Here is a 57671-nt window from a genome sequence, read left to right as displayed (position 1 = left end):
GCAGTTAATCAGTTGTCGAGTCGAAGAGAGTAGCTTACTCCAAAAATCTTGATGGTGACCACACACAACAATATCGATATTAAATTCTTTTATCGTATCACACAGCTCGTTACCCAAGTCACCACTACCTACTAGGGTATGTTTAATTGGGTAATTGGCATGCTCAGCAAACTTTTGCAGTTGTTGCTGAGAAGCTTCAATCGCCTGATGTTGGGTTTCTGCCAAGTTAATATCAATCAGCCCAGTATAGAGCTCTGCATAATTGACATCTATGTGGATAAAAGATACCTCGGCTCCTAATGGCTTGGCGAGGGAAACGGCTTTATCGACTAAAGTTTTGCTGTCTTCTGATAGGTCTACAGCAACTAATATATGCTGATAGCTCATGGTAGTATCTCCATTTAGGTATCTGTTGACAGGTTAGCATCATCACTTAAATATTTTTGTTGTTGTGATCTCAGATCCACATTCACCCTTCAAAGTGTTAAGGTGTGGTAGTGATAAGATTCATTGAAGTAAATCAAGTTAATTAGGAGTAAGAAATGCTTTCACAGGCAATGGTTGATCAATTGAATGAGCAAATTAATCTCGAATTTTTCTCATCCAATCTATACTTACAAATGAGTGCTTGGTGTGAAGATAAAGGTTTTGGAGGTGCCGCTGAGTTTCTTCGTGTACATGCAGTAGAAGAAATGGAGCATATGCAGCGACTTTTTACTTACGTAAGTGAAACGGGAGCCATGCCAATTTTGGGTGCTATCAGTGCTCCTAAGCATGAGTTTGCCAGTTTGGGTGACGTTTTTCGTGAGACTTATGAACACGAACAGATGATAACTCAAAACATCAATAAGCTTGCCCACGTTGCTTTTACTTCCCAAGACTACTCAACCTTCAACTTCTTGCAGTGGTATGTTGCAGAGCAACACGAAGAAGAGAAGTTGTTTAAAGGGATCATAGACAAGCTTGATCTTGTTGGTGAAGACGGCAAAGCCTTGTTCTTTATCGATAAAGATTTAGCGGCTTTGGCGAAAGAGGGTTCATCTTCTATCATGGCTGCCCCTGCTGAATAATTTTCAGCATTAAGACTTTCTGAGCAGATCGTCTTTTCTTTCCGGGCTTCAGGTGAAGATGTAGGGAGGAAAAGATGATCAATGCTGATACGATTCTGTTCACGCTAATGTTAATCACCTTGGTTAATATGGCCAGATATTTAACCGCTTTACGTTCTCTGATATACATTATGCGTGAAGCTCACCCCTTGCTCTATCAGCAAGTTGATGGTGGTGGCTTTTTCACTACCCATGGTAATGTCACCAAGCAGGTTCGGCTTTTTCATTATTTGAAAAGTAGGGAATTTCATCATCACCATGATGAGATTTTTACTGGCAAATGTGAAAGAGTAAGAGAGTTATTCATTTTGTCGAGTTCTTTATTTAGTGTGACACTTTTTGCGGCATTTATTTTATAAAGGGGTATTTGGCAAGATCCTCATTTAGGGTTAGAATGTCGCCGATTGGCTAAGGGTGTGCTATAAGCACATCCTTTTTTATTGGGTTTGAGTTGAGAAAGGTCATGACAGAGAAGTTTGATGTTGTCATTATCGGCGCGGGTGCGGCAGGTTTGATGTGTGCGGCAGAAGCAGGTAAACGCGGTCGCAAAGTGCTCGTGATTGATCATGCTAAAAAGCCAGGGAGAAAAATTCTCATTGCTGGTGGCGGCCGATGTAACTTCACTAACTATGACGTCTCAGCCAACCATTTTTTATGTCAAAACCCTCATTTCGTTAAATCTGCACTTTCTCAGTACACCAATTGGGATTTTATTGGCATGGTCAGTAAGCATGAGATTGAGTTTGAAGAGCGCGATCATGGTCAGCTGTTTTGCGTTGGTGATTACACCTCAAAAGATATCGTTAAAATGCTCTTGGCCGAGTGTGACTTACCCACTATTACTCAGCGCTACCAACAAGATGTCCATCATATTGAAAAGACCCAGTCTGGCTTTGTGCTTGATGCGAACACTCATACCATTGAGTGTAATTCTCTTGTCATTGCGACTGGTGGTCTGTCGATGCCCAAACTTGGCGCGACGCCATTTGGCTATAAAGTGGCTGAGCAGTTTGGCTTAACTATAGAATCAACCACTGCAGGCCTTGTGCCTTTTACTCTTCACAAAGAGGACAAAGAAGCGTTCGCTGAGTTGTCAGGTATTGCCGTTGATGCTGAGGTTACTGCCCAAGATGGCACAGTATTTAAAGAAGCTTTGCTGTTTACCCACAGAGGTTTATCCGGACCTTCTGTGCTGCAAATATCCTCTTACTGGAGGGCAGGACAAGCTGTTATGATTAATTTGGTGCCTGGTGTGGATGTCGATGCTTTGCTGGCGAGCAATCTTGAAAAACACCCCAACCAGAGCTTGAAAAATACCTTAGCTAAAGTGCTGCCTAAGCGTTTAATTGAGGTTTTGATTGAGCAAAAAATTCTCACTGATAAGCCACTTAAGCAGTTAACACTCAAGCAATTAACCGAAATCACTCAGCAGCTTGAGAATTGGCGTATAGTGCCCAATGGCACCGAAGGCTATCGCACCGCAGAAATTACCTTAGGCGGGGTGAGTACCGAACATATCTCATCCAAAACCATGCAGTGCAAAGACATAAAAGGCCTGTATTTTATTGGCGAAGTGGTGGATGTGACAGGCTGGCTTGGCGGTTATAACTTCCAGTGGTGTTGGAGCTCAGGCTTTGTCGCAGGGCAATGGGTGTAAGTTTGTGTAGGAACAATAAAGTTAGCCGCAAGTGCCAGCTTTACAGATGACCAATCTTTTTTTGTTTGGCTCCAAAGTTTCGCCAAACATGATAAAGTTGCAGTATTGAGATTGAGAGGTGACACATGAGTAATCTTAGCCCGACAGCGGCCAAAATTGCCGATATTGCGGAAAGCTATATTCAAAGCCGAGGCTTTAATGGTTTTAGTTTTCGCGACATACAAAATGAACTAGGCATTAAAACAGCCAGTATTCATTACCACTTCAAAACTAAGCAAGATTTAGCCAAGGTGGTGTTTGAGCGTTATCTTGAGCGTTACCGTACTCAGTTAAATATTATCAATCAACAACATAATGGTGCTGAAGATAAGCTGCGCGCTTTAGCCGCGGTGTTTGTCAATGTGCGAGACAGCAACAAATTGTGCTTATGTGGTATGTATGCCTCAGATATTTCATCTTTAGCTGAAGAAGTCACCCTACTGCTCAACCATTTTGTTGAGATGAATGAAACATGGATCACTCGCGTGGTAGAGCAAGGTGTTACAGACGGTGACTTTATAGATAGTCTTGATGCAAAAGCCTATGCACGGCTGTTTTTTACGTCCATGGAAGGAAGCATGCTTTTGTCTCAGTTTCAGACATCTGCCTATATCCAGAGTGTGGAGCAGGGTCTTTTGAATTTAATTCTAAAAACCGAAGAGTAAAAAGTTAGTTACCTTTTAGGGAGCTGGCCTCTAGTCATGTTGGCATGCTTTTAAACCGATAAACCACCCCTCTGAAAAATTTCATTGATTATCCCTATTGATTCTATTGTTGTTTCCCATTAAACAAATTTACTTATTGAAGATATAGTCTTTTTTGGGCAGAAAAGGGCTTTGAATATCTATTGACTACTCGATGAGTCAATGGGTTAGTATGCATTGGAGAGCAGCCATGCAGATGTCAAAAATATCTTCGTTTATTACAGTGGGCGTGTTTAGCGCATCGATACAAGCGCAAACTCTTACAAGAGATAATGGCGCACCGGTTGGCGACAACCAAAATTCCATCGTTGCTGGTGAAAATGGCAGCGTATTATTGCAAGACGTTCACCTTATCCAAAAATTGCAGCGCTTTGCGAGAGAGCGGATTCCAGAGCGAGTAGTACATGCGCGAGGTACAGGAGTTCATGGGGAGTTTGTTGCCTCTGGTGACTTTAGTGAACTTACAGCTTCCGCTCCTTTTGCTGATAGTGGCAAGGTTACACCAGTGTTTGTTCGCTTCTCGACAGTGGTCCACTCAAAAGGCTCCCCTGAAACACTTCGCGACCCACGAGGGTTTGCTACCAAATTTTATACTGAGCAGGGCAATTGGGACCTAGTGGGTAACAATCTGCCAGTATTTTTTATCCGTGATTCGATTAAATTTCCGGACATGGTGCACTCTCTAAAGCCATCGCCCGTGACCAATGTTCAAGATCCAAACCGATTTTTTGATTTCTTCAGTCATGAGCCAAGTTCAACCAATATGTTGACATGGGTGTATAGCAATCTAGGTACGCCAGCTAGTTATCGCACCATGAATGGCTTTGGTGTCCATGCTTACAAATGGATTAACACCCAAGGTGATGTTAACTACGTAAAATTTGAGTGGAAGAGCAAGCAAGGGGTTGAAAGCCTTCGCCCGAAAGAGGTTGCTAAAAAGCAAAGTCAGGATTTTAACCACCTAACTAATGACCTCTATACCGAGATTAGTCGTGGTAATTACCCTCAGTGGGACTTGTACGTCAAAATACTTTCGCCGCAAGAGCTTGGTAAGTTAGATTACAACGGCCTTGATGCGACTAAAGTGTGGCTCAATATTGCTGATAAAAAAATCGGCACTATGACGCTTAACAGAATACCCGAGAATTTCTTTTTAGAAACCGAGCAGTCAGCATTTGCACCATCAAATTTGATACATGGTATTGAACCATCTGAAGATCGCTTGCTGCAGGGGCGTTTGTTTGCCTACTCTGATACCCAGCTGTACCGCTTAGGCTCAAACCTTTTTCAATTGCCAGTGAACCGGCCGTTGGCACAGGTCAATAACCATAACCAAAACGGTGTCAGCAATAACGCTCTAAAGGCTAATGGCGATGTGAATTATGAGCCTAGCCGTCAGCTAGATTTGGCAGAGGACAAGCAATTTAAAGCAGTTGAAACCAAGCTAGCAGGCACTGTGATACAAAAAGCAATCAGTAACCCCCGTGATTTTTATCAAGCTGGCGTTTTGTATCGCAGCATGAGTTATCAAGATCAAAGTGACCTGATTGCAAACCTAGCGGGTGATTTAAATCAGGTTTTAGATAAGGAGACTAAGGAAACTATGGTCAGCTTCTTCTATCGCGCGGATAAAGACTACGGTACTCGCCTTGTAAAAGCGACTCACACCGATCTTGCGAGTGTAAAAAGTAAAGCCATGATGTAGCCAATAAATTTTGGCCTGCGGGAGATGTATCTGCTCTTTTCTGCCCGAAAACCAGGGTTCCCGTGGGCCACTTTTAACTAAGGTAAATAAATGAAAGCGTTAATATTACTTAGTTCAGTTGTTTTCTCGCTCAGCTTGTCGTTTAACTTGCTGGCAGCTAATGCCAATATCGAACAGGAATACCAATCTTTGGTTGGGCTATTTTTTGACGCGGCGAGGGTTGGCGACAATGAAGTACTTGAGACGTTTGTATCACAAGGCTTTCCAATCGATCAGCGCAATAATCAAAGTTACACCGCTTTGATGGTTGCGGCCTATCAAGGCAATAAAGACAGCGTTCGCCTATTGCTTGATTCAGGTGCAAATGCGTGTTTGCAAGATAAACGTGGTAACACTGCTCTAATGGGCGCACTGATCAAACGAGAAATAAGTATTGCCAGCGATCTCTATCAAGCTAAATGCTCGCCAGAGCTGCGCAATAAGGCAGGGCTAAATTTGCAAGAGTTTGCTCAAGTTTTTGGCCAATCTAAGGTACTACAATCTTTGCAACGCTAATTATCCATTGTTAAGTTGATATTAGATTAATCGTGAAACCAGCAGTTTCTGTGGACCGAGTTGATGCAGTTTTACCAACAAAGAAAGATGCTTAATATTAAACACGCCCTTATACTAAGGGCGTATTTTGTTGCTCTTTTACCCTCAGTGAGATTCCTAATATTATATCGCTCTACGATGTCTAATTTTGGCATAGGTCCGGTAGGATGTCTCAAACAGTCCAATTGCCCAACATATCGGACAACCACGCAGTAGGTATAAAGTTAATATACCTACGAATATCGATATTACAGGATGAGTAGATGATAATTTTATCGCAACCCATAACAGGCTAAGCCCTCCGCTTCCTCTGGCAATGTGTTCCAATAAAGAGCGGCTAGCAAACATAGTTTTTGGTTTCATACTTTTTTCTCAATTAAGCAAATACTCTCGTATCAACAATCTCGTACGATACAACTGACCTTTGATGCTCTCACGTGATCGCCCAAGCTGGTTAGCTATTTCCTCTATGCTCATCCCCTTCATATCTCGTAAAAGAACGACATGTCGGTAGTGCTCAGGGAGAGATTGAATTGCAGTAGTTAAGTCACAGCTAAGTTCAAATTGAGACTGGTGAGCCAGCTGCTCATCATTTTCCCAATCAGAGATGTCTTCTGCTTGGCGAATAAAAGACTCCGATTTAGTGCGCTGTGCAACTCGCGCGCATTCTCTTCTAACGATGGTAAACAACCAAGCGGGAAGCGAGGTCAGTACCTTGACTGCCCCAATTCGTCTAGATAGTATCCATAGCGTTTCTTGAACAGCATCGTCTATATCCGATGATGCGCAGCTTCGTTTGGCATATCGACGAATATCGGGCTGTGTTTTTGTCAGGAGCTCATTTAATGCGTTTGCATCACCCAATCGTGCGGATGCAAAAATTTCCGCATCATACTTTTCTGCTTGCATCATTTATTATTTACTCTTTCTGACCGCAAAAGAACACATTGGACAAAATCCAATAACGCCAGTCAAGGTAGTTACCACGCCGACTAGCGCGATAAAATAGCCTAAAGCTAGCCCAGATAATCCTATTAAGCCACATCCAATCATAGCTGTTCCTGCTATGCCACGAGTAGTTCGCTGCCAAAATGGTAGTTGCTTCCTATAAAACATATGTACTCCTAAATTGATGGTTTTGGGTGTATTACACACCTTCAACCTATAAGAGGCAGTTACATCCCAATTTGGGTCAAAAAAGATAAATTATTTATTTTCTCACCCTGTAAGTGTCTAAATTCGAACCTTTAATATGTTACATAACAACAATAATTTTTCTTGGCTAAGGAAGTCTATTTAGCATACATATTGATAGTAAATATCTAATAAAAATTAAATCATTATATTTAAATGCTATATCTAGTTTAGATAAAATACTTATGTAATTATATTGAATTAACTATCATTTTTTAAAAAATTAAATGTGATATAGTTTTAGAAAATAACTATGTATAAGTATAAATCACTCTGTAATTAAAATAAATATTAAATATTTTTACTTTCAATATATTTATTTTTTAATTTAAAATAAATAATTATGGCTAATTATTATTTACTCATCTTATTTACTTGATTAAGATTGTTCTTGGTTATTAAAACCAATCAACTAGTAAAAGGATTTATTATGTTTAAGAAGTTATTATTTCTTTCTTTTTTTGTCCCATGTTTAGCTTTTGCAAATGAAAGTGTTGTCAATCATTCGAATACAGATAATGTTGAAGCTTCAATGACTTCAATTCCTGGTGGCTGGACAGAGTACCGTACGACTTTTAGTAGAAACGAATATAATGCGTTTTATCAAGCATTAGATGGTTTGGTTGGTGTCTCCTATTCGCCTTTTGCGGTTGCATCTAGTGTAACGGCGGGAATGAGCTACAAATTTATTTGTAATGCACAGCCGACATACCCAGATGCGCCTAAGTATGCTGTAGTGGTTGAAGTTTATCAACCTATCAATGGTGTTCCAGAACTTGTCTCTATTAATGAAATTAATTGAAGTTAAATTTTTAAATACAACATATTAAGTGATTATTATGAATAAAATTATTATATCTTTACTTTCATCTCTATTATTAATTCCGGCTATAGCTATGGCTTCAAGTAGCACATTAGATAAAATATCTAAAAGTTCTGAAGTGAACAACTTAATGGGTAATAACTTTCTTATCCATGTGAAATATGTTAGCTCTGACTTTAGTAATGGTTACCATACTTACTATGAATTAAAGTATCAAGGTATGGACTCACCAAATTATTTTTGTGCAAATCTTAAAGTTGATGAAAGTACAAATGGTGGGATAGAAGTTGTTAATTATGTTGAGTGTGCACAATAGATTACCATCAGATTATTTTTTGCTACACATTTCACATGTTTAATTAAAGAAAGGAAGAGTTATTGCTCTTCCTTTTTAATCTAGCAGAATAATTATACCGCCTATTCTGCAGGGGTTATGGTTAGCTTAGCATTGGTAAAGCCGAGTAGCTCAAGTTCTTGTTGATCGAAATTACTGGAAACATCAAGCTGACCGGCTTTGTAATTTACTATTGATGTTGAATGTTTATTCCGATTGAGCGAGCTTTTATTTTCCACTGGTGTGGCTTGACCTATCTCTATGTTTCCTGCGAATTGAGATTCAGCGTAAAAGTCTCCAGATACATATGAGTGAAATGGTCGCAAGCTTGCTCCAGTAACATATTGCATGTTGCTAAGGCCGTGTTCATTGATTGCCCAGCTCCAGTCCCACCATTTTACTTCACCTGGAATGTAGCGATGATCCCATTGGTAGCGCAGATCAGCTGAGTTGTTACCGGTTCGGCCTATTGTAAAAGTATGGGCACGGGTAGGGCGGTTTTCCGGATGAGTAGACCAAGCGTTACCACTCCAGCGTAAAAATCCATTAAATTCTATGTCATAGCTGAGATTAGCGCCAAATCGATAGGGGTAAGAAATAGTTGAGCGATAAAGTTCAACTCTAATTGGGATTTCAGAATTTGCAGGTATGGTTGGTCTAGCTTGAAGCGTAACATGCTCACTACTTGAACCACCATTGGTACTGGAAAAGCTTTGGTTGGCCTCAAGACTAATAGTTAGTTTTGTATCACCAACTAAAGGCCATTTAAAGGTATTTTCCGTCGCAACCTTTTGGGCAAAACCGAAACTATTAGACTTTGACCAATTGGTGGATTCGTCAACTTTTAAATCTACAACAACTTGTTGAGGAACGTCAGTATAATTACGTGCAACAGCCGTGATTGTTTTTACTAATTCTTGCTCAGACTCTGTTACCAGACCATGCCAAAAATTATTGTTGTTAAGGGTATAGGCAAAATTCCCTATAGTGATTTTTGTTTTTTCATCACAGCGGTAACCATTACAAGTACCATCACTATTACCTTGAATCACCCAACTTTCACCTTTACGTCTTATATCCATATCTTCTCCGACATACTGGCTATGGTTACCCCCAACCCATGCATAACCTAAGTAATGAGCGAGGTAACTAAGTGGCCTTACAAAGTTTTCTTGATTGGTTACGAGTTGATGTTGGATATCAAGTTCATTGCCTTCACTGATAGACTTTGAAGCGTAGCGAGGTATTTCAGATATCGCTTGTTTGGGATAGCACCAAGTTTGATGGTTTGGTAGGTCTTGCTTAATTTGACCATAGTAATTAGCTCCCATAATGACCCAATTATCCTGTAAACCAGTGATTTGCCATTGACCCATTCGAGCAATCAGATAATCCTTTTGCTGCGCAGCTTCGAAGCGATCAATGGGACGATAACCTGAGCGGCAAGTGTCGTCACCAAGTGTATCGATAATAAGTTGGTCAGGATAGATTTTTGCTTGCACGCTTGTGGTTAACGCAGCAAGGATGATAGTAGCTAACACAGATATTTGCACGAAAGACATAGTTATTCCCCTTTATGTCTGGTGTTTATGAAGTTGTGCTTTATTGTTGAATTTTTGTTAATTCAACTTGGCTACCTTTCCACACTCATAAATAGTGAAGTATTGAAAAGAATTGAATTTTATTCCTGCTATGAATCAGCACCTTGTGTGGATTCTTTTATTGATATTGGGAAGCTGATGGAATATTTGCTCTAGCGATTGGCGAGTAGTTTGACTCTACCGTTATGCCTTTCACGGATGATTACGTAATCTTCTGCTGTGTAGAGGATATCTATATCGAGTGAATAGGGGTCATCATTGAGCAGTAGGTAGGGTGAAATTATTGCATCATCGATAATAGGTCTGAGGTTTTGTATTGAGAGTAAGTTAAGGCTACCTGAAAGGGAAAAACCGAATTGGTTGAACGACTTTGCTGTTCCGGCGAAACGAACCACAATAGGTTTTGTCATAGTGCTGTCTTGCAATGAAGCTAAGTGAACGACATTATTATTTTTAATGCGGGTTATACCGTCAGAGCGAAAGACACTGTGATCATCTTGGAGATAAATCTCAGTGTGTTGATAGTGATTACCTTCAACTGTGTTTGACCAAGGCAGAGCTAATACCAAAGCAAACACCACTATGGATAAGGCGGCTGTGAGATAAGGGACCATAGCTAATTTTCTTGCATGAAATCTGCGATGTATTCGGAAACGTAATTGAGCTGTCCTTTGGAATAGAAAATATTAATTGAGCGACTACTGTTTCTATCCATCCATGATAGCTCTGAGTATTGGTCGTTTTGTTCTAGATATACCACACAGTAGCATTGGTGTTGGGATAACAGCTGATGGATTGAGGGAGTTAGAGGCGTATTCTGAGCACTAATAACTTCAATCTTGCCGACCTTCTCTATTGTAAGTGAGTGCCTACTTTCTCCTTCCTCCCATTTCCAACCATACGACTTACTCAGCGATAATATAAAAGCAGCAAAAAGTAGGGTCAACGTGGTTAGATAACAGATAGCAGTCCTGTAGTGATAAAGAGTAACTATTGATTCATTTTCAGCTGTCGCTCTTAGTACGGGATTCGATAGGCTGCACACTATCTTCTTTTGATTTTGCGCTTGTTTGGACTCTGGCGTCTCATAGTCAATATAGTCAACGACAAGTCGATAACCCACTTTTGGCACTGTGACTATCGGTGACTCCTTCGTGCCGAGTTTTAATAGTGCATGTCGCAATGCGCTAATACTTTTAGCCAGAGAGGTTTCGCCAATATATTGATTTCCCCAAGCGTACTGAATTATGTCACTTTTTTTCACTACATTTGGAGAGTTCTGGATTAAGAGGTCAAGGACCTGTGCCTCTCGATAGCCAATTTTGGCTGTTAAATGGTCATTTGATAGTTTGTTGTTAACAGAATTAAATAAAATCATATCATCAGGTTTATGTGGTGAGCCAAACTTTCATTGAACATCACCAATGAAATGCTAACACAAGGTAAGTACATGAATGCATTTTGATCAATTGACGAATACTCGGCTTTGAATAGGTATGGCTCATTTGTGATATCCTTACCAATAATATGAACTAAGTTGCTTATTTTTTGCGATGTCATTTCAGCATGAGATGCCTGACTAATGGATCTCTCAAGTTATTTCTGTCCTATATTTAATGAGAAAGGTGTTGTTTACTGGGGAAATGTATGAGCTATAAAACGTTGATCTCAAGAATCAATGAATTGCCAAGGATCGAAAGTGTGCTTCAGGAACTTCTTGAGATGGTCAACAGTGATCAGATTGATTTTAGTGAGTTGGCAAAGAAAATGGCCATGGATCAAGTTTTGTTGGCTCGTGTATTGAGAATGGCTAACTCAGCTCAGTTCGGTGGTGTGAAGGGTGTATCTAATATTAATGATGCTATTGTCAGAATAGGTATTGGAGCAATTCGTAATCTTATTTCTTCTTCCATCCTTGCTTCTACCTTCCCCAAGCTAGAGACATTAAATATTAAAGACTATTGGGCAAGCACCTTTGAGGTGGCAACGATTGCTGGTGCAATAGCGAAAGAAGTTAAAGTTGATCCTAATGAAGCATTTATTGCTGGTATTTTACACAATATTGGTGAGCTTATGATTCATTCTCTTGAACCAGAAAAAGCTTTAGAGATCAATCAACTTGTTGAGAAAGGAGGTCATTCAGTTGAGGTGCAAAGAGAAGTTCTTGGTGCTGACTCCCAACAGCTTGGGGCGGCTCTAGCTGAAAGTTGGAAGTTTCCGGCAGAGTTGATTGATGCTATTGCTAATGTCAATCACCCTGGCAAAGCCGTTGAATCAAAAAGACTAGCTTGTTTGGTATTTCTGGCTCGGGATATTGATCTGCACTGGGATTCTATGTCAAGTGCTAAAGAAAAACAGAGCTATTTAAAAAAGCATAAAGCGGCTGTTGCTCTGAGTATAAAAACCAACCTTACTGAAAAACTTGATTTAGTTCGAGGCCAAGGAAGTGAAATGGCCTATCAACTATTTTAAATTTATTAGGGCGTGTTGACCTTTTGAGGATATTGTTCTTTTTTTCTAAATTTGATCTGCTGGGTTACAAGGCCAAAGACAATCAAGATAAGTCCTATTAATGTTGTCGGATGTATTTGCTCGCCGATGATATTGGCTAGCAATACCAAAGAAATGAATGGTGAAGCAAAGATAAGATTACTGATTCGAGCGGTATTTTGAGTGAGCTTTAATGCACTAAGCCACAGTACAAAAGTTATGCCCATTTCAAAAAAACCCACATAAGTAGCAGCAAGCCACCCTTGTGACGAAATACCGATCCAGCTATTTCCTTCAATCCAGCTTAAAATAATTGTACATGGAGTCGCTACAATAAAGCCGAGTAAAATACTAATGATGGGATCGGCTTTATTTTTAGTATTGAGGATCCAATAACCTGCCCACAATAAAGTCGATAGTAGTGCTAGACCAACACCTAATGGACTATCAAAGTTCATACTTAAAATATCACCTTTAGTTGCAATTACTATTACCCCGAAATAGCTTAAGCAGCATGTTATCCAATCTTGTTTACGTATTTTTTGTTTGAGGAATATAGCGGCCATCAAGGTTAATGTAATAGCCCAACTATAATTGATCGCTTGAGCTTGAGAAGCAGGAAGAAGCTCATAAGCCTTAAATAAAATGAGATAATAAGATAGCGGGTTGATAGCCCCGAGCAGTACATAGTAGAAAGGGTTAGCACAAAATACATTGCCGATAGATGACAGCTTTTTCTGATAGCTACATACAAGAGTTAATGCGAGTGTCGACACTATACTGGCTATAGTTAGCATTTGGATTGGAGATAGTTCGGCTAATGTTAACTTAAAAGCTGTGGCCACTGTAGACCATAGAAGTACAGCAGACAGGCCTAGACCAATAGCTCGACGTTCGTTCATGACATTTCCTTGTGTCAAAATATATAACTAGTCGCGTTAGTCTATCGGTTTGATATCTGACCGACAGACTGGACATTTATCCAGTAGTAAAATACCATTTAACTAATATCAAAAATATGAGTTAACTCCCTATTATGCAATGGATTCTAGATAACACTGCTTTTGTTATGGCCACATTAAGTTGTATGGCTTTGAGTGGTATCTTGGTTGGCTGGTGGGTTCGGCAACAGATGCACTTTGAACATAAACTCTTAAAACAACAACTGGAATCGAGTCAGCAACTTTTGAACGGCCAAATTAGTCAGTTGCAAAAAGAGCTGACTCAGGCGAATCAAGAGCTAGAGAATCTAGATAGTGAGCGTGATAAGGCGGCATATGAACTACAACAATCGCACGGTCAACTTATGACGGCACTTGAAAAACTACGCTATCTAGAAACAGTTAAGCAAGAACGCCAACATTATTCGACTCAGCTAGATCTTAGTCGAGAGCAAAAGGCTCAACTTGATGCTCAATTAAGAGAGCAAGATGCTCGACATAAAGAAGCAAATAAATCTAATCAGGAAAAGCTGCAAATACTTGAGCAGGCAGAATCTAGATTAAAACAACAATTTGAACATTTAGCGCATCAATTGTTTGATGATAAAACAGCAAAAGTTGATCAACAGAATCGACAAAGTTTGGAAGGGCTTTTGTCACCACTTAAAGAACAGTTGGAAAGCTTTAAAAAACAGGTTAATGACAGTTTTACCCTAGAAGCAAAAGAGCGTCATACTCTAGTTCATGAGCTAAAGGGTTTACAGAAACTAAATGAGCAAATGACCCAAGAAGCAGTTAACTTAACTCAAGCGCTCAAGGGGGATAATAAGCAGCAAGGAAATTGGGGCGAGGTCGTATTAGCGCGTGTATTGGCTGAATCTGGCTTACGGGAAGGGCATGAATACCAAACTCAGGTTAGTTTACAAGACGAAGCAGGTAAACGATTTCAACCGGATGTGATTGTCTATTTGCCGCAGAATAAGCAGGTTGTTGTGGATTCAAAAATGGCATTGGTAGCCTATGAGCGATATTTTAATGCACAATCAAATCAAGCAAGAGATAAAGCATTAAGTGAGCACCTGCTATCAATTAGAGCGCATATTAAAGGGCTATCACAAAAAGACTATCATAAGCTTAAAGGAATACAAAGTCTTGATTATGTGTTGATGTTTGTGCCTGTAGAACCTGCTTTTCAGCTTGCTATTCAAGCTGATCCAAGTTTGATTAAAGATGCGCTAGAACAAAATATCATTGTGGTTAGCCCGACAACTTTGTTGGTGGCGCTGCGTACAATAGATAATTTATGGCGTAATGAGCATCAAAACCAAAATGCTCAAGTTATCGCGGATAAGGCAAGCAAGTTGTACGATAAGTTGCGTTTGTTTGTCGATGATATGCAAAACCTAGGCGGTGCATTAGATAAAGCTAACCAAAGCTATCAAGGCGCAATGAATAAGCTTGTCAGTGGGCGAGGTAACCTTATTCGTCAAGCTGAAAGCTTTAAGCAACTTGGCGTTGAGGTGAAAAGACCAATATCTCAAAGTATTACTAGCTTGGCTCAATACGACAGTCCTGCGGAAAATAATCTCTTGAGTGAAAATGATTCTATCGCCCAAAGACAACAGGCAGAGGATAAAGTAAACTAATCTCTCGCAACGCTGAGCTCGTATTTATTCATAGCGTTGCTCGAAGAGGAATCAGCATGACGGATACAGGCGTGAAGTCGAACACAGCTTTAGAATCAAATGAAACGACCCACTTTGGTTTCACCACAGTAGCGAAAGAGGAAAAAGTCGCCAAGGTAGCACAAGTATTCCACTCTGTTGCTGCTAAATACGATATCATGAATGACTTGATGTCAGCGGGAGTTCATCGTCTTTGGAAGCGATTTACGATAGATTGCAGTGGTGTTCGACCAGGGCATCGTGTGCTTGATCTCGGTGGTGGTACCGGAGACCTAACGGCTAAGTTTTCACGTATTGTTGGCGAAAAAGGACATGTTATTTTAGCCGATATCAATAATTCAATGCTCAATGTCGGTCGTGATAAACTGCGTGATAGTGGTATTGTTGGTAATGTTCACTATGTTCAGGCCAATGCAGAAGAATTACCTTTCCCCGATAACTATTTTGATGCCATCACCATCGGTTTTTGTCTGCGTAATGTGACTGATAAAGACAAAGCTTTAGCGTCGATGTTTCGTGTATTGAAACCAGGTGGCAGACTATTGGTACTAGAGTTCTCTAAGCCAACATTTGAGCCATTGTCAAAGCTATACGATGCGTATTCTTTCCATTTATTACCTAAAATAGGAGAGTTGGTGGCTGATGATGCGGAGAGTTATCGCTATTTAGCTGAGTCTATTCGAATGCACCCTGATCAGGGTACATTGGAAGGTATGATGGCAGAGGCGGGTTTTGAAAATACCAGTTACCACAATTTAACAGGTGGTATTGTAGCCCTTCATCGTGGTTACAAGTTTTGAGGTAAAAAGACTGTTATGCTATTTGAACCACTTGTGACAGCATCAATAGAATCGACTCTTAACACTTTGATTAACGATGATCCTGAGCTTGTACGTCGTTTATCTAGACTGAAAGGTCAGGTAATCCAAGTTCATTTGAGAGAGCTCAACAAAATCATTACCTTTGTGTTTAGTCAGCAAATCGATGTGCTATCCGGCTACGAAGGTAAACCAGATTGTTACCTATCCCTTAACCTTGCTATCTTACCCGAGCTGCGTGAGCAATCGAATATTACTAAGTTGATTAAGCAAGATAAATTGACGCTGGAGGGAGATATTAAGTTAGCACAACAATTCTCCCAACTTATGATTGACTGTAAACCTGATATTGAAGAATGGTTATCAAGAATTACGGGTGATGTAGTAGCGCATAGCTTAGTTCAAAGCGCGTCTGACATAGGACGATTTATCAAGACGAAGGCAGAAAAACATCGTAATCACCTTGCTCAAGCTATGACTGAAGAGTGGAAGTTGGTCCCAGCACCTTTGGAGTTAGCGCATTTCTGTGATCAAGTAGATGATGTAGTCAGTTGGGCCGCTCGTATTGAAATGAAATTGAATAAACTGGCGGAACGCTTATGACTCCAGCTGAATTAAGACGTCTTTATCGAATTATCAAGGTTCAGCTTGAATATGGTTTAGATGAATTCCTCCCTGAGCATCAATTAACTAAAGCCCCACTGATTGCCAGAAAAGCTTTGTTCTGGATTAAAAATAAACATGTAGATAAAGAATTGGGAGAGAGGCTGCGTTTAGCTCTTCAAGAGTTAGGCCCGGTATGGATCAAGTTTGGTCAGATGATGTCAACACGACGCGATTTGTTCCCTGCCAATATTGCTGATCCCCTAGCGCTTCTTCAGGATCAGGTGTCACCTTTTGATGGTCAGTTCGCCAAAGAACAGATTGAACTGGCACTGGGTGGTCCGGTTGAAAACTGGTTTACAGAATTTGATATCGAGCCGCTTGCTTCTGCATCCATTGCTCAAGTACACACGGCAAGACTGAAGTCGACTAGCCAACAAGTCGTGTTAAAGGTCATTAGGCCAGATATTCGCCCAGTTATTGATGCTGATCTAAAACTCATGTATCGAATGGCACGTATAGTTGCAAAAGCTTTACCTGAAGCACGGCGTTTGAAGCCGGTAGAAGTTGTTCGGGAATATGAAAAAACCCTACTTGATGAATTGGATTTGCAGCGAGAAGCGGCGAATGCTATTCAGCTAAGAAGAAATTTCGAAGACAGCGAAGAATTGTATATTCCTGAAGTTTTTACGGACTTTAGTAATAAAAATGTCATGGTTTCTGAGCGAATATATGGCATCCAAGTGTCAGACATTGATGGATTAAAAGCGAATGGCACTGATATGAAGCTGTTAGCTGAGCGCGGTGTTAGTGTGTTTTTTACTCAAGTGTTCCGAGACAGCTTTTTTCACGCAGATATGCACCCAGGCAACGTATTTGTTAATCCAGAGCATCCGGAGAATCCACAATGGATTGGTTTGGATTGTGGCATAGTGGGTACATTAAACACAGAAGATAAGCGTTATTTAGCAGAGAACTTTTTAGCCTTTTTTAATCGCGATTATCGCCGAGTTGCTGAGCTACACGTAGAGTCGGGTTGGGTTCCACGACAGACGAACCTTGATGAATTTGAATGTGCCATCAGAGTGGTATGTGAGCCTATTTTTGCGAAGCCATTGTGTGAAATTTCTTTTGGCCATGTGTTACTGAATTTGTTCAATACTGCTCGTCGCTTCAATATGGAAGTTCAGCCGCAATTGGTCTTGTTACAGAAGACCTTATTGTATGTTGAAGGGCTAGGTCGTCAACTGTATCCCCGACTTGACTTGTGGCAAACCGCTAAGCCATTCCTTGAGGAGTGGATGATGAATCAGATTGGACCTAAAGCTCTATTGAATGCAGTGAGAGACCGAGCGCCATTTTGGGCTGAAAAATTGCCAGAGTTGCCTGAATTGTTGTATGACAGTTTGCGCCAAGGCAAAATGATAAATCAGCGTATGGATCAGCTGTATTATGGCTATCGTGCCAGTAAGCGTAACCAGATGACAGGAAAGTTTTTATTTGGGATTGGAGCGACATTAGTCGTATGCTCAGCCATATTGGTAACCAGCCCATATGAGCAGCTATCGTTGGTCACAACCATTGGTGGTGTATTATTTTGGTTGTTTAGTTGGAAAGCCTATCGTCAATAGACGATAGACTTTATTGGTTTGGATTAGTTTGAGGTATAGAAAATGGGTGGTATTAGTATTTGGCAACTTCTTATTATTGCCGTCATTGTGGTTCTTTTGTTCGGTACCAAGAAGCTACGGGGTATGGGTGGCGACTTAGGCGGCGCGGTGAAGGGGTTTAAGAAAGCTATGAGTGAGGATGAATCAGCGAAGAAAGATGCAGATTTTGAGCCTAAACATATCGATCAGCAGAAAGCGGATGCTACTGCCGAAAGTAAAAAAGATAAAGAGCAGGTATAACCAGTGTTTGATATCGGTTTTTGGGAGCTGGTATTAATCTCTGTCGTTGGACTAGTCGTTCTGGGACCTGAGCGCTTGCCCCATGCTATTCGTAGTGTATCTCGCTTTGTGGGCTCTGCGAAAAAAATGGCTAATAATGTTAAAGATGAAATATCTCATGAGCTAAAAGTACAAGAGCTACAAGAAAACTTGCGCAAAGCTGAAAAAATGGGGATGGAAGAGTTGTCTCCAGAACTTAAGTTATCTGTTGATGAGCTCAAGCAGGCAGCTCAAGATGTTCAGCATCCTTACTCCAAGGCAAAGGAAGTGATAACAGAAGCTGGAGATACGGAAGAAGTAGAGAAGACTCGAACTTCTGACGCTAAAGTCCCTCCAGACAATGAAGCTTTAAGTGGTGAATCGGTACCTTTAGCAGACAAAAAAGTTGAATAGTTTTACTTTGAGTAGGAGTGGTTGTAAGCGACTCCTGTGTATATTTTCCAGTAGGGGTTTTCATGCCATCTGTTGAGCAAACGCAGCCTTTGATTAGTCATCTTTTGGAACTGCGTAGCCGTTTGCTTCGTGCACTCATCGCTGTCTTAGTTGTATTTATTGGGTTGGTCTATTTTGCAAATAATATTTATGAGTTTGTCTCTGCGCCACTTATAGAGCGCCTGCCAGAGGGGGCGACTATGATAGCTACAGATGTCGCATCACCTTTTTTTACTCCACTTAAACTGACTCTAATTGCATCAGTTTTTGTTGCGGTGCCTTTTATCTTATACCAAGTGTGGGCTTTTGTTGCTCCGGGGCTATATAAACATGAGCGCCGCTTAATTATGCCACTTTTGTTTTCCAGTTCATTGTTGTTTTATTGTGGTGTCGCTTTTGCTTACTTTGTGGTTTTTCCCTTGGTGTTTGGTTTTTTTACTGCAATTTCATTGGGTGGGGTAGAGTTTGCAACCGATATCTCGAGCTACTTGGATTTTGTTTTGGCTCTTTTTCTTGCATTTGGAATTGCTTTTGAAGTGCCGGTAGCAATTATTTTATTGTGTTGGACAGGAGCAACTGATCCTAAAAGCTTAAGTGAAAAGAGGCCCTATATCATTGTGGGAGCCTTTGTGGTTGGTATGATGCTGACGCCACCTGATATTATTTCCCAGACATTACTAGCGATACCTATGTGCTTGTTGTTTGAAGTGGGGCTGTTTTTTGCACGGTTTTATATGGGTACCCAAGCAAAGAACTCTAAAAGTTGATTTTCTTACATAAAAGACAATTCCACGTCATATCAAAAATAAGTTATTTGCGTTTTTAGTGGTAGTGTTTATAACTTCTTCCAGAGTACTTTCTCGTAATTCAGCAATTCGCTTTGCAACTAATGAAATGTAAGCTGGCTCATTGCGCTTTCCTCTATGCGGAACCGGTGCCAAATAGGGGCAGTCAGTTTCAAGCAGGATGTAATTCATATCTAACGACGGGATGACTTTATCCATGCCGCCATTTTTGAATGTGCTTACCCCGCCAAGACCAAGATGAAACCCTAAGCCATTAATGGCTTTAGCTTGTTCTATATCACCACCAAAACAGTGAAATACACCAGAAAGTGAGCCATCTTGCTCCTGACTTAGCAAGTCTAGCGTTTCTTGTATGGAGTCCCGGGTGTGGATTACAACGGGCAGTTTCATCTCTTTGGCCCAGTTCAACTGAGTAGTAAAAGCTTTTTCTTGTTCAACTTTGTACGTCTTGTCCCAATAAAGGTCGATACCAATTTCGCCAACAGCAATAAAAGGATGCTTTTCAAACCAGTTATGAATTATTTGTAAAGTATGATCAATATTTGCATCAACATAACATGGATGAAGTCCCATCATAGAATGACATACATCAGGATAAGCAGCTTCGGTTTGCAGCATGGGTTGGATAGATTCAATATCTATGTTGGGCAGCAAGATTTTATCTATGCCTTGGGCGAGTGCTCTTGCTACAACCTGATCGCGGTCATTATCAAATTCGCTGGCATAAATGTGCGCGTGAGTATCGATCATTGTTTGTCTCTTTAAAGCTTGGTTGGCCAGAGTATACGGCAGTGTGAGCATTTGGTCATTTTTTGTATTTTTATCACTTGCTGCTAGCCTAAGGCCTCAGGAGTGATATTATGCAAATCAAGCACTTTCACCACATAAGGAGAATACAGTGTCCGTTTCCATTCAAGGCCAGTTTCCTGGTCGCCGTATGCGCCGTATACGCAAGCATGATTTTAGCCGCCGCCTTATGGCTGAGAGTCAAGTGACCGTCAGTGACTTGATTTATCCTATGTTCATTTTGATGGGTAAAGATCGTCGTGAGACAGTAGAGTCTATGCCTGGAGTTGAGCGCTTATCTATTGATCTGATGTTAGAAGAAGCGCAGTACCTTGCTAGATTAGGGGTACCTGCAATTGCTTTGTTCCCAGTGGTGAATCAAGATGCTAAAAGCTTGTGTGCTGCAGAGGCTTATAATTCTGAAGGTTTGGTGCAGAGGGCTGTACGCTCATTGAAAGAGCATGTGCCGGAAATTGGTGTTATTACTGATGTGGCTTTGGACCCTTTTACTACCCATGGACAAGATGGAATTATCGACGAAGAAGGCTATGTCCAGAATGATGAGACAACAGAAGTGTTGATAAAACAAGCCTTGTCCCATGCCGAAGCGGGCGCTGATGTGGTTGCTCCATCAGATATGATGGATGGGAGGATAGGAGCTATTCGTGAAGCACTAGAAGACGCTGGATATATTAATACTCAAATTATGGCTTATTCGGCCAAATATGCATCTCATTACTACGGACCATTTCGAGATGCAGTTGGCTCTGCGAATAACCTCAAGGGTGGTAACAAAAATAACTATCAGATGGACCCTGCTAATAGCGATGAGGCCGTTCATGAAGTTGCTATGGATATCAATGAAGGCGCGGATATGGTTATGGTTAAACCAGGTATGCCTTATCTTGATGTTGTACGTCGGGTTAAAGCCGAGCTGAAAGTACCGACTTTTGCGTATCAGGTGTCAGGTGAATATGCTATGCACAAAGCGGCTTTTCAAAATGGTTGGTTAAAAGAGCGTGAGACTGTGATGGAATCATTACTTTGTTTTAAGCGCGCAGGTGCTGATGGCATCCTAACTTATTTTGCGAAGGATGTGGCTGAATGGCTGGCACAAGACAATGCTGAGCCAGGCAAGTTTTTATAATCAGTACAATAATCTTATTTATTCTTACAAAGGCTGACAATTGTCGGCTCTTTTTTTTGGGGTGAAATGAGCATCGAATGTCGTATCGGCACGCTTGAGGAGTGTGTTGAGCTTGTACAACTTATTCATGAGTTTGAGCAAAAAGAGTCTGTCGAGAGCTTGACTAATCGCTTAATTGGTAAGCAGTGCCTGATTCAAATCGCTGAAGAGAGTGGGCAATTGCTAGGTTTTAAGATTGGTTATGAAATAGATAAATCCATCTTTTACAGCTGGTTTGGAGGGGTCTCTCCATTGGCTCGCAATAAGGGAGTCGCGCAAAGTCTGCTTGAATATCAAGAATTGTGGGCTAAACAGCATGGCTATTCACAATTGAAGGTAAAATCTCGCAATCAATTTCCAAGAATGATCAAGTTATTGATTAATAATGGCTATTTGATAGAAGGGTTTGAAAGAAAACCACTATTAACTGATTCTCGAATCCATTTTATTAAACAAATACAGCTATGAGATCAAAATAAATGAGACTTTTTCTCATTTAACACTTGACGATTTAAATGAGAATAATTATTATTTATCTTGTCTTAGGGAATAAGAGAAGTTTACCAAGATGTAGATTTGCTTTTTTCAAATGAATACGGCAAAGATACAAAATGCGCGAACTTTTACTGATTCAATTTGACACGACATTGCTCACATTGCTTCCAGTGTAATTTATAGCTTTATGTTAAAGCATATTGTTCAATATAGAATGCTTTAACAAATTTTTGCTAGGCGACATCAAATCGATGTCGCTTTTTTTATGCCTAACATTCCATATTTATCCTTCGGTTTAAAAAACAGCTAAATCAGAGAAATTCAACCAAGCCTTGAATAAAAGGACACCAATAGTCTTTTCCACAAGTAAGGATCTTTTGTTGATCTGGTTTTTATTTGGAGATCTTAAGTTTTTCTTATATAAAACATATAATTATATAGTTTAATGTCGTTTTTGTTACTGTGTTAAATTGATGAGCACAAATACTATAAACAGACTTATCCACAGAAGGGGGGGGAGATCGATCTAGCTTGTTAACAGATCTAGAGCAGATGTGATGAGTTAACATGGATCCCCTGATAGAGTCGTGGCATTCTAAGCAGATCTTTTTCCCTTGGATGCTTAAACTATGGCTCGTATTCCTGAAAATCCATTGATTTTAATTGATGGCTCTTCGTACCTTTATCGCGCATTTCACGCCTATCCTGGCACTATGACCAATGGTGATATACCAACAAATGCTGTGTATGGCGTAGTGAATATGCTGCGCAGTATGATGCGCCAATTTTCTTCACAACGTATCGCTGTTGTGTTTGATGCTAAGGGAAAAACATTTCGTGATGACATGTACCCTGAGTATAAGGCTAATCGTCCTCCTATGCCTGATGATTTGAGGTGTCAAATTGAGCCTCTTCATAAGGTTATTAAAGCAATGGGGTTACCGCTAATCTGTGTACCGGGTGTTGAAGCTGATGATGTGATCGGAACACTTGCCTCGCAAGCATCACAAGCTGGGGTACCGGTTTTGATTAGTACAGGTGATAAAGATATGGCCCAATTGGTTGATGATAACGTCACCCTGATTAATACCATGACGAATGTGGTTATGGACCGTGAGGGAGTTATTGAAAAGTTTGGTATCCCACCTGAATTAATTATCGACTACTTAGCCTTGATGGGCGATAAGGTCGACAACATTCCTGGTGTTCCAAGCGTTGGTGATAAGACAGCAACGGCATTACTGCAAGGAATTGGTGGCCTAACAAAGTTGTATAATAACCTTGATCAAATAGCTGCACTTGGCTTTCGTGGATCTAAAACCATGGCAAAAAAGCTCATTGATAATAAAGAGAGTGCATTTTTATCTTATGATCTCGCGACGATTAAGTTAGATGTCGAGTTAGATAATTCGCATGATTCTTTACTCAAATCAGAGCCCAATACTGATGAATTGATTGAACTTTATGGTCAGCTAGTGTTTAAGTCTTGGCTCAATGAAATATTGGAAGGTGGTAGTGGTGCTATCGTTGCAGATGATAAATCTAACGCCGTTGCAGGCACTGGGAAATTATCTTCAGCTAGTGATGTAGATATACCCGCAGTGACAATTGATCGCAGCAGTTATGAAACTATTCTCGATCAACAAACATTCAATGTTTGGTTAGAGAAGCTTAAGGCTGCTGATGTTTTTGCTTTTGATACTGAAACGGACAGTCTTGATTATATGGTAGCCAATTTAGTCGGTGTGTCATTTGCTACTGAAGAAGGAACTGCTGCCTACGTACCTGTTGCTCATGATTACCTTGATGCTCCTCAGCAGTTAGATCGCAATTGGGTTTTAGAGCAACTTAAGCCGATTCTAGAAAATGACGCATTGGCTAAAGTGGGTCAAAACCTTAAGTATGATGCTAGCGTATTGTCGCGTTATAACATTGAAATGAAAGGAATAAAACACGACACCATGCTTGCATCTTACGTATACAATAGCGTTGGAGGTAAGCATGATATGGACAGTTTAGCACTGCGTTTCCTTCAACACAGTTGTATCTCTTTCGAGCAGATTGCTGGTAAAGGTAAGAAGCAACTTACTTTTAATCAAATTGAGTTAGACGAGGCGTCACCATACGCTGCTGAAGATGCGGATGTTACTCTTCGCTTACATAATTGTCTTAGGGAAAATATTAATAAGGATGATAAGCTAAGAGTTATTTATGAGCAGGTTGAAATTCCTCTCGTTCCCGTGTTGTCACGAATGGAGAGAGCGGGAGTATTAATTGATGACATGAAGCTTACTGCGCAATCTCAAGAGATTGCTCTACGCCTTGATGAACTACAGCAGAAAGCTTTTGAAGTTGCGGAGCAGGAGTTTAATATGAACTCACCAAAGCAACTGCAAGCTATTTTGTTTGATAAGATGGGCTTACCAGTCATCAAAAAAACACCTTCGGGCTCTCCTTCGACCAACGAAGAAGTCTTGCAAGAATTAGCATTAGATTATCCGTTACCCAAACTGATTTTAGAGTATCGCGGGCTAGCAAAACTAAAATCTACATACACAGATAAACTACCGAAGATGATTAATTCGCAAACGGGACGAGTCCATACTTCATATCACCAGGCAGTGACAGCAACGGGTCGTTTGTCTTCAACAGATCCTAACTTGCAAAATATTCCTATCCGCAATGATCAGGGGCGGCGTATTCGTCAGGCGTTTGTTGCACCGCATGGTTATAAAATTATGGCGGTCGACTATTCTCAAATTGAATTGCGTATTATGGCTCACTTATCTGGTGATAAAGCATTACTTGATGCTTTCCAGCAAGGTAAGGATATCCATGCTGCGACAGCAGCTGAAATTATTGGTGTTGGTATCGAACAAGTTTCAGCAGAACAGCGGCGGCGTGCTAAAGCGGTAAACTTTGGTCTTATTTATGGAATGAGTGCCTTTGGTCTTGCAAAGCAACTTGGGATTCCGCGTAATGAAGCTCAACAGTATATGAATACTTATTTTGAGCGCTACCCGGGAGTTATGCAGTATATGGAAGATACCCGAAGTACGGCGGCTGACCAAGGTTATGTAGAGACACTTTTTGGTCGTCGCCTCCATTTACCAGAAATTAAATCACGTAATGGTATGCGTCGCAAAGCGGCAGAACGGGCGGCGATCAATGCTCCTATGCAAGGTACAGCTGCCGACATTATTAAAAAGGCGATGCTACTCGTCGATCAATGGATTGAGGAGCATGGAGATGGAAGAGTTAAGTTACTTATGCAGGTTCACGATGAACTTGTTTTTGAAGTTGAAGAATCAGCTTTAGCTGAAATTGAAATTAAAGTACAAGAATTAATGGAATCTGCGGTAAATCTTGATGTTCCTTTAGTTGCTGAGACGGGCCATGGAGATAACTGGGATCAAGCGCATTAGGTAAAAGTTATTTAATTTCATATAAATAACATTAGCCAGCAAGTTAATTGTTGGCTTTTTATGCATATCAAAGCCGCGACCACTTTACATTTTTTGTAGTTAAATAATTTTTTTGAAAATTACTTACACAAATGGTTTTAATTTATGACCAATTGTTGTACATTACAAAGCGTAGGGTACAGAGGTAAGATGTTCTATCTTATAGACCTTTTGTTTCACGTTATTGGATTAAGCTGATTCAGTCGCCCCAGCCAGTGTTTGGCTGGGGCGTTTTTTTATCTGATCTAAATAAGATTTTTATCACAAATATAAACCCGATTCTCCTTGCTACATGATTCTATTGTGACTAGAAGACCTTGGTTCATCTTTCTATCGCTGCAATGGTGTTTAGTAATTTAAACTAAATTTGTAATAAAAATTCATTTATCTTGTTCATTTTCATTACCTAACGGTCAATCAAACGTCAGTACTGTTCAAATGCAGTAGTAAAAGTGATGACAGAATATTTCAGAGCCTATGATTTAATATTCGTAATGCTTAGGGGGATATTATGGAAAAGATTTCACGACCCCACTCCACAAGTGAGGTTGCTTAAGGTTATAGCTATCTATGATGGATAGCGAAGGTACTTTGCTTACTCTTCATTAATTTGTGGCGTTACGGCAGGTGCAAACCACTGGTCAAGTTTATTGCTCAGAATGTCTACGCCAATACCTTTTAGAGATGAAAAAGCTGCCACGCTTACGTCTCCACCAAAACTAACTGCCTCATCTTTTATTTTCAAAACTTGAGCTTTACGTGCACCACTTTTGAGTTTATCTGCTTTGGTCAGAAGAACTTGTACTGGGATACCACTGTCCACTGCCCAATAAATTAATTGCTGGTCAAGGTCCTTCATTGGATGGCGAATGTCCATTAGAACGACAAGTCCTTTTAGACATTGGCGTTTCTGCAGGTATTCACCCAAAGATTTTTGCCACTTCTTTTTCAATTCTAGCGGAACTTGGGCAAAACCATAGCCCGGAAGATCAACAATATGGCATCCTTCTGTCACCTTAAAAAGATTGATCAGTTGTGTTCGGCCTGGCGTTTTACTCGTTTTTGCTAAACTTCTTTGGTTAGTTAATCGATTTAACGAGCTAGATTTACCTGCATTGGAACGTCCTGCGAACGCAACTTCGATTCCCTCATCTTCAGGCAGATGACGTATATCAGGTGCGCTGGTGATGAAATGGGTGTTTTGATAATGAATTTTTACGCTCACTGTTAACTCCATCTCGACTTTGTGTCGTCGATTGATTACTTTTATATGAAAGTGTGTAAAATAACCGTGCTCGGCATAAGGTCGCCTATTATATCATGAGTGACTACGCAGAGTGGTACTGGAAGCTTGATAATTATAATGGAATGTCATGAAGAAATTAGCGCTAATCTTGAGTCTTTTAGCCAGCTGCTCTGTATGGGCCCAAGGTAGTATCGAAGCTGGAAAAGAAAAATCTCAAACCTGTGTTGCTTGTCATGGTGCTGACGGCAATAGTCAACTCGCGATGTACCCTAAAATCGCAGGTCAACATGCTAAGTATATTGAGAAGCAGCTTAAAGACTTTAAGTTGGGTATGTCCAGCAGCGGTAAGCAGGGGCGTTATGACCCTGTCATGAGCGCTATGGCTATGCCTTTGTCTGAGCAAGATATGAAAGATCTCGCATTATACTACTCATCACTCTCGATCTCGAATAATACAACACCAGAAGACGTTGTGCAAAAGGGTAAGGCCTTATATACGGCTGGTGACATGGATCGGGGTCTTACTGCATGTACTGCTTGTCATGGCCCTCGTGGTAATGGTACTGAACTTTCGGGTTTCCCTAAAATATCCGGTCAACATGCTGAATACATCAAATCCCAGCTAGAAAAATTCCGTGATGGTAAGCGTGGTAATGATATGAACGGTATGATGCGTGATATTGCGAAGAAACTGACTGATGAAGATATCGACAATTTATCTAAATATGTTGGTGGCCTACATTAACTTTTACTCATTTGCTCGAACCACTGTACAGAAAAAGCCCAAGACATTTATTGCCTTGGGTTTTTTCGTATGAGATGAGTCACAGTAGTTATGGTTCTCGATCTGCGGATCTTTCTCGTTACTTTGTGAGAGATCGTCATTTATTCTTACGTGGCTTTTCTTATGATTAAAAATAAGCATATGAAAAATAAATAAATAATATTCACTTTAACTTGATTGATGTTTTTTTTCGTTATGTAGATTGCTTCAAGTTTGTGAAAAGTTAGAGTGGTCATATCGACAGAGCGCTAAAAGTGAAATACTTGTACTAATAAAGTGATTAGTCATTAATTGCTTTTAGCTTTCAGGAAGTGAAGTAAGCAGGAAGCTTACATGATAAGGATGGTCATTTTGTCTGAGGGCTTAGACAATGAAAAGGACCAGGCCAAGGATGGGTCCAGAGACAGGAAGTAAAAAGGATAGTTAAAATTCACTAGGACGGTGAAAAACAAACTTTTTAGCATGGAAAGCGCGAACAACAAATGGACATTTAGTGCACGTTCTTCGTGCAATATTTTGGCCGCAAGGCAATTTTAAGACTTTAGAAAGCGATGAGATTCTCTTATCGCTTTTTTTATATTTTACTCCGTCTAATTCAAAGGTAGATCTATTCTAGCTTTGGCTTACTGTTCATCTTTTGCGTTGTAGTGATAATATTTTTCACAACTGATGATTATTTGCCCAATAATACTCCACTCTCCGGCCACTTTCTGGTATGTTTCGCATCCCTGTTTGAGGATGTCATCATGGATCACTGCCCACTTTGCAGCAGTTCTAGACTGCAATATTATTACGAAGATAAGCATCGAGCATATCTTCAGTGCCAGCAGTGTGACTTAGTATTTGTGAATTCTGTTCAACGATTGGATGCAAAGGCTGAAAAAGCCCACTACGATCTGCATGAGAACGATCCAAATGATGGTGGCTACCGTACATTTTTGTCTAGGGTTGCAGATCCAGTGATAAAACGTATTGAGTCAAACTCAGAGGGGCTGGATTTTGGTTGTGGCCCTGGTCCGACACTGTCTTTGATGTTTGAAGAACAGGGACACAAGATGTCTTTGTACGATATTTATTATTACCCGGATACCGAGGTATTGGAACGTACTTATGACTTTATAACTGCCACAGAGGTGATTGAGCACTTGTATCACCCAGGTAGAATATGGCAGCAATGGTTGAATTTAGTTAAGCCAGGTGGCTGGATTGGTCTGATGACTAAGATGGTGATTGATGTTGAAGCGTTTGCTAGATGGCATTATAAAAATGACCCTACTCATGTGGTCTTTTATAGCCGCAACACGTTTGAGTATCTGGCCGAGCGGGATAAGCTCAAACTTGAATTTATTGGTAATGATGTAATTTTACTGAGGAAGATCCAGTAATGAGCCGTAACAAAAAAATCAAATCAGGTGGTAATGGAGACCTGGTTGTCGTTCGTAATCGCACCCAAGCTGACGTAGAGGGTCGTTTGCGTAAAAAAGATAAGAAGCGTAAAGGGTTGAAAACGGGTAACCGCAACGTTGAAGGAAAAGATCAAAAACACCAAGCTGAAGGCCAAATGCGTGATCCGCGTTTAGGGAGTAAGAAAAAAATCCCATTAGTTGTTGAGGCTGAGAAAAAAACAACTAAGGCTGAGCGTCGTCGTAGTGCAGAGAAAGAGCTAGATTTACTGGAAAGTGATGCTCAATTAAATGTGTTACTCGATCGCCTTGATAATGGTGAAAGCTTAGGTGCTGGTCTACAAAAGTATGTTGATGAAAAACTTGCGCGTATCGAAGTTTTGATGAAGCAGCTAGGTATCTATCAAGAAACTGAAGATGAATTAGTTATTGCTGATGATGCTGCGCCAACTGAGAAGAAAACAGCGAAGAAATATTCTTCTGATGATGAGTTACTCTCGCAGTTTGAAGATTTGGATTTGAATCAGTTTAAAGGGTAGGACAATTGATGAATGTAACCTTGTTAGCCATTATTGGTGGAGTGATTATTTTCACTTTAGCACTATACGCAGGTTACCTTCTGCTCCAATTGAAGAAGCAAAAGGAATTGCAACAGCAGCATACTAAACTTGCGATTGATAAGCGCAATGCTAATATTTTTGAAAATGTACGCATTCTTTGTATGGCAGGTATTCAGGGGCAGTGTGATTTGTCGGAAATTAGCATCCGTGTTTACAATATTATGGACTATGTTCAGGGGGAGGAGCGTGTTGATTTTGATAAAGAGTTTCCAGCGACAGCAGAGCTTTATTATATAGTAAAAGACATGGCACGTAGTGAAGATCGGCAGCAATTGGTGAAGAAAGAACGCATGAAACAAAACCTTGCACGCCACAAAGCTGAATCTCGCCTAGAACAAACAATAATTGAAGAACTTAAACAGCTACAGAAAAAAGTTCAACCTTTGAATAATCAAATCAATATTCAGATGGTCTAGCGTTAGGCATCATATTCTTAATAATTACCTTTCAATTGGTTAGTGACCAAGTTATCAGTTTTAACTATTAGTGTTCTTAAAGTGTCATACATCTCTACGCTCTGCCACTGTGTATGGAAAAATAGCCAGAAAAATAGCGCGGTTAACCAAGCCGCCTACCAATGATAATCTTAACGGAAGGACACCATGTCTCAATTAGCCGCCGTAAGCCAGCAAATAGTTTGGGATCAAGCATTACTCGATAAATATAACTATGCTGGCCCGCGTTATACGTCTTATCCTACTGCATTGGAGTTTCACGAAGCATTTACTATTGCTGATTATGACGCGGCTTGTACTGAGTATCCAGAGCGGCCCTTGTCACTTTATATCCATATTCCTTTCTGCCACAAACTTTGTTACTACTGTGGATGTAATAAGGCCATCACACGTCATGCTCACAAAGCGGATCAATATTTAGATGTATTAGAGCAGGAAATATTTACTCGGGCATCATTACTGCACGGGCGTAGGGTGACACAACTGCATTTAGGTGGTGGTACGCCGACATTCTTGTCCAAGCAACAAATTAGCCGATTAATGAGTACGCTACGGACGGAGTTCAATTTTAGAAGTGATGCTGAAATCAGTATTGAAGTTGATCCTCGAGAGATAGAATTGGATATACTTGATCACCTTAAGGCAGAGGGCTTTAACCGCTTAAGCATTGGGGTTCAAGATTTCAATAAAGAGGTTCAAAAACTGGTCAATCGTGAGCAAGATGAAGCCTTTATTGTTGCTATGGTAGAGCGTGCAAAAACACTTGGCTTTCGCTCAACTAACTTAGATCTGATTTATGGCTTGCCTAAGCAAACTAAAGAACGATTTGTTAACACATTGTCCCAAGTATTAGCAATGCAACCAGGGCGATTGTCTATTTTTAACTATGCACACATGCCTCAGTTGTTTGCTGCTCAGCGTAAGATTAAAGATGAAGATTTGCCAAACGCGGAAGAAAAGATGGCGATTCTTCAAGAAACGATTTCGACACTGACTAATAATGGTTATCAATTTATTGGTATGGATCATTTTGCAAAGCCCGACGATGAGCTGGCTATAGCTCAACGCAACGGAATTTTGCACCGTAACTTCCAAGGTTATACTACTCAAGGTGAATGCGATTTGGTTGGCTTTGGTGTATCCGCCATTTCTATGGTTGGAGATGTATATACTCAGAACCAGAAAGATCTTAAAAAGTATTACCAACAGGTGACTTCTCAGCGGCATGCCTTATGGAAGGGGTTATCTCTTGATAGTGATGACTTACTACGACGTGAAGTTATTAAGCAGCTAATTTGTAATTTTAAACTAGATACAGTAATGCTTGAATCAGAATTTGATATTCAATTTAACCACTATTTTAAAGATGATATTGAATTACTACAGACATTCATTGAGGATGAATTAGTCGAAATGGATAAAAAGGAGATCCGAGTGACGCTCCGTGGCCGTCTTCTGATTCGCAACATCTGTATGTGTTTTGATAAGTATTTACGAATCAAGGCTCGTCAGCAGCAATTCTCCAGAGTCATATAGCCCCCCAGTTCTTTATTCGTATTTAGTGGAAACTAGGAGGCAATATATGTATGTTGTGCTACGTCCCACAAAGCTTTGATTAATGGGTTGTCCCATTGTGAACGTTTGCAACATACACCCAGTTTAAATGGTTTAATTGAGGTCACTTTCAGCCGGTGAATTTTTTCTTTTACTGGGCTATTGTTGATCACCACATCAGGGGCGATAGCGACACCACAGCCTAGAGCGACCATACTAACAATTGCTTCATGTCCTGAAACCTGAGCATAGATGTTTGGCTTTATTTTCATCGATTTAAACCAAGTATTGGCTCGTTCTCTTGCGGTACCTGATTCTGGGACAATAAAGGGGATCGAGCTCCAATCAGGCTCACCCTCTTGTAATGCATGAGTAAAGCTACTTATTCCAGCTGGTGCGATGACAGATAGTGGGATTTCGCCAATCGTTTCAAACTTAAGTTTGGCTGGCAGTGTGTCAGGTTGGGCTGAAATTGCGACGTCCACTTCATCGCTCAGTACTTTATTGATTGCTTGAGCGGGATCTCCTGTGGAAAGTTTGAACTCGATAAATGGGTGTCGCAGGCGAAACTCAGACAGTAACTCTGGAAGGTGGCTATAGCTGGCTGTAACAGAGCAAAATAAACGAATTTCCCCTTTGAGTTCTTGCTCACCATCTTGTACTTGAGAGTAGAAACTTTGCCACTCGGTTATTATTTTTAGTGCAACTGGCATTAGCTTCTTAGCTGCAGGGGTTAGTTCGACGCTGCGGTTATCGCGCACAAACAATTCTTGCCCTGTTTCCGATTCCAGTTTTTGTATTTGTCGACTCAAGGCTGATGGACTGACATGCATGGCTGAGGCCGTTTTAGCAAAGCTTTTACTATCACACAACTGAATAAAAAGTTGTAAGCGCTTTATGTTCATAAATAGGTGGTCCTAAGTTGCAATTTTTGCAATGACTAATTGTGAATATATCACTTTAAGCAATTTGGTGTCTGTTTTAGTATCGAGAGATTCGGTAATTAAGTGCCGACTTAGGCGGATACATATTTAAAGGAGAGCCCTAACATGGCCAACTATTTCAATACATTAAACTTGCGTGAGCAGCTAGATCAACTTGGTCGCTGTCGCTTCATGGATCGCAGCGAATTTGCAACAGAAGCTGATTACCTTAAAGGTAAGAAAATCGTGATTGTTGGCTGTGGTGCTCAAGGTCTGAATCAAGGCTTAAATATGCGTGATTCTGGTCTAGACGTGTCTTATGCATTACGCCAAGCAGCTATTGATGAGCAGCGTCAATCTTTTAAAAATGCCCAAGAAAATGGTTTTGACCTTGGTAGTTATGAAGCGCTCATCCCGCAAGCTGACTTAGTTGTCAACTTAACACCAGATAAGCAGCATACTAATGTTGTGCAAACGGTTATGCCGCTGATGAAAGAGGGAGCAGCACTTGGTTATTCTCATGGCTTCAATATCGTTGAAGAAGGGATGCAGATCCGCAAAGACCTGACCGTGGTTATGGTCGCACCTAAGTGCCCAGGTACAGAAGTTCGTGAAGAATACAAACGTGGTTTTGGTGTTCCGACATTGATTGCTGTACACCCAGAAAATGATCCTAAAGGTGAAGGTTGGGATATTGCTAAAGCATGGGCAGCAGGTACAGGTGGACACCGTGCAGGTTGCTTAGAGTCGTCATTTGTTGCTGAGGTGAAGTCGGATTTAGTGGGTGAACAAACTATCCTTTGTGGTATGTTGCAAGCAGGCTCTATTGTCAGCTATGAAAAGATGGTTGCTGAAGGGATAGATCCAGCTTATGCAGGTAAATTGATTCAATACGGCTGGGAGACGATCACAGAAGCGCTTAAGTTTGGTGGCATTACACATATGATGGATCGCCTATCAAACCCAGCGAAAGTCAAAGCATTTGAACTTTCAGAACAGCTTAAAGATCTCATGCGTCCTTTATACAATAAACACATGGACGATGTTATTACTGGGCACTTCTCTAGCACTATGATGGCTGATTGGGCTAATGATGATGTTAACTTGCTGGGTTGGCGTGCAGAGACCGGTGAAACTGCATTTGAAAACTATCCAGCCAGTGATGTTGAAATTTCTGAGCAAGAATACTTCGACAAGGGTATTTTGTTAGTCGCTATGGTGCGTGCAGGTGTTGAGTTAGCATTTGAAGCCATGACTGCGTCAGGCATTATTGATGAGTCAGCGTACTATGAGTCTTTGCATGAACTACCACTGATTGCAAACACAGTTGCACGTAAGCGTTTGTACGAAATGAATGTAGTCATCTCCGATACAGCTGAATACGGCAATTACCTGTTTGCCAACGTTGCAACACCGCTATTACGTGAGAAATTTATGCCCTCAGTTGGCACTGATATTATTGGCAAAGGTTTAGCAGAGACATCTAATCACGTAGACAATGCTACCTTGATTACTGTCAATGAAACTGTTCGTAATCATCCAGTTGAGTACATTGGTGAAGAGCTACGCGGTTATATGACAGATATGAAACGTATCGCGGTAGGCGGCTAAATAATTAGATTGAAGGTGATAATATTAAGCACCTTCTGGTAGTAATGACTCCAGACAGACTGGAGCAATAAATACAAAATGAATACACAACATCTAAAGCAAAGGCTTGGTCTCATTGACCAAGCCTTTTTATTTTGGGTAGTAGGCGTTGTGGTACGGTTTATTTCTCCGCTAGCTTATCTTCCAGAGCGGTTAGCTTTTGCTCCATCACGGTCAGTTTCTCGCGAGTACGCATAAGAACTTGAGTCTGAACATCAAACTCTTCACGGCTGACAACGTCTAGTTTATTAAGTTGGCCTTGAATAACTTGGCGAATTTTTTGGTCGACGTCTGCACCCAACTCTTTGACTGGAGTTGGCATGGAGTCATGAATTTGTTTCGCTATTTGTTCTAATTTTTTTGGGTCAAACATGTGAAAACTCCTGTACGTTTGTTTCTATTCTATGTAATTGCTTGGAGAAAGTCGCTATTGGGTCAAAATTATTAGCTGATAGAAGTAAGAAAGGCCACCTTGAAGGGTGGCCTAGTATTCGAGTGCGAATTTACTTTTTGTCAGTTAGTTGGCGATGAGCCGCTTTTGCTTCATCGATACGAGCCAGTTTTTCCAAATCTTTGTCTTCTACAAATACTGGAAGTGGCTTATGTTTCTCTGCAAGGTAACTGTATATGACAGGCAAAACAAATAGAGTAAACAAAGTACCGATTGCAAGCCCTGCAACGATAACAATGCCTATACTAAATCTCTGGGCAGCGCCTGCTCCTGAAGCGTACATCAGAGGTATGAGGCCTGCTATCATCGCTGCTGTGGTCATTAGAATTGGACGCAGGCGCACTTTAGCTGCTTCCATAACGGCGTCTGTTTTACTGAGTTTGTTATGGAGCTGCTCTTCTTTGGCGACCTCACAGATTAATATACCATGTTTCGTTATCAGACCAACTAAGGTAATCAAACCAACCTGAGAGTATATATTCATCGATGCAGCTCCCCATGCAAGAGAAATTAGAGCGCCACAGATTGCTAGAGGAACCGATACCATAATGACCATAGGATCTTTTAATGACTCAAATTGAATTGCTAGCACCAAGAATATAATAGCCAATGCTAAACCAAAGGTAGCGTAGAGAGCGCTGCCTTCAGTCACATACTGGCGAGATTCGCCCATATAGTCGTGGTTGTAGCCGCTTGGAAGCTTGTTGTTTGCCGTGTCCTCGAACCAGTTAATGGCATCACCCATCGCAGTACCCGGAGCGGGTGCTGCACTAATAGTTGCTGAATTAAGTTGGTTGAAGTGAGGCAAAGAACGAGGCTCGGCGACTACATCAATAGTTATCAGATTTCCTAGAGGCAGTGCTTTCCCATCAGCGCCTTTAACATAGTAGTTATTCATTGATTCTGGATTTAGGCGCCATTTACGTTCTACCTGAGGGATCACTTCATAAGAACGACCGTTAAGGTCAATGCGATTGACATAGCCATCAGACATCATGGTGCTAAGTGTGGTACCAATATCTTGCATGGTTACGCCATAAGCGCCCGCTTTGTCTTTATCAATATTGATCTTGATGGTGGCTGAATCGTAGTTGAGATCTAACTCCGAGTATACGAACATTGGATTAGTACTCACTTCCGATAGAACATCAGAGGCGATAGCAAACAAGCTTTCAAAGGCATTGGGTGTAGTGATCACAAACTGAATTGGTAACCCTGAACCTGCTCCTGGTAGCTCTGGCATTTGGAATGCGATTACTGCCATTCCAGGTACCTCTTTAACCAGCTCGGTCACTCGGTTTACTACTTCATGCTGTCCTGCTTCACGCTCACTCCAAGGTACTAAAGAAGCAATACCAAAGGCTTGGTTTGAGCTCGGTACGCCAGTAAATACTTGTGCATACGCTACTTCCTTTTGATCTGAAAGAATGGCGTTAACATCATTCATGGTATTTTGCATAAAGTCCAAGTTGGCATTAGATGGTGCCGTACCCATTAGCATGACAACGCCCTTATCCTCCGATGGTGCCAGTTCACTTGGGATAAACTTAAATAACAGAGGTAAGCTTGCGAACACAATTACTGCAAAGCCAATCATCACAGGGCGGTGCTGCATAACAGCGCCGAGCATTTTTTCATAGCGCAGCGTCATATTATCCAGTACATGGTGAACTTTTTGCTCAAACTTACTTGGTACCTCATTAGCTCTAAGCATCTTAGAGCACATCATAGGTGATAGTGTTAGGGCTATAATACCTGATACAAATACAGCCCCTGCAAGCGTTAAGGCAAATTCCTTAAACAAGGAACCCGTAATGCCTCCCATAAGAGCTATCGGAGCATAGACGGCGCCTAAAGTTAACGTCATGGCGATAACAGGGACAGCGATTTCTCTTGTTCCTATGATAGCTGCTCTAAATGGTGATTCACCGAGTTTGATATGACGGTCTACGTTTTCGAGTACCACGATGGCATCATCAACAACTAAGCCGATAGCCAGTACCATGGCGAGTAGTGTCATTAGGTTCCAAGAAAAACCTATCGCTTGCATTACCATAGCCACGCCAATCAAAGATAGGGGAATGGTAATAATCGGAATGAGAACCGCGCGGAAGGAGCCTAAGAACAAGGTAATAACCACAAGTACAATTAATGCAGCTTCAGCAATAGTATGAATAACCTCATTAATTGATTCATTAATGGCGATGGTTGAATCGTACATTACGTTCATTTTGATGTTGCTAGGCAGATCTTTCTCTAATTGAGGAAGCATCTGATGAACATCAGCGGCAATATTGATAGGGTTGGCAGTTGGGGCCGCATTGATGGCGGCAACAACGGCTTCTTGGCCATTGGCACTGGCGCGGTATGTATCGTGGCTCTTTTCTAGCGTAACTTTTGCAATATCACCCAAGCGAGTGACTTTACCCACATCAGAGCTAACTACTAAATTCTTGAGCTCCTCTTCATTAGAGACTTGGGTATCTGCGCTGCCGTTATAGAGAACAAACTCACCAACCGCCTGACCTGCTGCTGATTGATAATTATTGGCATCCAAAACGCCCATGACATCATTTGCGGTTAAGCCAAATGCGGCCATCTTAGCAGGGTCAAGCCAGACACGCAGCGCGTATTTAAGCCCGCCATAAAGGTCGATTTTAGACACGCCATTAACAGTAAAAAGTTGTGGGTTGACCACACGCTCAAGATAGTCTGTGATTTGGCTGGATGAGAGTTCGTCGCTGGTAAAACCAATATACAAAACCGCGGTCGTTGAACCTGTCGACATGGTTACGGTCGGATCCTCAGCTTCTTTGGGGAGCTGAGAGCGGACCGAATTGGTTTTTGCCAGAATATCAGACAGTGCTGAGTTTGGATCGGTATTCAACTTCATATTAACGGTAATAGTTGAGGTACCGAGCTCAGAAGATGAAGTCATGTAATCAATATTGTCTGCTTGTGCTACAGCTTGTTCCAAAGGCTGGGTAATAAAGCCTTGGATCAAATCAGCACTTGCCCCGTAGTAACTAGTCGTAACGGTCACTACGGTATTTGTCATTTCAGGGTATTCGCGTACTTGCATTTTGAACACTGCTTGTAAACCAAGCAGTGCGATCAAAAAGCTGATCGATACCGCTAAAACTGGACGTTTTATAAAAACATCAGTAAAGCGCATGAAGCCTCCAGATTAGAGCATAGGTGTTTCAGCTGGTGGAGTAGTTGCATCACTTTCTACTACACGAACTTTTGCATCATTGCTGAGACGCACCTGGCCAGATGTTACGACCATGTCGCCTGGCTTAACGCCTTCTAAGATATGAGCTATATCTCTTACTCGCTCACCCACTTTAATTACTTGCTGTTTGACTCGCTTTTCACCGTCTTTTTCAGAAATGATATACACATTGTCACCGTAAAGCGTGAAGGTAATGGCGGTTTGTGGAAGCGTCACCTGATTTTTTATGGTGGGCAATATAATATTTGCTCGGGCAAACATACCGCTGCGCAGTTTTCCATCGCTGTTTGGGATATCGGCTTGAACTTGGATTAAACCGCTTTGTACACTAACAGCAGGTTCGATAGCAGTAATCGAGCCTTGGAATGAAGTTTCTGGATAAGAATCAACAAAAATATCGACTTGTTGGCCTAAGCTGATGCGTGAAATATCAGTCTGCGGGACAGTAAAACGCAGGCGCATTACGCTAGTATCTTCTAAGCGCACAATATCAGTACCAATTTGCAGATATTGTCCTAAGTAGACATTACGTATACCAACAACACCAGCAAAAGGCGCTTTAATTTCACGTCTATCAATAGTTGCTTTTAAGCTGTCGATATCAGACTTGAGCGAGAAGTAGCTCGCTTCTGCATCATCAAGAGTTTCTTTCGACACAGAGCCTTTTTTGTAAAGACCTTGGTAGCGCTTATATTTTGCTTGTGCGGCGGGTAATTTTGCTTGGGCACTTTTGAGATCGGCCTTTTCAACCGATGAATCTAGCATGACCAGAGGCTGGCCTTCTTTGACATTGGTGCCTGAATTAAAGGCAATCTTGTCAATTACTCCTGCTGACTGGTTGGCTAAAGTGACACCTTGATTTGGCTCAATAAAGCCAATTGCTTCAATCATAGGAACCCAATCAACAGATTGGACTTCGGTGGCAGTAACAGGGAATTCTGGCTCAGGGCGATTAGCTAGAAATTCTTCTATCTTATGTTGCTTGAAAACATTAAAACCTATCACACTACCAAATAGCAGTATTGCAATAAGAAGCATATAAAAAGTCCACTTTTTCATTCTAACTAGAACTCCAAATTAGTGTTTGATAATTGCATCCCAACTGGCCTCAATCGCCGCATTAATGGCTGCTTGATCCAATTGATAATATCCAAGAGCTTGTTTGCGTGCCAAAGTGACACTGACCTCTAGGCTCAGCGCTGCCAACACTGAATTATCTAGTGGTTTAAACAGTCCTTGCTCTCGGCCTTCAGTAAAAAGCTTATCTACCTTGCTAAACATTTCGCGCTCCATTTCCTTTGTTTCATGGTTTCTCATGCAGGGCAAGGAGTCGTATTGAGCACGATTTTTCAAGTTGTCTATATTCGACCTTGAGAGGTCGAATATGTTTAGCCACATAGTTTGAAACTGTTCTTTAAGCGGCATAGAGTTGTCTACGCCACGTTGAACACCTTCGGCATTTCGTTGTATTACCGCTAGTCTCACTTGCAGCAATAAATCTTCCTTGTCTGAGAAGTAGCGGTAAATAGTTCCTGCTGCAACGCCAGCTTCCTTGGCCAATTTATGCATTGAAAAGCCTTGAAAACCTGATTTTGCGATTAGGTCTTCGGCGGCATCTATGATCTGCTGTTTTTTATCTACCATAGGATTAGATCCAGACACTTACATATAGCGGGTGAATGAACATTCATTCATTATAGCTTGAAATGGCATCAGATATGCAACAAACTTTATTATAATTTGTGAAAAAACATTCAATTTATTTTTTTAGAAAGATTTAGCTTCTGTATAGCCTCGACTAACCATAGCAATCTTCTTATTGCACTATTATGATATGGCCTTTGATTTGTATTCCTGAGATGGCCATGAAGCTTAACCCCAATCAAGATGAAGCCGTGAAATATGTAGCGGGCCCTTGCTTAGTCCTTGCGGGAGCAGGCTCGGGTAAAACACGTGTTATTACCAATAAGATTGCCTACCTAGTAAAACAATGTGGTTATAAAACGCGTAATATTGCAGCAGTAACCTTTACTAATAAGGCTGCGCGTGAAATGAAAGAGCGCGTAGGGCAAACGTTAGGTAAAAATGAATCTAAAGGGTTAATGGTCTCCACATTCCATACTTTGGGCTTGAATATCATCAAGCGTGAGTACAAGGCTTTGGGACTCAAATCTGGTTTCTCTTTGTTTGATGACCAAGATCAGCTGGCGCTACTAAAAGAGTTGACAGAAACTGAACTTGATGGTGATAAAGATCTGTTGCGCCAGCTGCTCAGTACAATTTCAAATTGGAAAAATGATCTGTTGACGCCTGAGCATGCAATATCAAAAGCTCAAGGAGAGCAGCAGCAGTTATTTGCCCAATGCTTTTTACTGTATCAAAAACAGATGAAAGCTTATAACGCACTAGATTTTGACGATCTGATTTTGTTACCCGTCTTACTACTAAAAACTAATCCTGAAGTTTGTCAACGTTGGCAAAATCGTATTCGCTACTTATTAGTTGATGAATACCAGGACACCAATACCAGTCAATATGAACTGGTCAAGTTGATTGTCGGTGAGCGCGGACGGCTAACAGTGGTTGGAGATGATGACCAGTCGATTTATTCATGGCGTGGCGCTAAACCACAAAACTTGGTGTTGTTAGGACAAGATTACCCTAAATTGCGCCTTGTTAAACTAGAGCAAAACTATCGTTCAACTAGTCGTATCTTACGTGCAGCGAATATATTGATTGCAAATAACCCACACGTGTATGAGAAATCCTTGTTCTCAGAAATTCCAGATGGTGAAAAACTAAAAGTTTTATTAGCCAAAGATGAAGAACATGAGGCTGAGAGGGTAACGGGAGAAGTTATCGCACACAAATTTCTCAATCGAACTGAGTATCGCGATTATGCGATTCTGTATCGAGGCAATCATCAATCTAGATTGATTGAAAAGTCTCTGATGCAAAACCGCGTGCCTTATAAGCTCTCAGGTGGGACGTCTTTCTTTGCCCGAGCTGAAATTAAAGACGTTATGGCTTATCTTCGTGTGTTGGTGAATCCAGGTGATGATAATGCCTTTTTACGTATAGTAAACACACCCCGTCGAGAAATTGGCCCAGTGACATTAGAGAAGTTGGGCAGCTATGCCAATATGCGAGGTAAAAGCTTATTTGAGTCAAGCTTTGAAATTGGATTAGAGCAGTATTTGTCTGGACGCGGACTGGAAAATTTACGCCGATTTACTCACTGGCTGGTTAAGATTGCTGATCAGTCCGAGAGGGGAGATAAGGTAGAAGCAGTGCGTTCGCTGGTGCGTGATATTAACTATGAAGACTGGTTGTATGAAACCTCCACCAGTGCAAAAGCTGCAGAGATGAGAATGAAAAATGTATCAGATCTGTACTCATGGATAGTTTCTGACTTAGAGGGCGATAATTATGATCAGGAAGAGAAAAGCCTTAAGGAAGTGGTTCAGCGTCTGACACTGCGTGACATGATGGAACGTAGTGAAGAAAATGAAGATACAGATGCAGTACAGTTAATGACCTTGCATGCCTCGAAAGGTCTTGAATTTCCTTATGTGTATTTAATTGGTTCAGAAGAGGGAATTCTACCTCATCAAACCAGCATTGATGAAGACAATATCGAGGAAGAGCGCCGCTTGATGTATGTAGGTATCACTCGTGCTCAGCGTGAGCTGACGTTTACTATGTGTAAAGAACGCAGGCAGTATGGTGAATTAATCAAGCCAACTCAGAGTAGGTTTCTTGATGAACTGCCTTTTGATGATCTTGAGTGGGAAGTAAATAAAAAGCCCCAGACTCAGGAAGAAAGAATGGAGAAAGGCCAAGCACATATTGCTAATATCCGCGCTATGTTCAATAACAAATAGCTCGGTTAGGATGAGCTAAAAGAGCTTAGTCCATCACTAAGCTCTTTTAGCTATTTGGGCTCTATAAACCCGCAATCATATGCTCAATAGCCGCAACAATTTCATCATCAGAGCAGTCCATACAAGTGCCTTTGGCTGGCATAGCATTGAAGCCTTTGATAGCATGATTTTTTAGTACGTCTTTACCCTGAGCAATACGCGGAGCCCAGTCATCAGCGTTGCCCGTTTTAGGGGCGCCGCTTACACCTGAAGAATGACAAGCAATACAAAAAGTGCCATAAACACTAGCGCCATCTCGCGGCCCCGTTGGCTCGGCTTTTACGGGCTCAGAGCCAGCTAAATAGACATTCCCAACAGGTTTGATGCGTTCTGCTATCGCATCGTATTCTTGTTGGCTGATATTTGCTGCAAAAGAGGTGCTTGAAAAAGTAACTGCAGCAACCATAGCGGTTAAGATTTTTCGAGACATATCCATGTAACTCACTTTACATTCCTAACGGTAAGTTCGTGCTCACCTATTTATTAGATTATTAGAGTGTGGTTTGATTTACAGCTTTTTGCCGAGAAATCAATGTAAATATTAGGTGATTATATCCTGATAACTTGTTGCAATAAACAGCAATAGCCCTGCTTGTATGTGGTTATATAACTGGAAATAGGGGTTTATCACATTTTAATTGCCCAAAAAGACATCAAACGATAAAAAAACTTTAAAAAGTACTAGACGACATAGTGTGATATACGTATTATTCCACTCCGCCGATAGGGCATGCGCCCGTAGCTCAGCTGGATAGAGCGTTGGCCTCCGGAGCCAAAGGTCGAAGGTTCGAATCCTTTCGGGCGCGCCATTCCGGACACTTATTTAATAAGTGATAATTGGCATTAAATAATGGTGGCTATAGCTCAGTTGGTAGAGCCCTGGATTGTGATTCCGGTGGTCGCGAGTTCGAATCTCGTTAGCCACCCCATTATTTAGAAAGATAAAAGCTCGGTGAATAGCGCAGCTTGGTAGCGCATCTGGTTTGGGACCAGAGGGTCGGGGGTTCGAATCCCTCTTCACCGACCATCATTTAGTTTATGGCTTCAATTTAAGCGGTAAACATTAAGAATACTGTGGTGGCTATAGCTCAGTTGGTAGAGCCCTGGATTGTGATTCCGGTTGTCGCGAGTTCAAGTCTCGTTAGCCACCCCATTAATTTCTCAGCAAGATTAATGCTGAGATTAGAGAAAGATAGAATAGATTTTTCTCGTTAAACAATTCGGTGAATAGCGCAGCTTGGTAGCGCATCTGGTTTGGGACCAGAGGGTCGGGGGTTCGAATCCCTCTTCACCGACCACATTAGAAAGCCTGCTGCAAAGCAGGCTTTTTTTATCATTTAATTAGTCTTATCCCCAATTATCTCTATAAATCTTATCTATTTTTACACCCTATTCAACTAGGTATAGTGGCTTTCACTCGTCTATTAACCCAATGTCGTATTACACCAAACCTTAGCAGGGTAAATATTGGTGTTATTGTTATTTTTAAGTTTTTGATGCCATAGCCATAATCACCATGTTGCACTTGTGTTACTAGCATTTGGGTATTATTAGCTTAAAGTGGACGTTTTAGTCGTTTGTTTGTTGCTTTTTTGTGAATTTTTTGCAAAATTGATGAGCTTATAAATTGTCAGGATGGCAAACCCAGTTTATTTATAAACTGAAAGGTTCGCTGACTTGAATGGATTCACCTTCAGACAGAGCAGGAAGCTGCCGGAGTATTTGAGGTCTGGTCATGTCACTTTTAGAAGTTAAAAACCTTCGTATTGAATACCCATCGCGTCATGGTGTCCATGCTGCGGTTAAATCATTATCCTTCAATGTTGAGCGTGGGGAGATTGTTGGCGTTGTTGGTGAGTCTGGTGCTGGTAAATCAACAGTTGGCAATGCCGTTATCGACTTACTTAGTCCTCCTGGGCGCATCGCTAGTGGTGATGTTTACTTAGATGGTAAGCTGGTGTCTGGCCTGCCGGAAGAAAAAATGCGACAAGTAAGGGGCTCTAAGATCGGGTTTATTTTTCAAGACCCTATGACTTCTTTAAACCCACTTTTTACTGTAGAGCAACAGCTAACTGAGACAATTCATGCCAATATGGATGTCTCAGAAGACGAGGCTTATCAAAGAGCTTTGTCCTTGATGCAGCAAGTGGGTATTCCTCAACCAGAAAATCGTCTAAAGCAGTACCCTCACCAGTTTTCTGGAGGGATGCGCCAGCGTGTAGTGATTGCTATTGCTTTAGCTGGCGAGCCTGATCTTATCATTGCTGATGAGCCAACAACTGCTTTAGATGTATCGATACAAGATCAAATTCTCAATCTCATCCGTGAATTGTGCGTTAAGAATAACGTCGGTTGTATGTTGGTTACGCACGATATGGGCGTAGTATCGAACGTGACTGATCGAGTGGCTGTTATGTATCGTGGTGATTTGGTTGAGTTTGGTGATACTAACAAAGTACTTGGCGATCCTGATCACTCTTATACTCGAAGTTTGATTTCTGCTGTACCGCGCTCTGATGCCAAACTCGAACGTTTTCCTCTGGTGAGTTACATTGAACAAGCGCACGAGATGGAACCTCTCGATGTCAAAAATCACTGGCTTGGTCAGAGTCAAGACCAGCGTGATTATGCCGGCTCATTACTTACCGTTGAAGATGTCAATCTACGTTTTGTAACCAAAGACTCACTGTTTGAAAATAGGCGCGAGTACGTTCAAGCATCGAACAATGTGAGCTTTGATGTCTTTGAGGGTGAAACCTTTGGCTTGGTTGGAGAATCTGGATCGGGAAAATCGACAATTGCCCGTGTGATTGCAGGATTGTATGAGCCAAATTCAGGGAAAGTCACCTTTGAAGGTATTGATTTAACGGCGCTCAAGTCGGAGAAAGAACGTCGCCCTATACGACGTCAAATGCAGATGGTATTCCAAAACCCTTATACGTCAATGAATCCTCGAATGAAGATCTTTGACATCATTGCTGAGCCGATTCGTTTTCATAAGTTAACCGAGAATGAAAGTCAGACGAGACAGATAGTCTATGATCTGCTTGATCACGTTGGTTTGGGTAAGATGGCAGGCGTTAAGTACCCACACGAGTTTTCTGGCGGACAGCGCCAGCGTATTTCAATTGCTAGAGCTCTCGCTACTCGTCCAAGGCTACTGATTTGTGATGAACCGACTTCCGCGCTTGATGTGTCAGTGCAAGCGCAAATACTGAATTTGCTTAAAGATCTGCAAGATGAACTTAACCTCACGATGTTGTTTATTAGTCACGATTTACCCGTTATTCGCCAGATGTGTGACCGAGTTGGAGTGATGCAAATGGGGACCTTGCTTGAAGTAGCACCGACAGAACAGTTGTTTAATACACCTCAACACGAATACAGCAAACAATTAATTTCCTTAATGCCTGAGTTTAAAGGGTTAAGAGAAGCTATATAGATGGTGAAAGCCTCAGATACGACCTGAACTAGGGTAAATAGATAAAATACAACAATAGGGATTAATCCCGCATAAGGAGTTATGCAATGAAAACCATTAAAAGCAAACTAGCCATGGCTTTAATCACAGCTGGCTTGAGCTTTAGTGCGGCAGCAGCGGATATAACAGTCGGCTATGCTTCAGATCCTGTTTCTCTCGACCCCCATGAGCAGCTATCGGGTGGTACTCTGCAGATGTCTCACATGGTATTTGATCCGTTAGTGCGGTTTACACAGAAGATGGAATTTGAGCCCCGCTTGGCTGAATCATGGGAGCGAGTAGACAATGAAACCATGCGCTTTCATTTACGAAAAGGCGTGAAGTTCCATTCAGGCAATGCGTTTACCGCTGACGATGTGGTATGGACTTTTGAACGCCTGAAAGAGTCTGCTGATTTTAAAGGAATTTTCGCCCCGCTTGTCGCGCTCAATAAAGTGGATGATTATACCGTTGAAATTAAAACGGATGGTACTTACCCCCTGATTGAAAATGTTGCGACTTATATTTTTCCAATGGATAGTAAGTTTTACACTGGTAAAACAAAGGATGGTAAAGACAAGTCTGAGATGGTTAAGCATGGTAATTCTTATGCCTCTACTCATGTCTCTGGGACTGGCCCTTTTACTATCACGTCTCGTGAGCAAGGTGTTAAAGTCAATTTTGAGCGGTTTGATGGCTATTGGGATAAAGGCTCAAAGGGTAATGTTGATAAGCTGACGCTTGTGCCAATCAAAGAAGATGCAACTCGTGTCGCTGCGTTGCTTTCTGGTGATGTCGATATGATTGCGCCTGTTGCGCCTAATGACTACAAACGAATTAAAAGTGCAGATGGTGTTGATCTCTATACTATGCCAGGTACTCGCGTTATTACCTTTCAGATGAACCAAAACAGCAACCCGGTACTTAAAGACCCTCGTGTTCGCCAAGCTATTGTTTATGCGATTAATAATGAAGGCATAGTGAAAAAAATTATGAAAGGAGCGGCGACACCCGCTGCTCAGCAAAGTCCTGTAGGTTATGCAGGTTATAATGATGGTCTTAAGCCTCGTTATGATCTTAAAAAAGCCAAAGCGTTAATGAAACAAGCAGGCTATGAAAAAGGCTTCTCGTTGACGATGATGGCGCCGAATAATCGTTATGTGAACGATGATAAAATCGCGCAAGCTGCTGCTGCAATGCTGTCAAAAATTGGCATTAAGGTAGATCTTAAAACCATGCCGAAAGCTCAATACTGGCCTGAGTTTGATAAATGTTCCGCTGATATGCTAATGATTGGTTGGCATCCTGATACTGAAGACTCTGCTAACTTCACTGAATTCTTAGCCATGTCACGCAATAGTGAAACGGGTAAAGGACAATATAACTGCGGCCACTATGGTAATGCAGAGGTTGATAAGTTAGTCAATCAATCAAATACTGAAACCGACTTAGGTAAACGTAGTGAGATGCTTAAACAAGTGGAAGCGACGTTATATGATGAAGCAGCCTTTGTTCCCCTGCATTGGGAGGACCCTTCTTGGGCGGCGAAAAGCAATGTTAAGGTTGGTCCAATCGTAAATGGTATGAACTTCCCTTATTTTGGTGATTTGGTGGTTAACTAGCCAGCTATGACGCTTAACCAAGTGCTTGTTCTCGCAAGTGCTTGATTACTTAGGGTGCTGCCTTTGTTTCAGTCAAGGTCAGCACCTTTTTGAATACTCTACTTGCAGGGCCGAGTGGGACTGCAGACTGAAATCTATGGAAAGCAAAGGGGCAGGGAATGTTTTCGTTTCTGGTCAAGCGCCTGTTTCAGGCACTGATAGTGATGTTTGTGATCAGTTTAGTGGCGTTTGCCATTCAGGATAATCTGGGTGACCCGCTGCGTGAGCTTGTGGGGCAATCGGTTTCAGAAGCAGAGCGTCAAGCTCTTCGTGATGAGCTCGGCCTCAACGATCCTTTCATAACAAAATACACTCGCTTTGTTGGCTCTGCACTTCAGGGTGATTTAGGCACATCCTATTTCTTTAAGCGCCCAGCTGTTGATGTCATTTTAGATAAATTAGTGGCGACGCTAGAATTAGTGTTTGGAGCGACAATCATTATTATTGCCTGCTCGATTCCTTTAGGGGTTTATTCAGCAATTCATCCTAAAAGTATCTTTACTAAAGTGATTATGGCTTTTAGTAGTATAGGTATTTCGATTCCAGTATTTTTAACCGCTATTATGCTGATGTATGTTTTTTCAATTGAGCTTGGCTGGTTGCCTTCCTTTGGGCGGGGTGAAACGGTAAATTTGTTAGGCTGGGAGTCTGGTTATTTTACCCTCGATGGTTTGGCGCATCTTGTGTTGCCTTGTATATCACTTGCATCAATCATGTTGCCTCTCTTTATTCGCCTAGTACGATCTGAAATGCTTGAAGTACTGAGCTCAGAGTATATTAAGTTTGCTAAGGCGAAAGGTTTAGCTCTAAATAAGATTTATTATCAGCACGCTTTAAAAAATACTATGTTACCTGTATTGACTGTCGGTGGGGTACAAATTGGCACTATGGTGGCATATACGATCCTCACTGAAACAGTATTTCAGTGGCCTGGTACTGGATTTCTTTTTTTAGAAGCAATAAACCGCGTCGATACTCCACTTATTACGGCCTATGTTATTTTTGTTGGTTTGATATTTGTGGTGACAAATACTATTGTCGACATGCTATATGGGGTTATTAATCCAACCGTGAATTTAACTGGAAAAGGAGCATAATCATGAGCCAGACCACAACTGCTCCTTCTCTATGGAATCGTTTTAAACAATCGGATTTCTTGTACTACTTCAAGCGCGATAAAGTAGCAATGGCAAGTTTTACCGTGTTCATGCTATTTTTGATGATGGCTATCGCTGCTCCTATATTGTCACCGACTGACCCGTATGATTTGATATCGATTGATATTATGGATTCAGAGTTACCACCTTCTTGGATGGAAGAGGGTGATGAACGTTTTGTGCTGGGTACGGATGAGCAAGGGCGAGATATTTTGTCCACGATTTTGTATGGCTCACGCTTGTCGTTAACCATTGGCTTTTTAGCTGTCGGCTTACAGCTGGTGCTAGGAATAATCATCGGTCTTTCTGCGGGGTATTTTGGTGGCCGTATCGACAGCTTATTAATGCGCTTTGCAGATATACAGCTATCATTTTCTACCATGATGGTGGCCATCATAGTATCTGCCATCTTTAAAGCCAGTTTTGGAAGTGATTTTTACAGCCAATATGCGGTGATAATGTTGGTGGTCATTATTGGTGTGGCCGAATGGCCACAATATGCTCGAACTATTCGTGCTTCTGTTTTGGCTGAAAAGAAAAAGGAGTATGTTGAAGCTGCTAGAGTTATGGGCTTTAAAGCTCCGCGGATTATGTTTCGACATATTCTGCCTAATTGCTTATCGCCTATCTTGGTGATCTCGACGGTACAAGTAGCAAATGCCATTATGTCAGAAGCCGCGTTATCTTTTCTTGGGCTTGGTTTGCCAGTCGATCAACCATCATTAGGCGCTCTGATCAGCATAGGGTTTAACTATATCTTCTCTGGTGCATGGTGGATTACAGCTTTCCCTGGTGTGGTATTAATCAGTCTTGTGCTTGTCATCAATTTGCTAGGTGACTGGCTACGTGATGTATTCAACCCTAAAATATATAAAGGGTGAGATAAGTCTAAGATTTAATTATATAATCTTCACTAAACTAAGAGCCGTAGTTAGTTACGGCTCTTTTTTTGCATTAAGTTTTAATAATGACGAGTCGTCAATAATGTCATCAAGTTATTAAATAACAAATTTCAGGTTTAAATGAGGATATTAGAATGGCTGTAAAATCCAAACGTTCTGTGGTTGTGCTCATGAGCCTTATCACCTTGGGTTTATCTTTATCAATTGAGAGGGCTTACGCTAAAGAGTTTTTGTGTGATGCGACCCAAGCCTCAAATGGTAACCTCCCTTTATTGGATAGCAGTTGTCCGATTGGTACAGGGATGTGGGGTAAACATAACTCTCAAGTTAGAGCATCTTATTTTTGGATTCAGTGTGGTGTATATACTGAACCACTAGCATTGAGCGAAGCAAAGAAAATCTACCCTTATATCGATTCTGATGTTTGGGCTAAATCTGAAGGTAATGTGTATCGATGCCTGATAGGACCATATAAAGACTTTGCAAAGGCTAAGCATGACTTAGCCCAGGTGAAACAACTTCCTGATTATGAGGAAGCCTTTATTAGGCAGATATTAAATGATGGCCCGAAGAAAAACACTATGTCCCAACCTGCCGCAATCACATCGAAAAAACAGTCAACAGTTGTACCTAATCTGTCCTCTGGAACCTCAAAAAATTCTCAAGAATTGAATGATTTGGGTGATGGTGTGTCCATTCGTCATAAAATTATCATTAATGGTGTTGAATATACGGTTCCATATTCACTACTTAGCAATGACCAATTTTATATGGAACATGATCTACCCTGGAATCGAATGAGTTACGATATGGCGTATAATACTTGTGACCAGATGGGGATGCGACTTGCCAGTCACAATGAATGGCAATCTTTACTGAATGCTAAAATAATGATGCGTGATAAATGGCCCATGCATCTGCCTTATTGGGGAGAAGAAAGAGCTGGGCTTTTTTATACGGGTAAAGTGAAGCCTCTCAAAGAGTCTTCACTACTGAATATCATGTGTGTGAAGTAGTGGGATAAGAAGGTGAGTGGATTGATTATTGATCATTATTCTTCTGCCTTTTTCTCTGCTTCTTTGAGAAGGTCGAGGTATTTATTTTCGACGAATTCTTTTTCTTTAGTGACATGATGTAGCTGCTGTTGGATAGCTTCGAGTTCCTCATTGGATGCTCCCGCTCCACCTTCTGGTTTTTCACTGATCTTCTTCTTATAATTTTCAATAATATTAAGTAATTGTTGCCGTTCTTGGTGATACTCTTGCTCTATTTTATTGAAGCCACCAGTTTCACTGATTTGCATGTATTCTTTCTCAAGCTGTTCAAATTGTTTTTCGAGCTGCTCTTTTTCTTGTCGTAGGCTATCCACTGTATCCGATTGTTTCTCCAGCTTGCCTTTTGCTTTTCTAAGTCCTTCCATACTCCTATCAAGGTCTCCTTTGAGTTTACGGATAAGCTGATGAGACTTTGATAGTTGCTGATTAAGATCATCAATGGATTCTTGTTCATCGGCGGTTAGGCCACCTTCTCCTGCAGCTCTAATTTGTGAGACCTGAGCTTCGAGCGCTTTTTGAATAATAATTAGATCATTAAGAGTGTCGTTGTTTATTGTGGTATAACTAAGAGCACTCTCGACTGATTCTTGACAAAGTTCGTAGGTTTGACTGTCTATTTCTGAGTTAGAACTAGACTCAGGGCCATGAACCACATCGCGTGCGAACTGACGAAATTCTCTTATCATCAGCAATAGAATAACAAACCACACCAGTAGGATTAATAAACCAACGTCAATTGCAAGAGCGAATAAACTCTCTGTTGTGATTAGAGGTGTCGTGAGAAGTGCTGCTAAATCCATGAACTCATTCTATGTTTTTAAATATCTATAGAATGTAAGTTTAGCTGTCGTCAGAAATTGTGCCTATAATTTAAAACAACCACCCAGCTAGAGTAGAATACAGTTTGTGAAAATTCTGATTGTCGATGACAGTAAAGCGACGTTAGAGATAGTCCGGCGTGCATTGGAAAAGTTTGGCTATCGTCGTTTATCAATACAGAAAGAGGATAGTGCCGTTGGAGCGCTGAATAGAGTAAAAGAGTGGCAACCAGAGATTGTTCTCACTGATTGGCATATGCCTGATATGACAGGGCTTACTCTAATTCAAGAGATCAAAAAGCTCAATTTAGGTACTAAAATGGGAATGATCACCACGGTTGATGATCAGCTTCAGATAAACCAAGCTAAATCTGCCGGTGCGAGCTTTGTTTTATCAAAACCTTTTGTTGATAAAGATTTGCATCGTAAACTGTTGCCTTTGGTACAGGGAGCAGAAGAAAGTGAGCGCACACTTGAAAATATTGGTGATGTGCAGAAGGAGCTGGCTTTACCTAAGTTAGCTCAGCTCGAGAAACTGATGAAACGTGAAGTCAGTGACCGACTTAAGCTAAGTAACATCCGTAAGCAATCATTTGACGAGAGTAAAATCCCATGTTTACTTGCTATGTATGAAGATGGTGATACACAGAGAACCCGAGCGGTGGCTATTTTGGATATCTACGCTATTTGCATTGTATCTCGTGCTAACTCAAAAATTAGTAAAGACGATCTTTCACAGGCGATTCACAGTAAATTGGTGAGTAAAGATATTTTAGATATCTGCCATAAAGTGCTTGATAAGTCTTCGTTGGCGTTTCTTGACAGTGCTTCACGAAAAAGCCTTCGCCTTAAAAGTGTCAGCTTTATCCCCTCGGCTTTTGATAAACTTCAAGCTTTATATAGTAAGGAAAAAGATAAAAGAGTGGATTTCTCCTGCCAACTAGAGGATATGGCTCAGGGGAAAATAACCTTAATTGGATTTTAGTTTTGATAGAGATATACCTAAAGGTAATCGGACATCAAGATATAGCTATCATTTATTTTTTCTAGCCCCTGATTTGTTTTCGCTCGCATTCACAATGCCCTCTTCGCCAGCACGAGGGTTCTTTATATCCTATTTATTCTTTGTTGAATATTCTTGATTCTAGATTTGAAAATATCAATTAACTCTAGCTATGGTTTGATTCCCTAGCTTAATTAAAAATTTAAGAGCCAGTAGGTTCAGGCCAATTAGCTGTCTCGATTCTATCTATTATAGGCTCAGCTAGTTATATTAAGTGAGTTATTTAGAGTATCAGGAGTATGCTCTCGAAGTACTTGTTCAATAGTATCAACATTAACTGGTTTGGAAATAAAGCCATTCATACCCGCGTCAAAACAACGCTGCTTATCTTCCTCTTGTACATTAGCGGTTACTGCTATGATTGGGACTTGTCGCCCCCAGTTAGAGCTCTCTCTAATACGCATCGTTGCCGTTAGGCCATCCATTACAGGCATATGACAATCCATAAATATTATTTGGTAGTGATGTTGTTTGAATAGCTCCAGAGCAATTTGTCCGTTTTCTGCTACGTCACATTCAAAGTTGAGCCGTTTTAATAGCTGCCTCATGACAACTTGGTTGACTGAGTTATCTTCAACGACTAGCACTTGGGCATTTGATGTCGCTGTTTTAGGCTTTGCGTTGGCATCTGACTTAGCTACCACTACAACCCTTTTTTGTTTGTCTTGCTCACTTTGTGACGTCACAACCTTGAGGCTATTAGATTGAGAGAGGAGAGGAAGCTGGACGGTAAAACGGCTACCGAGACCGACTTCACTAGATACTTGTATTTCCCCTCCCATAAGCTCAACCAGTTCCTTAGAAATAGCAAGCCCCAGCCCCGTACCACCATACTCTCGAGTAGTACTACCATCGGCTTGATGAAATTTATCGAAGATCATGTCTAGTTTTTCTGAATCGATACCAATACCGGTATCACTTACCGCTATTTTTAGCTTTGATGATTGATAGCTGACATTGATTCTGACGAATCCAATTTGAGTAAATTTAATAGCATTACTCACTAGGTTATTAATAATTTGTTTTACGTGTATAGGATCTCCGATGACCACTGTTGGCACATTCGGCTCAGCTTCGAACATTATTTGTAAGTGCTTACTGCTTGCTCTGACTTCATTAATTTTATAAATGTCATTTATCAGCCGATGAATGTCGAAAGGAATCGCCTCAAGTTCAATTCGGCCAGCTTCGATTTTTGAAATATCGAGAATGTCGTTAATTATGGCTAACATGTCTTCAGATGATTGTTGAATCATACGTAGGTAGTTCAATTGGGGCTCATTGAGATCTAAGTCTTCCATGAGTGCTGAAATACCAATAATACCATTCATTGGGGTGCGAATTTCATGGCTCATATTGGCTAAAAATTCACTTTTACGGCGATTGGCGGTCTCGGCGTCTTCTTTGGCTTTTTTTAGTTCTGCATAGTAGGCATCTAAGCGAGAGTTGGAATCATTAAAATTCTCGACTAAGTGAGAAATCTCATCTCTAAACATGCGAGGGTATAGTGTAACATTCTGAAGTGAATGATCTTTTTTTACACTCGAGACAGCTTCCGCTATTATACTGATAGGTTTGACAATAACAATCCAGATGAAACTCAACAGTGCGACTAATAATAAGACAATGCGAACGATTTCTGCCGTTAAAATATGAAAAAACTGCAGCCAAAGGTCGCTATATACTGATGTCAGGTCAGACTGAATGACCAGTCTACCTAGGGAGTAACTCTTGTTACCAAGCTCGTAATTGAGTGGCCAAGTGACAGTAATGGCTTCATGGGCTTTTTGGCCCTTTTCAATGATGGACTCACTGTTGCTATAGAGGTGGACATAATCGACTTTGGGTAAGCTGATTAAACCTTCTAATTGAGCGTTAAGTAGAGTTCTATCTTCCACCCATAGGCTAGTTTGAATACTTGTGAGTTGGCTGGTTTTTAGGTTGTCAAGAGTTAGGTTCAGGTTGTCAATGTCTCGCTGCAATTGTTGGTATAGATTGTAGCTTGTGCCCGCTAATGCGAGTAGCACGCTAAAAAATGCTACCGCTACAACGAGTTGCTTGCTAATGCTTAGGTATTGATGTTCTTTATTCAAAATATGCAACTACACTCTTAAATGATGTTCGATAAAATAAATATAGTTTTAATTATTCAATAATAAAATGGAGATCAAAAATGAACTGGAAATTCCATCTATTGTCAGCTGCTTTATTGGTGCTGAACACGTCTTTTGCCAGCGCCAACAAGGTTGATTACTACGTTATTGCCGAGCAAGCCAGACCATTTCAGATTGAAACCAAAGGTGCAGACCATTCTGGCATAGTGACGGACATCGTTAAAGAAGTCTTCAAAGGTAGTGAGCACCAGCTTGATTATCATACTTACCCGTTTAATCGTATGATTTCTCTTCTTTCTTCTCAAGACCAAGGGAATTGGATTACCTACGGTAGCCCGAATTGGGGTAAAGTGCAGTCGGAAAATTTATCTGAAGAGCCTATTTATACTGTTAGGCACAATCTATTATTTAGCAGTAAAAAACCCATGAATTACACTCAAGTTTCTGATTTGAAAGGTAAGGTTGTCGTATTGCTAATGGGTTTCGATTACCCTGAACTTCAGCCTTATTTTGCTAGTGGTGAAATGCAGGAGATGCGAGTTAAAAATTATCAGTCGGCGTTTAGGATTGTTGACCGCCACCCTGGAGATATGGTGTTTGTTGAGATGGGCTCAAGGATTACGTACAACCAAAATCAGCTTAACCTCGATAAGAAGCTTTATTCTCAGCACGGTTTCAATGATGTAATGCCTGATTACTCTGTTTATTTAGCCCTGTCACCAAGTATGGATAAAGAGGTGCAAGACTATATTAATCAACGCTTAAAAGTATTGAAAAAACAAGGGAAAATAGACGAAATCATCAAGCAATACATCTAATTTTAGTACGGTATACCATCCGTATATCTGAAATTTTGGTATAGCTTATGGCGGGAATGGTTGCCCATTCCCGCCATAAAAACAATCATTTATTGCTTAATAAATTTTTGGTCAAACAGGTGGCCGAGTTTTTTTGCTTTGGTCTCTAAATAGAATTGATTGTCGATATTACACCCTTCTTGAAGAGCAACGCGCTCTTGTATTTGAATGTTTGCTTGCTCTAGTGCTTTGACTTTACGAGGGTTATTAGTCATTAGGCGTACTTTGTCTATTCCTAAATAGCTGAGAATACCGCGACAGAAGCGATAGTCTCGCATATCCGCAGAAAAGCCTAGCTGCTCATTTGCTTCCACAGTATCAGCCCCTTCATCTTGTAAGTGATAAGCCTTAATTTTATTCAATAAACCAATACCTCGTCCTTCTTGACGCAAATAGAGTAAAACACCAGCCCCCTCTTGGACTATGTTTTGTAATGCCCTATCGAGTTGAAATCCACAATCACAACGAGTACTAAAAAGTGCATCGCCAGTTAAACACTCAGAATGAAGGCGAATTAATGGCGCATCGACAACAGAGATATCACCATAAACTAGAGCTAAATGCTCTTTGCCAGTCTTATTTTCTATAAAACCATGCATCTGGTAAGTCCCCCATTTAGTCGGCAGCTTGGCTTTATCAACGAATTGAATGAGATTGTAGGGTTCTGTGTGCTTGAGCTTCTCTCTTACCGCCATAAGAATTTTGCCAAGTTGGTTCTCACCTTGACCGTTACCGCCATCCCCCCAAAAGCTATCTTTATGCGAGTGCTCGCTTATATCTACATCACCTGTTTCAAGTAATTGGAATGCTAATATTGGATTTTGGTTAAACTTTTCTTCGACGATAAAGCGCATGACATCTAATCGAATGTTATTCCAGTCTTCTCTGACGCATTTGCAGTATTGGCGGCTTAGTGAGAAGGCGATATCAGGTGTAGCGCAATTTTGAATTGTCTCTATGATTGTTTTGTCTGTGAATTTTTGTGCTTGATAGTAATGTTCATTAGTTTTCCATATGTTGCCATTGAGATTAATCGGTGCACTGAAAAAGTTAGATAGAAATCCGTAGGCATCACTAGGTTCGTAAAAATGAATGTTTCTATTCATAGAAACTCCTGACGTTAAGAGTGTCTTGTTTCATACAAGATCGTAGTTGAATTATAGATAGCTGTGTAACTCTGTGCCAATCGATAGGGACTGTTGGGTTAGAGAAAGATAATATTCACACAATTAATAGGTATATTTATATCTGTTGCCAAATATAATGTCGATGATAAATAGGCTAGATTAAGAAAAAATAATCAAATTTAACAAAATATTAGCATTATTTTATAGTACTCGAATCCTTTCGGGTTTCTCTCCCGTGATAGCAATAGATGCTCTAAAGGATAAGCTTCGGTGGTCCTCAACAATTCTAACAATGAAGATCAAAGTTGGTAGGATTCTGGTCGAATATAAGTAATTATCACTTTATAAAAGGAAATATATGTTTGTAGTACAAGTTGAACAGGGTCTAGAGCTGGCATTAGTTGAAGCGAACTTCGCTGCTTGCTACCTAGATATTGTTTCGAAGCAGAGAGAGTATTTAAGCCAATGGTTATCTTGGCCTATCCATGCTGAAAACGAATCGTTTTTCCTAAACTTTATCAAGCGTGCCCTACATGATTATGCTGATGGCAAGTCTCTAGTATGTGCCATGTTTTATCAACGTAAGCTGGTCGGTAATATCAGCTTTAATTCCATAGACAAAGATCTTGCTAGGGTAGAGATAGGTTATTGGCTAAGCCAAGACTATCAAGGAAAGGGCATTGTAACCAAATCAGTGTCTAGAATGATTGAGCTTGCGTTTCACAATTATGACATGCAAAAAATCCAAATCTCAGCGGCGACCGACAACCAGCCAAGCCGGAATGTTTGCTTACGACTCGGATTTACATTAGAAGGTGTCTTGACAAGAGCGGAAAATGTCAATGGTCGTATCCTTGATCATGCCGTGTACGGGTTAAGTCGAGATGCTTGGAAAACGCGCCAAGGGGTAGCGAAATAGAAAGGCCAGATATCAATCTGGCCTCGTTTTATTTTGATAAAAAGTCTACGTTTGTCAGTTAATGATTATTATAAATCGCTGACGTTATCAAAAACAAACAGGCTTTTACGCTTACTTTTGTACCAATTTTTATTTTTTCCCTTTGCTTTTAGCCCAATTTAGGATGTCAGGGTATCCATTTGCTAGGTCGACGCGTTCTTTAGGGTGATGCCAATTACTTGGCATGTTCATCGCCCAAGGTAAATTATCTTTGATTGGCGGCTCATTGCTGTTGCCCATTTGCATGCTATCAGCTGATAGCTGGCTTTGCTGTCGTAGGTACCATCCGTATAAAAACGCCCCAACTTGCGTCGAAGTGGTTTAGTGAGCATAGTCGCAGCTTGCGCCACACTTGGCGCTTTTCGTAGCAGTGTTTCCTTACTTTCCACTCAGCTTCAGGCCAAGCTCGTCGATAATCTTCCCTTTAGATGGCCGCTGATTCTCCACTTTTATCGTACGGACTCGTAGAGTGAGACTGAAAATCATCTTGAGCGCCAGGAAGGTGGAGATAGTCTGAGCGGTGTAAAGCTGACTAAAGCCCCATCGTCCGTGATGGTCGTGGTGGCACTAGTTTCCATGGCCTCGGCATCAACCAAGAAGGTGATAGAGCCACGGATAATAAGAGAATTATTGTATTGATTCCAGTGGCTATTCAGTGAAACGATTTGCCCAATAATAAGTGCTTGAAGGGAATTGTAGTGTTTAGTGATAATCAGGTCAGCGTGCCCTCAGTTAGTATTATTCAGGCTGCCTTGATTTGGGAAACAACGCGAGGGTGAGGTCTAGTCTTTGTAGATAACAATGTGCTAGCAAAGCTGAGTAGGTTGTTGATGATCCGGA

General features: G+C 41.0%; 54 protein-coding genes and 5 tRNA genes (1 of these 59 cut by a window edge). 40 read left to right on the top strand and 19 right to left on the bottom strand.

Annotation, left to right across the window (positions count from 1 at the left end):
* Positions 1 to 387: the 5' portion of a universal stress protein UspA gene (gene uspA, locus OCV27_RS14630; RefSeq protein WP_125322242.1), read on the bottom strand. 39 nt of this gene lie to the left of the window's left edge; only the first 387 of its 426 coding nucleotides appear in the window; its start codon is at positions 385 to 387; its stop codon lies off the left edge, out of view.
* A gap of 155 nt (positions 388 to 542) precedes the next feature.
* Between uspA and ftnA the strand changes: the two genes are divergently transcribed.
* The 6 genes from ftnA to OCV27_RS14600 all read left to right on the top strand — a co-directional run bounded on the left by ftnA (position 543) and on the right by OCV27_RS14600 (position 5769).
* Positions 543 to 1070 (top strand): non-heme ferritin, encoded by a 528-nt coding sequence (gene ftnA / locus OCV27_RS14625; protein ID WP_125322243.1) that lies wholly within the window; start codon positions 543 to 545, stop codon positions 1068 to 1070.
* Between the two features lie 74 nt (positions 1071 to 1144).
* Positions 1145 to 1468: a universal stress protein UspB gene (uspB, locus tag OCV27_RS14620; protein ID WP_125322244.1), complete on the top strand. Its 324-nt coding sequence runs from the start codon at positions 1145 to 1147 to the stop codon at positions 1466 to 1468.
* Positions 1469 to 1572: 104 nt separating this feature from the next.
* Positions 1573 to 2766 carry a BaiN/RdsA family NAD(P)/FAD-dependent oxidoreductase gene (locus OCV27_RS14615; protein ID WP_125322245.1) on the top strand — a complete coding sequence of 398 codons (1194 nt, stop codon included), beginning with the start codon at positions 1573 to 1575 and terminating at the stop codon, positions 2764 to 2766.
* A 125-nt stretch (positions 2767 to 2891) separates the two neighbouring features.
* Positions 2892 to 3470 (top strand): TetR/AcrR family transcriptional regulator, encoded by a 579-nt coding sequence (locus OCV27_RS14610; RefSeq protein WP_125322246.1) that lies wholly within the window; start codon positions 2892 to 2894, stop codon positions 3468 to 3470.
* A 229-nt stretch (positions 3471 to 3699) separates the two neighbouring features.
* Complete coding sequence (katE1, locus tag OCV27_RS14605) at positions 3700 to 5214, top strand: catalase KatE1 (protein ID WP_125322251.1); 1515 nt, start codon at positions 3700 to 3702, stop codon at positions 5212 to 5214.
* 90 nt (positions 5215 to 5304) lie between these two features.
* Positions 5305 to 5769, top strand: a complete 465-nt coding sequence (locus tag OCV27_RS14600) for an ankyrin repeat domain-containing protein (protein WP_125322247.1) — start codon at positions 5305 to 5307, stop codon at positions 5767 to 5769.
* Positions 5770 to 6180: 411 nt separating this feature from the next.
* Here OCV27_RS14600 and OCV27_RS14595 read toward each other — a convergent pair whose 3' ends face one another.
* Positions 6181 to 6720, bottom strand: coding sequence for an RNA polymerase sigma factor (locus OCV27_RS14595; protein WP_221740616.1), 540 nt, complete (start codon positions 6718 to 6720; stop codon positions 6181 to 6183).
* Positions 6721 to 6723: 3 nt separating this feature from the next.
* Positions 6724 to 6924 carry a YgaP family membrane protein gene (locus tag OCV27_RS14590; RefSeq protein ID WP_125322249.1) on the bottom strand — a complete coding sequence of 67 codons (201 nt, stop codon included), beginning with the start codon at positions 6922 to 6924 and terminating at the stop codon, positions 6724 to 6726.
* Between the two features lie 508 nt (positions 6925 to 7432).
* Between OCV27_RS14590 and OCV27_RS14585 the strand changes: the two genes are divergently transcribed.
* Complete coding sequence (locus tag OCV27_RS14585) at positions 7433 to 7804, top strand: hypothetical protein (protein WP_221740639.1); 372 nt, start codon at positions 7433 to 7435, stop codon at positions 7802 to 7804.
* A 37-nt stretch (positions 7805 to 7841) separates the two neighbouring features.
* Positions 7842 to 8141, top strand: a complete 300-nt coding sequence (locus OCV27_RS14580; RefSeq protein ID WP_337969180.1) for a hypothetical protein — start codon at positions 7842 to 7844, stop codon at positions 8139 to 8141.
* Between the two features lie 101 nt (positions 8142 to 8242).
* Here the strand turns inward: OCV27_RS14580 and OCV27_RS14575 are convergent, their stop codons facing one another.
* The 3 genes from OCV27_RS14575 to OCV27_RS14565 all read right to left on the bottom strand — a co-directional run bounded on the left by OCV27_RS14575 (position 8243) and on the right by OCV27_RS14565 (position 11138).
* Positions 8243 to 9721 (bottom strand): aerolysin family beta-barrel pore-forming toxin, encoded by a 1479-nt coding sequence (locus tag OCV27_RS14575; RefSeq protein WP_125322835.1) that lies wholly within the window; start codon positions 9719 to 9721, stop codon positions 8243 to 8245.
* 191 nt (positions 9722 to 9912) lie between these two features.
* Positions 9913 to 10374 (bottom strand): hypothetical protein, encoded by a 462-nt coding sequence (locus tag OCV27_RS14570; protein ID WP_125322836.1) that lies wholly within the window; start codon positions 10372 to 10374, stop codon positions 9913 to 9915.
* Between the two features lie 2 nt (positions 10375 to 10376).
* A complete protein-coding gene (locus OCV27_RS14565; protein WP_125322837.1) occupies positions 10377 to 11138 on the bottom strand; it encodes a winged helix-turn-helix domain-containing protein in 762 nt (253 codons plus the stop codon).
* 269 nt (positions 11139 to 11407) lie between these two features.
* On the opposite strand from OCV27_RS14565, the gene OCV27_RS14560 reads away from it, so the two are divergent.
* Positions 11408 to 12232, top strand: a complete 825-nt coding sequence (locus OCV27_RS14560; RefSeq protein ID WP_125322838.1) for an HDOD domain-containing protein — start codon at positions 11408 to 11410, stop codon at positions 12230 to 12232.
* 5 nt (positions 12233 to 12237) lie between these two features.
* Here the strand turns inward: OCV27_RS14560 and OCV27_RS14555 are convergent, their stop codons facing one another.
* Entirely contained in the window at positions 12238 to 13152 is a 915-nt protein-coding gene (locus tag OCV27_RS14555; protein ID WP_125322839.1) for a DMT family transporter, read from the bottom strand.
* A gap of 134 nt (positions 13153 to 13286) precedes the next feature.
* Between OCV27_RS14555 and rmuC the strand changes: the two genes are divergently transcribed.
* The 7 genes from rmuC to tatC all read left to right on the top strand — a co-directional run bounded on the left by rmuC (position 13287) and on the right by tatC (position 19445).
* Positions 13287 to 14837, top strand: a complete 1551-nt coding sequence (rmuC, locus tag OCV27_RS14550; protein WP_125322840.1) for a DNA recombination protein RmuC — start codon at positions 13287 to 13289, stop codon at positions 14835 to 14837.
* Positions 14838 to 14893: 56 nt separating this feature from the next.
* The gene (gene ubiE / locus OCV27_RS14545) at positions 14894 to 15676 is read left to right on the top strand and encodes a bifunctional demethylmenaquinone methyltransferase/2-methoxy-6-polyprenyl-1,4-benzoquinol methylase UbiE (protein WP_125322841.1); all 783 of its coding nucleotides are present in this window, start codon (positions 14894 to 14896) and stop codon (positions 15674 to 15676) included.
* A 15-nt stretch (positions 15677 to 15691) separates the two neighbouring features.
* The gene (locus OCV27_RS14540) at positions 15692 to 16297 is read left to right on the top strand and encodes a ubiquinone biosynthesis accessory factor UbiJ (protein ID WP_125322842.1); all 606 of its coding nucleotides are present in this window, start codon (positions 15692 to 15694) and stop codon (positions 16295 to 16297) included.
* Positions 16294 to 17928, top strand: coding sequence for a ubiquinone biosynthesis regulatory protein kinase UbiB (gene ubiB / locus OCV27_RS14535; RefSeq protein WP_125322843.1), 1635 nt, complete (start codon positions 16294 to 16296; stop codon positions 17926 to 17928). Before OCV27_RS14540 ends, ubiB begins: the two co-directional genes overlap by 4 nt.
* 42 nt (positions 17929 to 17970) lie before the next feature.
* Positions 17971 to 18207 carry a Sec-independent protein translocase subunit TatA gene (gene tatA / locus OCV27_RS14530; RefSeq protein ID WP_125322844.1) on the top strand — a complete coding sequence of 79 codons (237 nt, stop codon included), beginning with the start codon at positions 17971 to 17973 and terminating at the stop codon, positions 18205 to 18207.
* A 3-nt stretch (positions 18208 to 18210) separates the two neighbouring features.
* On the top strand, positions 18211 to 18639 hold the full coding sequence (tatB, locus tag OCV27_RS14525) for a Sec-independent protein translocase protein TatB (protein ID WP_125322845.1): 429 nt from the start codon (positions 18211 to 18213) through the stop codon (positions 18637 to 18639).
* A gap of 62 nt (positions 18640 to 18701) precedes the next feature.
* Positions 18702 to 19445: a twin-arginine translocase subunit TatC gene (tatC, locus tag OCV27_RS14520; protein ID WP_125322846.1), complete on the top strand. Its 744-nt coding sequence runs from the start codon at positions 18702 to 18704 to the stop codon at positions 19443 to 19445.
* Between the two features lie 27 nt (positions 19446 to 19472).
* Here the strand turns inward: tatC and OCV27_RS14515 are convergent, their stop codons facing one another.
* The gene (locus OCV27_RS14515) at positions 19473 to 20234 is read right to left on the bottom strand and encodes a TatD family hydrolase (protein ID WP_125322847.1); all 762 of its coding nucleotides are present in this window, start codon (positions 20232 to 20234) and stop codon (positions 19473 to 19475) included.
* A 148-nt stretch (positions 20235 to 20382) separates the two neighbouring features.
* On the opposite strand from OCV27_RS14515, the gene hemB reads away from it, so the two are divergent.
* The 4 genes from hemB to spfP all read left to right on the top strand — a co-directional run bounded on the left by hemB (position 20383) and on the right by spfP (position 25613).
* Positions 20383 to 21417 (top strand): porphobilinogen synthase, encoded by a 1035-nt coding sequence (hemB, locus tag OCV27_RS14510; RefSeq protein WP_125322848.1) that lies wholly within the window; start codon positions 20383 to 20385, stop codon positions 21415 to 21417.
* A gap of 66 nt (positions 21418 to 21483) precedes the next feature.
* Complete coding sequence (locus tag OCV27_RS14505) at positions 21484 to 21924, top strand: GNAT family N-acetyltransferase (RefSeq protein ID WP_125322849.1); 441 nt, start codon at positions 21484 to 21486, stop codon at positions 21922 to 21924.
* A gap of 656 nt (positions 21925 to 22580) precedes the next feature.
* Positions 22581 to 25376: a DNA polymerase I gene (polA, locus tag OCV27_RS14500; RefSeq protein ID WP_125323418.1), complete on the top strand. Its 2796-nt coding sequence runs from the start codon at positions 22581 to 22583 to the stop codon at positions 25374 to 25376.
* A gap of 189 nt (positions 25377 to 25565) precedes the next feature.
* Positions 25566 to 25613: a small protein SpfP gene (gene spfP / locus OCV27_RS20930; RefSeq protein WP_479272405.1), complete on the top strand. Its 48-nt coding sequence runs from the start codon at positions 25566 to 25568 to the stop codon at positions 25611 to 25613.
* A 397-nt stretch (positions 25614 to 26010) separates the two neighbouring features.
* Here the strand turns inward: spfP and yihA are convergent, their stop codons facing one another.
* A complete protein-coding gene (gene yihA / locus OCV27_RS14495) occupies positions 26011 to 26640 on the bottom strand; it encodes a ribosome biogenesis GTP-binding protein YihA/YsxC (protein ID WP_125320114.1) in 630 nt (209 codons plus the stop codon).
* 148 nt (positions 26641 to 26788) lie between these two features.
* On the opposite strand from yihA, the gene OCV27_RS14490 reads away from it, so the two are divergent.
* The 5 genes from OCV27_RS14490 (at position 26789) to hemN (ending at position 31459) form a co-directional block, all read left to right on the top strand.
* Positions 26789 to 27406 carry a c-type cytochrome gene (locus OCV27_RS14490; protein ID WP_125320115.1) on the top strand — a complete coding sequence of 206 codons (618 nt, stop codon included), beginning with the start codon at positions 26789 to 26791 and terminating at the stop codon, positions 27404 to 27406.
* A gap of 785 nt (positions 27407 to 28191) precedes the next feature.
* A complete protein-coding gene (locus OCV27_RS14485; RefSeq protein ID WP_185759737.1) occupies positions 28192 to 28830 on the top strand; it encodes a class I SAM-dependent methyltransferase in 639 nt (212 codons plus the stop codon).
* Positions 28830 to 29387, top strand: a complete 558-nt coding sequence (gene yihI / locus OCV27_RS14480) for a Der GTPase-activating protein YihI (protein WP_125320116.1) — start codon at positions 28830 to 28832, stop codon at positions 29385 to 29387. The genes OCV27_RS14485 and yihI overlap by 1 nt, the downstream gene beginning before the upstream one ends.
* A gap of 8 nt (positions 29388 to 29395) precedes the next feature.
* Complete coding sequence (locus OCV27_RS14475) at positions 29396 to 29884, top strand: DUF2489 domain-containing protein (RefSeq protein WP_125320117.1); 489 nt, start codon at positions 29396 to 29398, stop codon at positions 29882 to 29884.
* A gap of 186 nt (positions 29885 to 30070) precedes the next feature.
* Complete coding sequence (gene hemN, locus OCV27_RS14470) at positions 30071 to 31459, top strand: oxygen-independent coproporphyrinogen III oxidase (protein ID WP_125320118.1); 1389 nt, start codon at positions 30071 to 30073, stop codon at positions 31457 to 31459.
* 32 nt (positions 31460 to 31491) lie between these two features.
* Here the strand turns inward: hemN and ilvY are convergent, their stop codons facing one another.
* Complete coding sequence (gene ilvY / locus OCV27_RS14465) at positions 31492 to 32382, bottom strand: HTH-type transcriptional activator IlvY (RefSeq protein WP_125320119.1); 891 nt, start codon at positions 32380 to 32382, stop codon at positions 31492 to 31494.
* Positions 32383 to 32526: 144 nt separating this feature from the next.
* Here ilvY and ilvC point away from each other — a divergent pair, with 144 nt between their 5' ends.
* Positions 32527 to 34011 (top strand): ketol-acid reductoisomerase, encoded by a 1485-nt coding sequence (gene ilvC, locus OCV27_RS14460; protein ID WP_125320120.1) that lies wholly within the window; start codon positions 32527 to 32529, stop codon positions 34009 to 34011.
* Between the two features lie 160 nt (positions 34012 to 34171).
* Here the strand turns inward: ilvC and ubiK are convergent, their stop codons facing one another.
* The 4 genes from ubiK to OCV27_RS14440 all read right to left on the bottom strand — a co-directional run bounded on the left by ubiK (position 34172) and on the right by OCV27_RS14440 (position 39380).
* On the bottom strand, positions 34172 to 34423 hold the full coding sequence (gene ubiK / locus OCV27_RS14455) for a ubiquinone biosynthesis accessory factor UbiK (protein WP_125320121.1): 252 nt from the start codon (positions 34421 to 34423) through the stop codon (positions 34172 to 34174).
* 130 nt (positions 34424 to 34553) lie between these two features.
* On the bottom strand, positions 34554 to 37676 hold the full coding sequence (locus tag OCV27_RS14450; protein ID WP_125320122.1) for a multidrug efflux RND transporter permease subunit: 3123 nt from the start codon (positions 37674 to 37676) through the stop codon (positions 34554 to 34556).
* 12 nt (positions 37677 to 37688) lie between these two features.
* The gene (locus OCV27_RS14445) at positions 37689 to 38795 is read right to left on the bottom strand and encodes an efflux RND transporter periplasmic adaptor subunit (protein ID WP_125320123.1); all 1107 of its coding nucleotides are present in this window, start codon (positions 38793 to 38795) and stop codon (positions 37689 to 37691) included.
* Positions 38796 to 38813: 18 nt separating this feature from the next.
* A complete protein-coding gene (locus tag OCV27_RS14440; RefSeq protein WP_125320124.1) occupies positions 38814 to 39380 on the bottom strand; it encodes a TetR/AcrR family transcriptional regulator in 567 nt (188 codons plus the stop codon).
* A 221-nt stretch (positions 39381 to 39601) separates the two neighbouring features.
* On the opposite strand from OCV27_RS14440, the gene rep reads away from it, so the two are divergent.
* Positions 39602 to 41620: a DNA helicase Rep gene (rep, locus tag OCV27_RS14435; RefSeq protein WP_125320159.1), complete on the top strand. Its 2019-nt coding sequence runs from the start codon at positions 39602 to 39604 to the stop codon at positions 41618 to 41620.
* 61 nt (positions 41621 to 41681) lie between these two features.
* On the opposite strand, the gene OCV27_RS14430 is transcribed toward rep, so the two are convergent.
* Entirely contained in the window at positions 41682 to 42095 is a 414-nt protein-coding gene (locus OCV27_RS14430) for a c-type cytochrome (RefSeq protein WP_125320160.1), read from the bottom strand.
* Between the two features lie 296 nt (positions 42096 to 42391).
* Here OCV27_RS14430 and OCV27_RS14425 point away from each other — a divergent pair.
* The 10 genes from OCV27_RS14425 to OCV27_RS14380 all read left to right on the top strand — a co-directional run bounded on the left by OCV27_RS14425 (position 42392) and on the right by OCV27_RS14380 (position 49855).
* Positions 42392 to 42468 (top strand) — tRNA-Arg (locus tag OCV27_RS14425).
* 44 nt (positions 42469 to 42512) lie between these two features.
* A tRNA-His gene (locus OCV27_RS14420) sits at positions 42513 to 42588 on the top strand.
* Positions 42589 to 42609: 21 nt separating this feature from the next.
* Positions 42610 to 42686: transfer RNA gene (locus OCV27_RS14415), tRNA-Pro, on the top strand.
* Positions 42687 to 42736: 50 nt separating this feature from the next.
* Positions 42737 to 42812: transfer RNA gene (locus OCV27_RS14410), tRNA-His, on the top strand.
* Between the two features lie 68 nt (positions 42813 to 42880).
* A tRNA-Pro gene (locus OCV27_RS14405) sits at positions 42881 to 42957 on the top strand.
* 437 nt (positions 42958 to 43394) lie between these two features.
* Positions 43395 to 45101 carry a dipeptide ABC transporter ATP-binding protein gene (locus OCV27_RS14400; RefSeq protein WP_125320125.1) on the top strand — a complete coding sequence of 569 codons (1707 nt, stop codon included), beginning with the start codon at positions 43395 to 43397 and terminating at the stop codon, positions 45099 to 45101.
* An 86-nt stretch (positions 45102 to 45187) separates the two neighbouring features.
* Positions 45188 to 46741, top strand: a complete 1554-nt coding sequence (locus tag OCV27_RS14395) for an ABC transporter substrate-binding protein (protein WP_125320126.1) — start codon at positions 45188 to 45190, stop codon at positions 46739 to 46741.
* 158 nt (positions 46742 to 46899) lie between these two features.
* The gene (locus tag OCV27_RS14390; RefSeq protein WP_125320127.1) at positions 46900 to 47877 is read left to right on the top strand and encodes an ABC transporter permease; all 978 of its coding nucleotides are present in this window, start codon (positions 46900 to 46902) and stop codon (positions 47875 to 47877) included.
* A gap of 2 nt (positions 47878 to 47879) precedes the next feature.
* Positions 47880 to 48818: an ABC transporter permease gene (locus OCV27_RS14385; RefSeq protein WP_125320128.1), complete on the top strand. Its 939-nt coding sequence runs from the start codon at positions 47880 to 47882 to the stop codon at positions 48816 to 48818.
* Positions 48819 to 48973: 155 nt separating this feature from the next.
* Positions 48974 to 49855, top strand: a complete 882-nt coding sequence (locus OCV27_RS14380) for an SPOR domain-containing protein (protein WP_125320129.1) — start codon at positions 48974 to 48976, stop codon at positions 49853 to 49855.
* 35 nt (positions 49856 to 49890) lie between these two features.
* On the opposite strand, the gene OCV27_RS14375 is transcribed toward OCV27_RS14380, so the two are convergent.
* Positions 49891 to 50694 carry a coiled-coil domain-containing protein gene (locus tag OCV27_RS14375; protein WP_125320130.1) on the bottom strand — a complete coding sequence of 268 codons (804 nt, stop codon included), beginning with the start codon at positions 50692 to 50694 and terminating at the stop codon, positions 49891 to 49893.
* Between the two features lie 106 nt (positions 50695 to 50800).
* Here OCV27_RS14375 and OCV27_RS14370 point away from each other — a divergent pair, with 106 nt between their 5' ends.
* The gene (locus tag OCV27_RS14370; RefSeq protein WP_185759738.1) at positions 50801 to 51697 is read left to right on the top strand and encodes a response regulator; all 897 of its coding nucleotides are present in this window, start codon (positions 50801 to 50803) and stop codon (positions 51695 to 51697) included.
* A 275-nt stretch (positions 51698 to 51972) separates the two neighbouring features.
* On the opposite strand, the gene OCV27_RS14365 is transcribed toward OCV27_RS14370, so the two are convergent.
* Positions 51973 to 53868, bottom strand: coding sequence for an ATP-binding protein (locus OCV27_RS14365; RefSeq protein ID WP_185759739.1), 1896 nt, complete (start codon positions 53866 to 53868; stop codon positions 51973 to 51975).
* Between the two features lie 80 nt (positions 53869 to 53948).
* Between OCV27_RS14365 and OCV27_RS14360 the strand changes: the two genes are divergently transcribed.
* The gene (locus tag OCV27_RS14360) at positions 53949 to 54707 is read left to right on the top strand and encodes a substrate-binding periplasmic protein (protein ID WP_125320133.1); all 759 of its coding nucleotides are present in this window, start codon (positions 53949 to 53951) and stop codon (positions 54705 to 54707) included.
* Positions 54708 to 54796: 89 nt separating this feature from the next.
* Here OCV27_RS14360 and ribA read toward each other — a convergent pair whose 3' ends face one another.
* Positions 54797 to 55852: a GTP cyclohydrolase II gene (ribA, locus tag OCV27_RS14355; protein ID WP_125320134.1), complete on the bottom strand. Its 1056-nt coding sequence runs from the start codon at positions 55850 to 55852 to the stop codon at positions 54797 to 54799.
* A 379-nt stretch (positions 55853 to 56231) separates the two neighbouring features.
* On the opposite strand from ribA, the gene OCV27_RS14350 reads away from it, so the two are divergent.
* Entirely contained in the window at positions 56232 to 56792 is a 561-nt protein-coding gene (locus OCV27_RS14350) for a GNAT family N-acetyltransferase (RefSeq protein ID WP_125320135.1), read from the top strand.
* A gap of 129 nt (positions 56793 to 56921) precedes the next feature.
* Here OCV27_RS14350 and OCV27_RS20890 read toward each other — a convergent pair whose 3' ends face one another.
* The gene (locus OCV27_RS20890) at positions 56922 to 57071 is read right to left on the bottom strand and encodes a DUF4842 domain-containing protein (protein WP_420919471.1); all 150 of its coding nucleotides are present in this window, start codon (positions 57069 to 57071) and stop codon (positions 56922 to 56924) included.
* Positions 57072 to 57671 lie beyond the last annotated feature (600 nt).

This window comes from Vibrio pectenicida, assembly GCA_024347015.1.
GTDB lineage: Bacteria > Pseudomonadota > Gammaproteobacteria > Enterobacterales > Vibrionaceae > Vibrio > Vibrio pectenicida.
Note: the sequence above shows the minus strand (reverse complement) of the source record. Positions and strands in the feature narration are given on the sequence as shown.

What these genes read in the sequence shown, in the direction of transcription:
- OCV27_RS14540 (WP_125322842.1), top strand. Translation starts at nt 15,692, where the DNA reads ATGCTATTTGAACCACTTGTGACAGCATCAATAGAATCGACTCTTAAC.
- ftnA (WP_125322243.1), top strand. Translation starts at nt 543, where the DNA reads ATGCTTTCACAGGCAATGGTTGATCAATTGAATGAGCAAATTAATCTC.
- OCV27_RS14515 (WP_125322847.1), bottom strand. Translation starts at nt 20,234, where the DNA reads ATGATCGATACTCACGCGCACATTTATGCCAGCGAATTTGATAATGAC.
- OCV27_RS14610 (WP_125322246.1), top strand. Translation starts at nt 2,892, where the DNA reads ATGAGTAATCTTAGCCCGACAGCGGCCAAAATTGCCGATATTGCGGAA.
- ribA (WP_125320134.1), bottom strand. Translation starts at nt 55,852, where the DNA reads ATGAATAGAAACATTCATTTTTACGAACCTAGTGATGCCTACGGATTT.
- OCV27_RS14490 (WP_125320115.1), top strand. Translation starts at nt 26,789, where the DNA reads ATGAAGAAATTAGCGCTAATCTTGAGTCTTTTAGCCAGCTGCTCTGTA.
- OCV27_RS14580 (WP_337969180.1), top strand. Translation starts at nt 7,842, where the DNA reads ATGAATAAAATTATTATATCTTTACTTTCATCTCTATTATTAATTCCG.
- OCV27_RS14575 (WP_125322835.1), bottom strand. Translation starts at nt 9,721, where the DNA reads ATGTCTTTCGTGCAAATATCTGTGTTAGCTACTATCATCCTTGCTGCG.
- OCV27_RS14440 (WP_125320124.1), bottom strand. Translation starts at nt 39,380, where the DNA reads ATGGTAGATAAAAAACAGCAGATCATAGATGCCGCCGAAGACCTAATC.
- ubiE (WP_125322841.1), top strand. Translation starts at nt 14,894, where the DNA reads ATGACGGATACAGGCGTGAAGTCGAACACAGCTTTAGAATCAAATGAA.
- OCV27_RS14360 (WP_125320133.1), top strand. Translation starts at nt 53,949, where the DNA reads ATGAACTGGAAATTCCATCTATTGTCAGCTGCTTTATTGGTGCTGAAC.
- OCV27_RS14400 (WP_125320125.1), top strand. Translation starts at nt 43,395, where the DNA reads ATGTCACTTTTAGAAGTTAAAAACCTTCGTATTGAATACCCATCGCGT.
- OCV27_RS14595 (WP_221740616.1), bottom strand. Translation starts at nt 6,720, where the DNA reads ATGATGCAAGCAGAAAAGTATGATGCGGAAATTTTTGCATCCGCACGA.
- OCV27_RS14385 (WP_125320128.1), top strand. Translation starts at nt 47,880, where the DNA reads ATGAGCCAGACCACAACTGCTCCTTCTCTATGGAATCGTTTTAAACAA.
- OCV27_RS14570 (WP_125322836.1), bottom strand. Translation starts at nt 10,374, where the DNA reads ATGGTCCCTTATCTCACAGCCGCCTTATCCATAGTGGTGTTTGCTTTG.
- uspB (WP_125322244.1), top strand. Translation starts at nt 1,145, where the DNA reads ATGATCAATGCTGATACGATTCTGTTCACGCTAATGTTAATCACCTTG.
- OCV27_RS14430 (WP_125320160.1), bottom strand. Translation starts at nt 42,095, where the DNA reads ATGGATATGTCTCGAAAAATCTTAACCGCTATGGTTGCTGCAGTTACT.
- hemN (WP_125320118.1), top strand. Translation starts at nt 30,071, where the DNA reads ATGTCTCAATTAGCCGCCGTAAGCCAGCAAATAGTTTGGGATCAAGCA.
- OCV27_RS14555 (WP_125322839.1), bottom strand. Translation starts at nt 13,152, where the DNA reads ATGAACGAACGTCGAGCTATTGGTCTAGGCCTGTCTGCTGTACTTCTA.
- tatA (WP_125322844.1), top strand. Translation starts at nt 17,971, where the DNA reads ATGGGTGGTATTAGTATTTGGCAACTTCTTATTATTGCCGTCATTGTG.
- OCV27_RS14560 (WP_125322838.1), top strand. Translation starts at nt 11,408, where the DNA reads ATGAGCTATAAAACGTTGATCTCAAGAATCAATGAATTGCCAAGGATC.
- OCV27_RS14380 (WP_125320129.1), top strand. Translation starts at nt 48,974, where the DNA reads ATGGCTGTAAAATCCAAACGTTCTGTGGTTGTGCTCATGAGCCTTATC.
- OCV27_RS14390 (WP_125320127.1), top strand. Translation starts at nt 46,900, where the DNA reads ATGTTTTCGTTTCTGGTCAAGCGCCTGTTTCAGGCACTGATAGTGATG.
- OCV27_RS14590 (WP_125322249.1), bottom strand. Translation starts at nt 6,924, where the DNA reads ATGTTTTATAGGAAGCAACTACCATTTTGGCAGCGAACTACTCGTGGC.
- ubiB (WP_125322843.1), top strand. Translation starts at nt 16,294, where the DNA reads ATGACTCCAGCTGAATTAAGACGTCTTTATCGAATTATCAAGGTTCAG.
- OCV27_RS14450 (WP_125320122.1), bottom strand. Translation starts at nt 37,676, where the DNA reads ATGCGCTTTACTGATGTTTTTATAAAACGTCCAGTTTTAGCGGTATCG.
- OCV27_RS20890 (WP_420919471.1), bottom strand. Translation starts at nt 57,071, where the DNA reads ATGGGCAACAGCAATGAGCCGCCAATCAAAGATAATTTACCTTGGGCG.
- yihI (WP_125320116.1), top strand. Translation starts at nt 28,830, where the DNA reads ATGAGCCGTAACAAAAAAATCAAATCAGGTGGTAATGGAGACCTGGTT.
- OCV27_RS14505 (WP_125322849.1), top strand. Translation starts at nt 21,484, where the DNA reads ATGAGCATCGAATGTCGTATCGGCACGCTTGAGGAGTGTGTTGAGCTT.
- OCV27_RS14615 (WP_125322245.1), top strand. Translation starts at nt 1,573, where the DNA reads ATGACAGAGAAGTTTGATGTTGTCATTATCGGCGCGGGTGCGGCAGGT.
- OCV27_RS14485 (WP_185759737.1), top strand. Translation starts at nt 28,192, where the DNA reads ATGGATCACTGCCCACTTTGCAGCAGTTCTAGACTGCAATATTATTAC.
- tatC (WP_125322846.1), top strand. Translation starts at nt 18,702, where the DNA reads ATGCCATCTGTTGAGCAAACGCAGCCTTTGATTAGTCATCTTTTGGAA.
- OCV27_RS14565 (WP_125322837.1), bottom strand. Translation starts at nt 11,138, where the DNA reads ATGATTTTATTTAATTCTGTTAACAACAAACTATCAAATGACCATTTA.
- katE1 (WP_125322251.1), top strand. Translation starts at nt 3,700, where the DNA reads ATGCAGATGTCAAAAATATCTTCGTTTATTACAGTGGGCGTGTTTAGC.
- OCV27_RS14585 (WP_221740639.1), top strand. Translation starts at nt 7,433, where the DNA reads ATGTTTAAGAAGTTATTATTTCTTTCTTTTTTTGTCCCATGTTTAGCT.
- polA (WP_125323418.1), top strand. Translation starts at nt 22,581, where the DNA reads ATGGCTCGTATTCCTGAAAATCCATTGATTTTAATTGATGGCTCTTCG.
- OCV27_RS14475 (WP_125320117.1), top strand. Translation starts at nt 29,396, where the DNA reads ATGAATGTAACCTTGTTAGCCATTATTGGTGGAGTGATTATTTTCACT.
- ilvC (WP_125320120.1), top strand. Translation starts at nt 32,527, where the DNA reads ATGGCCAACTATTTCAATACATTAAACTTGCGTGAGCAGCTAGATCAA.
- rep (WP_125320159.1), top strand. Translation starts at nt 39,602, where the DNA reads ATGAAGCTTAACCCCAATCAAGATGAAGCCGTGAAATATGTAGCGGGC.
- OCV27_RS14395 (WP_125320126.1), top strand. Translation starts at nt 45,188, where the DNA reads ATGAAAACCATTAAAAGCAAACTAGCCATGGCTTTAATCACAGCTGGC.
- ubiK (WP_125320121.1), bottom strand. Translation starts at nt 34,423, where the DNA reads ATGTTTGACCCAAAAAAATTAGAACAAATAGCGAAACAAATTCATGAC.
- rmuC (WP_125322840.1), top strand. Translation starts at nt 13,287, where the DNA reads ATGCAATGGATTCTAGATAACACTGCTTTTGTTATGGCCACATTAAGT.
- OCV27_RS14445 (WP_125320123.1), bottom strand. Translation starts at nt 38,795, where the DNA reads ATGAAAAAGTGGACTTTTTATATGCTTCTTATTGCAATACTGCTATTT.
- OCV27_RS14350 (WP_125320135.1), top strand. Translation starts at nt 56,232, where the DNA reads ATGTTTGTAGTACAAGTTGAACAGGGTCTAGAGCTGGCATTAGTTGAA.
- ilvY (WP_125320119.1), bottom strand. Translation starts at nt 32,382, where the DNA reads ATGAACATAAAGCGCTTACAACTTTTTATTCAGTTGTGTGATAGTAAA.
- OCV27_RS14375 (WP_125320130.1), bottom strand. Translation starts at nt 50,694, where the DNA reads ATGGATTTAGCAGCACTTCTCACGACACCTCTAATCACAACAGAGAGT.
- OCV27_RS14600 (WP_125322247.1), top strand. Translation starts at nt 5,305, where the DNA reads ATGAAAGCGTTAATATTACTTAGTTCAGTTGTTTTCTCGCTCAGCTTG.